This window comes from Streptomyces sp. cf386 (assembly GCF_900103585.1).
Taxonomy (GTDB): domain Bacteria; phylum Actinomycetota; class Actinomycetes; order Streptomycetales; family Streptomycetaceae; genus Streptomyces.
In genome coordinates this window covers 1-56406 of the sequence record NZ_FNHV01000028.1, presented here as the reverse complement: position 1 = coordinate 56406, position 56406 = coordinate 1, and the positions used below count along the sequence as shown (strand labels likewise).

The window sequence follows — 56406 nt, the reverse complement described above, 5'->3', positions numbered from 1 at the left end:
CGGTTCGTGCTCTTCGCCTCCGGCTTCATCGAGGCCGGGTACCGCCGCTTCATCGAGCGCCGGCTGCGCGAGGAGTTCGGCTTCGAGGGGACGCCGATCCATATCTCGGTGCGGGTGCGCGAGAAGCGCGGAAGCAAGAAGAAGTAGCGCACGCAAGCGGAAGGGCGGCCCGATGAGGGCCGCCCTTCCGCTTGCTCAGCTTCCGCTTGCTCAGCCTCTGCGCGCCGGAGGCAGCGCGGCCGGGACGTGGTGCATCCCCGAGCCCTGTGGGCCGATGTGTCCGACGCGCTGCCACTGCGGCTGCTGACCGCTGCCGTGGCGGGCGCTGTGGGCGCCCGCGCTGTAGGCGCTGTACGAGCTGCTGAACGACCCCGGGCGGTGCCCTCCGTACGAGCCCGTGCTCCGCGGAATGTTCCCGAACGCGATGAACCCCAGATCCTCCTCCCCGCTGCGGTCACCCGGCAGCGAGCGGAAGGACTTGACGTACTCGGCGTAGAGCGCGTCGTAGATCGGCGTGGCCGATGGGCCGCCCTGAAGGCGGGGAACGTCGTATGCATGCACGTATGTCCAAACGACACCGCAGTCGAAGAGATGCGGCCGCCGTGCAGGGTCGCCTGCTCATCGGGGACGCGGGCGACGTCCCCGAGGCGGCGGGGAACCGCTGTCAGGTCCCCGCGAGCGGCAGTGCGGCCGCGACCAGCTTCCCGTTCGCGGCGGCCTTGTCCAGGGCCTCCCGCAGCAGATCCTCCCTGGGCTGGCGCCCGATGGACCCCACGGGTGCGGCGAACATCAGTACCTGCTGATGCTTGTTCGCGGCGGCCCGCCACCCGTCCGTCACCAGCAGCGGGTGATGCGCCTGCCACCACGCGACCGGCTGCCCGCCATTCGTGCCCGGCTGCAGAACCGCGTGCAGCTGACCCATGGCCAGCAGTACCGACCAGCCGTGCAGCACCGGCGGTACATCCGCCAGTTCCGTCGCCGGCATGAACCCCTGCTCGATGAGCAACGGAAGGAAGTCGTCCCCGGCGCCGATCGCCCCGGGGCGCGCGATGGGTGCGGTCGGCTCGACGACCAGCGCGGGGTGCAACTCCCCGGCGATCAGCACCAGTCCGCTGGTGACACCGAGCACGGCCTGCTCCGGCACGATCGTGTCCGGCTCCAGGTCGACCCGGTCGCCGGTGATGGACTTCACGGCACCCTTCAGCTGCTCCTCGGTGACCTGAACGACCTGTGAGGGCAGGCAGGTGGCGTGGGCGAAGGCGAGGACGGCGGTCTCCTCCCCGATGAACAGGACGGTGCTGGTGCGCTCCTGTTCGGAGTCGCCCGGGGTGCGGCAGGACGTGCAGTCGTAACTGCCGGGTGCGTTCTCTCCGGCGAGCAGCCGGTCGGCTTCCTCGTCGCCGATCTCGGCACGTACCTCGTCGCTGACGTCGAGCATGCGCGGCACGGGTGGCTCCCTCGGGATGTGGTGCATGGCGGGGCCGGGTGGCTCCCGGCCCGTGAACCGGGCGGATCCCGGGCTCATGCAGGAGACAACGGGCGATCTGTGGCGGGAGTCACGCATCACACCGAACGGAATCGAACCATCCACCGCACACGGTCACCTCGGGTACGGAATCGCGCACTCACCGTCAAGTCCTAGGAATACCAAGGAAGTTGGTTGGGTGAAGTGGGTCACAGATCGTCAGGGCGGTTGGTCGACAAATCCTGAAATCAGCGAATGAAGTGGGTGGCCGAAAATCGCCGATACCGGAGGTAACGGCGAACTGGCCTGGAATGACAAGGAGTTGGTTGATACCGGCCGGTCAGCCTCCCTACATTCCTCGGCCGTGTGCAACGAGCACCGCTCGGGTACGTCCGCCGACCGCACCAGCCAGCACTCAGCACCAACCCTCGGCGGACGGGCGGGCGCGACTCACACGCCCGATGGCGTGCGCAGTGGCGTGCCGCCTTGGGGGACCCCGAGTCCTTCGAGAGGGACCTACATGTCCGAATGTGCCGATAACACTCACGACAACGCTCGGAAGGCGTCCAAGGCTTCGAACGGGAGCCGGACTCGTACGACGGCGGTCCTCGCCGGGGCGGCACTGCTCGCCCCGCTCGGGCTGCTGGCCGCCACCGGCAACGCCGCTGCGGCGGACGGCGGAGTGTGGGACCGCATCGCCCAGTGCGAAAGCGGGGGCAACTGGCACATCAGCACCGGCAACGGCTACTACGGCGGACTGCAGTTCGCCGCCTCCACCTGGCGCGCATACGGCGGTACGGCCTACGCGCCGACGGCGGACCAGGCCACCAAGGCCCAGCAGATCGCAGTGGCCACCAAGGTCCAGCGTGCCCAGGGGTGGGGCGCGTGGCCGACCTGTTCGGCCCGGGCCGGAGCGTACGGGAGCGCACCCGCGGCTCCCGCCGCCGGCTCGTCGGCCTCCTCCTCCAGCAAGTCGGCACCATCGAACAGCGGGGCAGCCAGGTCGAACACCGAGGCGGCCCCGTCGAATCCGGCGCAGACGCCGGAGCGTTCGTCGGGACACACCACCCGCGACTCGTCCCGCGGTGACTACACCGTCCGCGAGGGCGACACGCTGAGCGGCATCGCCGCCCGGCACGGGACCACGTGGCAGCGGATCTTCGCCGCCAACAAGGCCGTCATCGGCGGTGATCCCGACCTGATCGTGCCCGGGCAGCGCCTCGAACTCTGAGTGTCGCTCCCTGCCGGGGCACGGAGCCCCGCCCGGTCCGCCGACCGGGTGGGGCCCCAGGGTCCCTCGGACGCGCCGCGACGGCTGACCGGAACAAGCTGCCTAGCGTGCTCATATGAAATGCACACCGCTCTCGATCGTCATCGCCGCCGCACTGCTCACCGCCGCTGCCCCTGCAACGTCGCAGGCAGCACCGGCCACGCACACAACAGGCGCAAGCCATACGGCGTCCCGACCGGCCCCTGGACCGCCTCCCAAACCCGCCTCGTTCGGCTGTGCCAAGGACCACTGGCCCTGGGGCTGCGTCGCCAAGTGCGAGAGCGGCGGCAATTGGCACATCAACACCGGCAACGGCCACTACGGCGGACTGCAGTTCTCCCAGCGGACCTGGGTGGGCTTCGGCGGCGCGAAGTACGCCCCGCGCGCGGATCTCGCCACCCGCAAGGAGCAGATCAAGGTCGCCAAGAAGGTGGTGGCCGTACAGGGGTGGGGCGCCTGGCCGCACTGCTCCCGGCGGTACGGGCTCACGGGCCGTCTGCAGACGTGGAAACCCACGCAGACGTCGAAGCCCAAGCAGACGTCGCAGCCCACACCGACGTCGAAACCCAAGCAGACGTCGAAGCCCACACCGACGTCGCAGCCCACACAAACGTTGAAGCCCACTGTGGCGGATCGGCTGACCTCGGCCGCGTCGCTGCTCATCCGGAAGGGCGCGACCCGGTTCGGTGCGCTGCACGGCGCTCCCATTCGCCTGACTCGCCACTGAACACGACCGCACCGCGTCGCAGTTCGTAGACGAGTGCCGTCCGCCCGCGCAGGACGGGCGGCAGTCGTTGCTCGGCGACGACCACGCACGCGTCGAGTGCGCTCAGCAGTTCGTACGTCCGGGCGCCGACCGTGGGTGACATGCCCTGCGCGGGTTCGTCGACGAGCAGCACGCGCGCGCGTGCCAGCAGGGCGCGTGACAGCGCGAGCATGCGCTGCTCGCCACCCGAGAGGGTGCCGGCCCGGCGCGCGAGGAGAGGCGCCAGCGGGGGATAGGCGTCAAGGGCCATGTCGTACGAGGAGGCCGCGAGTTCGAGGTTCTCGCGGACGGTGAGGGAGCCGAACACGGCCTGGCGCTCGGGGACCAGGCACAGTCCGCGGCGGGCCCGCTCGTGGGCGGGCACACGGGTGATGTCGGTGCCGTCCCACACCACCGTGCCGCCGGACAGGGGCACGACGCCGGCCAGGGCGCGCAGGGCGGTCGTACGGCCTGATCCGTTCCGGCCCAGCAGAACGGTGAGGCCGGGGCCGGGGGCGGCGAGGGTGATGCCGTGGAGGGCTTCCAACGGGCCGTAGCGCACGCGCGCGTGGCGCAGGGCGATGGTGGTCATGCGGGGGTCTCCTGGGGGCCTGCGGCGTCGAGTACGCGGTCGGGTGGGCCGGAGGCGACGATGCGGCCCGCCGTCATGACGTGCACGGTGTCGGCGAGGTCGGCGACCAGGTCGAGGTCGTGCTCGACGACGAGCAGGGCGGTTCCGTCGGCGGCGAGGGCCCTCAGCATCCGGGTCAGCGCGGTGACCTCGGCGGTGTCCAGGCCGGCGGCGGGCTCGTCGAGGAGCAGTACGTGCGGGCTGCCGGCGAGGGCGCGGGCCAACTCGACGCGGCGGAGCGTGCCGGTGGGGAGGCCGGCGGCGGGCAGGGAGCGTACAGGGCCGTCCAGGCCGAGGAGTCTGAGGGTTCGTTCCACGGCTGAGGGGTCTCGGACGCGTCCTTGCTCTGCGCCTACTTGGACGTTCTCCGCGACGGTCAGTGAGGGGAAGACGGCCAGTTGCTGGAAGGTGCGGGTGATGCCGAGGCGGGTGCGGGCGTGGGTGGGCAGGTGGGTGATGTCGCGGGTGCCGAGGAGGACTTGGCCCTGGGTGGGGCGGTGGGTGCCGGCGAGGCAGTGGAACAGGGTGCTTTTGCCTGCGCCGTTGGGGCCGATGATGGCGGTGACCTGGCCGGGTGGGACGGTGAGGGTGACGTCGTCCAGGGCGGCGAAGCCGTTGTAGCGGGCCTGGAGGTGGTGGGTGGTGAGGGTGGTGTTTGGGCGTGCGGGTCTGTGGGTGGGCACGCGGCCTTCGGCCGCGTTGGGGTTCCCGCCACCCGCACCGCCCGTACCGCTTTCGTTGTCGGGTGCGGGTGGCCCTTGCGGGGGCTGAGCGCCGTCGGCGGCCTCGGCGGTTCGGGAGCCTGCGGCCAGGGACGTGCCGCCTCGCTCCGCCTGCCGCAGCCGCCTGCGCACCTCCACCCCCAACCCCGTAAGCCTCACGCCCCGCCGCAACCGCAGCCTCCCCGCCGCCGCCCGAGCCGCCTCGTACGGTCCCCCGGGGAACCGCCCCACCAGCACCGCCAGCACGCCGATCAGCGCCGCCGCAACCCCGCCCCGGGCGCCCGCGTCGAGGCCTACCAGGAGTGCGGCCGCGGCCAGGGCGCCGAGGGTGCTGTCGGCGCCCAGGACCACCACCGCGGCGAACCAGAGGAGGCCGCGGACGGGGTCGTAGGCGGACGGGTCGAAGGCGCGCAGGCCCATGCCGAGCAGGCCGCCGCCGAGGGCCGCCAGGGCCGCGCCGGAGACGAAGGCCAGGAGTTTCAGGGAGGGCACCTGGACCCCTGCCGCCGACGCGCCCGACTCGTGGTCCCGCATCGCCGCCAGGGCCCGGCCCGTGCGGCCCCGGCGCAGCAGCCAGGTGGTGAGCAGGGCGGCCGCCAGCACGGACAGCTCCAGGACGTAGTACGCGCGGTCGCCCGCGAAGCCCGCCGGGCGGCCCAGGGACAGGCCCGAGATCGCGTACGGCTGGGCGAAGACGAAGCGGCTCACGCCGACGCCCACCGCGAAGGTCACCAGCGCCAGGGCCAGGCCCCGGCGGGTGATGGCCGGCCAGCCGGTGAGGAGGCCCAAGGGGGCCACCAGGACGACCGCGACGGCGAGTGCCGTCAGCTCCGGCAGGCGTGGCAGGCCGGGGAAGCGGCCCGCCGCCAGCAGGGCCGTGAACAGGGCGCCCAGGCCCGCGTACGCCGCCTGGCCGAGGGAGATCTGGCCGCCGCGGCCCGTGACCACGACCAGGGACAACAGGACTACGGCCAGTGCCGGCACCTGCACCGACGTATGCAGGTCCGAGCCCGCGAAGCCCAGCGGGAGCAGGAAGAGCACCGCCGCCACGATCCAGGCGCCCGGCGGGGTCGGCACGCGCGCTGTGGCGGTGCGGGGGAGAGCGTCGCGCGTGCCCACGCGCGGGAGGGCCAGGGCCGCGATCAGCAGGGCGACGACGAAGAGGTTCGTGCTGACGGCTTGCAGCAGGGGTGCGCCCCAGCCCGTCGGGTGCAGGCGCGTCAGCTGGCTCTGCGCCACCCCGATGGCCAGCGCCGTCACCACGGCGATCGGCAGGCTGCGCATCCTCGCGGCCACGGCGACCGCGACCACCTCCATGACCAGCAGCGGCAGGCCGTACGGGTCCAGACGGACGTACGGCGCCAGCAGGACGCCCGTCAGGCCCGCCGTGAACGAGCCGAACGCCCAGCCCGCCGCCGCCACCCGGTCCGCGTCGACGCCCCCGAGGACGGCCAGTCGGCGGTCGTCCACCACGGCACGCAGTTCCCGGCCGAAGCGGGTCCAGCGGATGACCGCGCCGACGCCTGCCGCCAGCAGCAGTGCCACCGCCAGTTGGCCCCACGGATCCGCCGACACCAGCTCCGGCGCGTCGTCCCGCGCCCCCTGGCCCCACAGCAGCGCCGCACCGCCCACCAGCAGCACGAACACGCCGATGGACGCCACCAGGGTCTGCGCCGGGTCGCTGCCCAGGACCGACAGAGGGCGGAAGACGAACCGTTCCAGCAGCATTCCGATGCCGGGCGCCAGCACCAGCAGCGTCACCGTCGCGCCCGCCCACAGCGGCCAGCCCCACTCCACCACGCACTGCCGCAGCGCGTAAGCACACACCATGGCGATCGCGCCGTGCGCGAAGTTCAGCACGCCGGTCGCCCGGTACGTCACGACCAGGCCGATCCCGGTGAGCGCGGCGGCGCTGCCCACCGACAGGCCGGCCAGGGTGAGGTCGTACGTCAGGGAGGACATCAGTCATCCGCTTCGGCGGGCTCACAGATCGGGCACGGGCCCAGTTCGCCGCTCCTCACCAGCTTCGTGTCGACGGGGACGGCCTCGGCCTTGCCGGCGACCAGGGGGCAGTCCGCCCGGTGCCAGAGGGTGCCGCCGGGCACCATCAGCAGGTCCGCGCTGACCGCGAGCGGCGCAGTGGCCGACTGCCCGGGCTCCTCGGCGTCGGCGGGCTCGGCGGCCACCAGAAGGCCGTACAACTCCTCCACGCGCGCTGCGGCCTGCGCGCCCCGGCCGTGGGCCAGCAGCACCGATCCGGCGATGATCAGCGCGGCGCCGGGCACCGTGCAGGACGCGAGATACGGCAGCTGCCGCTCGGCGAACCGTTCGCCGGAGATGCCGTACCAGCCGATGACGCACAGCACCGCACCGGCCGCGAGGGCGGCCCAGCCGGCCCAGATCACGGGGTGCACGGTCCGCAGTCGGGCTGTCCGCATCGCTGGCTCCCACACGTCGGGTTTGCGTGCACGCACATCCGTTTTCCGCGTATGTGCCTGGCCCTATTCCATGTCTGCCAATGGACTTGCACTATGCCTCCTGCAAGCTGACCCTGAAAGCACCGGGCACATGTGGCCCGGATCGACACCCGGTGGTGAGCCAGATGGTTCTCGGGAGCGACGTCAGGCGGGGGAAGGCATCCAGGGGGCGCGGCCCATCGATGGCCGCACGGGGGACCGCGTTCGCCGCGGCCCTGCTCCTGCTCCTCGCCCCGGCCCTCGCGGCCTGCAGTGACGACGAGGGGGGCGGCGGCAACGAGTCGCCGCCGACACCGACGGTCGAGCAGACAGAACGGACGGAGCCGGCCGAGCAGTCGCCGGCCGCCACGGCACCCGCCGACGTGGGGGCTGCCGAGACGGAGATCAAGCAGAACTGGCAGAAGTTCTTCGACCCGGCGACGTCCATGGAGGACAAGCAGACCGTCCTGGAGAACGGCGACCGGATGGCGCCGGTCCTGCAGGCGTTCAGCGGTGACGAGCGCGGCGGGCAGGTCCAGGCGAAGGTCTCCAAGGTCGATTTCACCTCGCCGACCGAGGCGAACGTGACGTACGACCTGACTCTGAAGGGCGCGACCGCCCTGCCGGACGCCTCCGGAACCGCCGTCGAACAGGACGGCACCTGGAAGGTGTCCGCCAAGACGCTGTGCGCGCTGGTCCAGTTGAGCGGCAATGGGTCGCCGATCCCGGGGTGCTGAGGCGGCGATCGCCGTGGTGGTGCTGGCTCTGAGTACGGCGTGCGGCAGCCGGCTGCCCGAGAGCGACTTCGAGCACCGTGACCGAAGCGCGCCCTCGGCGCCCGCGGGCGACCGCACCCCGATCCGCGTCGGCATCATCACCAGCGTCACCAGCCCGGTCGGCGGCGACGCCTTCACCGGCCCGCGGGACGGCGCCAAGGCCTACTTCGACCGCCTCAACGCGCGCGGGGGCATCGACGGCCGCCGCGTCGAGGTGCGGGAGTGCGACGACGGCGGCAGCGGCGTCGGCAACAACGAGTGCGTCCACGAGCTGGTCGACGAGGAGAAGGTCGTCGCCCTGGTCGCCACCACCGCCCTGGACTACGCGGGCGCCGCACGCGTCTCACGCGCGCGCGTGCCCGACATCGGCGGCCAGCCCATCGGGGCCGCCTACGACACCTACCCGCACCTCTACGGCATCTACGGCAGCCTCGCGCCCCGCGACGGCACCACCGGCTGGGACGGCAAGCAGTACGGCGGCACCGAGGTCTACCGCTACTTCAAGCGCGAGCACGGCGCCCGTACGGCCGCCGTCGTCTCGTACAACCAGCCCGCGTCCGCCTCCTACGCCCGGCTCGTCGAGCGGGGGCTGAAGGCCGAGGGCTACGAGGTGGTCTCCGAACAGGTCGACTTCGCGCTGCCCAACTTCCGTGCGGTGGCGGCCGACCTGAAGGAACAGGGCGCCGACCTCGTCTTCGACGCCATCGACAGCCACGGCAACGCCCGGCTGTGCGAGGCTATGGACGACGTCGGCGCCGAGGTCACCGCCAAGGTCACGAACGTACAGAACTGGACGTCCACCGTCGCCGACGGCTACAAGGGCGCTCCGCGCTGCCGCAACGCCCTGTGGGCGACCGGGTCGTCCCGCAACTTCGAGGACACGGGCCGGTCAGCCGTACGGGAGTTCCGGGACGCCACGAAGGGGCTGAAGACGCACTCCCAGTGGCAGCTGGAGGGTTGGGCGGCGGCCATGTGGTTCACCGACGCGGCGAAGGCGTGCACCGACCAGGGCGTCACGCGCGCGTGCGTCGACGACTTCATGAACCGCAGCCAGGGATACACCGCCGACGGCCTGCTGATCCCGGTCAGGTTCGAGCGACAGCCCGAGCCGCCGAAGAGCCGCCGGGCCTGTCTGGCGGTGGCCCGCTGGGAGGACGGCCGGGGCTGGGTCTCCCAGGGGGACATGAACGACACGTGCTTCGCGGTGCCGCAGCTGTCGTACCAGCCATGACGGGCAACCATAAGGGCGCAACCATAAGGCCGCATCACCGGTCCAACCGACAGAGCACAGAGCCGAGGGAGGAGTTGGGAGGAACCGCAGCGTATGACGACGCCTGTGTCGCAGGCAGCACCCCTGCGCGCCGACTGCATCGCGGATTCGGCGGGCGGGCTGACCTTTGATGTCACCGCGGCCGTGGCCACCGAGGCGGCGGCCCACCTCGTCCTGCGCCACCGCGAGGGCCACGAGGAGGTCACCCTGCCCCTGACCCCGGCCACGACGGGCCGCCTGCGCGCCGCGCTCCCCAGCAGCGTGGCCCTGCCGGAGGGGCACTGGGACGCGTACGCCAGCGTGACGGAGGAGGAGTCGGACCATCGTCTGGCGCCGGGTGCCATGGACGTGCACCCCTCCGCCTCCCGGGTCCCGTACGAAACCCGGCAAGGCAACCTGAGCGTCGAATCCCGGGTACCGGCATCGCTGTTAGGGGCGCTCCCGGGCGGCTAGGGACTGTCCGAGGCGACTGGCAAAATCGGATCATGCTGGACACCTCGGCAAGACTCCTGCGGCTGCTCTCCCTCCTCCAGGCCCACCGGGAATGGTCCGGCGCCGACCTGGCCGAACGTCTCGGCGTCACCCCCCGCACCATCCGCCGCGACGTCGACCGGCTCCGCGAGCTGGGCTACCCGGTCAACGCCAGCCCCGGCACGGGCGGCGGCTACCAGCTCGGCGCCGGTGCCGAGCTGCCACCCCTGCTGCTGGACGACGACGAGGCGGTCGCCGTCGCCGTAGGCCTGCGCACCGCCGCGGGCCAGGGCATCGAGGGCATCGGCGAGACCTCCGTACGCGCCCTCGCCAAGCTGGAGCAGGTCCTGCCGAACCGCCTGCGCCGCCGCGTGGGCGCCCTCAACGCCTTCACCGTGCCGATGCTGCGCGGCCCCCAGCCGTCCGCCGTCGACCCGGCCGTCCTGACCGAACTGGCCCACCTCTGCCGGGACGCCGAGCGCCTGCGGTTCGAGTACCGCGACCACGAGGGCTCCTCCACCCGCCGCAGTGTCGAACCGCACCGCCTGGTGTGCAGTGAGCGCCGCTGGTACCTGGTCGCCTGGGACCTCGACCGCGACGACTGGCGTACGTTCCGCGTCGACCGCATCACCCCCAAGCCCCCGCACGGCCCGCGCTTCACCCCGCGCACCCCGCCCGCCGAGGACCTCGCCGCGTACGTCTCCCAGGGCGTCTCCACGCGCGCGTACGCCTCGCACGCCCTCATCCGGCTCCTGGTGCCCCTGGAGGTGGCCGCCGTGAGCATCTCGCCCACCACCGGGCAGCTGGAGGCGGACGGTCCCGACAGCTGCCTCCTGCGCACCGGCGCCGGGAGCCTCGACGTGATGGTGATCCACGTGATGCTGCTGGGATTCGAGTTCGAGGTGGTGGAGCCGGCCGAGCTCGTCGAGGCGATCAGGACCGCTCAGGGTCGGCTTGCTCGCTCTCTGGCTCGGGCTGCGGAGCCTCCAACGCGTGCGCCGGGTGGTGCAGATCGAACGCCGGAGACTCCGAGCGGATCTTCGGCAGCGTCGTGAAGTTGTGCCGCGGGGGCGGGCAGGAGGTCGCCCACTCCAGGGAGCGGCCGTAGCCCCAGGGGTCGTCGACCTCGACCTTCTTGCCGTACTTCGCGGTCTTCCAGACGTTGTAGAGGAACGGCAGCGTCGACAGGCCGAGCAGGAACGCGCCGATCGACGAGACCGTGTTCAGCGCCGTGAAGCCGTCGGCGGCGAGATAGTCGGCGTACCGGCGCGGCATGCCCTCCGCGCCCAGCCAGTGCTGCACCAGGAACGTGGTGTGGAAGCCGACGAACAGCGTCCAGAAGTGGATCTTGCCGAGCCGTTCGTCGAGCATCTTCCCGGTGAACTTGGGCCACCAGAAGTGGAACCCGGCGAAGATCGCGAAGACGACCGTGCCGAAGACGACGTAGTGGAAGTGGGCGACGACGAAGTACGAGTCGGAGACGTGGAAGTCCATCGGCGGCGACGCCAGGATCACCCCCGTCAGACCGCCGAAGAGGAACGTCACCAGGAAGCCCGTCGCCCACAGCATCGGGGTCTCGAAGGACAGGGAGCCCTTGATCATGGTCCCGGTCCAGTTGAAGAACTTCACCCCCGTCGGGACGGCGATCAGGAAGCTCATGAACGAGAAGAACGGCAGCAGCACCGCGCCCGTGACGAACATGTGGTGCGCCCACACCACGATCGACAGACCGGTGATCGCCATCGTCGCCCCGACGAGCGTCAGGTAGCCGAACATCGGCTTGCGCGCGAAGACCGGGATGATCTCGCTGATGATGCCGAAGAACGGCAGCGCGATGATGTACACCTCGGGATGGCCGAAGAACCAGAACAGGTGCTGCCACAGCAGCGCCCCGCCGTTGCCCGCCTCGAACACCACCGAACCGAACCGGCGGTCCGCCTCCAGCACCAGCAGCGCGGCCGCCAGCACGGGGAACGCCATCAGGATCAGGATCGACGTGAACAGGGTGTTCCACACGAAGATCGGCATCCGGAACATCGTCATGCCGGGGGCACGCATCCCGATGATCGTGGTGATGAAGTTGACCGCGCCGAGGATCGTGCCGAAGCCGGCCAGCGCCAGGCCCATGATCCACAGGTCGGGGCCGACCCCGGGGGAGCGCTCCAGGCTGTTGAGCGGCGCGTAGGCGAACCAGCCGAAGGAGGCCGGCCCGCTCGGCACGATCAGCGAGCCCATCACGATCAGGCCGCCGAACAGGAACAGCCAGTACGAGAACATGTTCAGCCGCGGGAAGGCCACGTCCGGGGCACCGATCTGCAGCGGCATCAGCTCGTTGGCGAAGCCCGCGAAGGTCGGGGTCGCGAACAGCAGCAGCATGATCGTGCCGTGCAGGGTGAACAGCTGGTTGAACTGCTCGTTGGTCAGCAGTTGCATCCCCGGCCGGGCGAGTTCGGCCCGCATCAGCAGTGCCATGACACCGCCGGCCAGGAAGAACCCGAACGACGTGATCAGGTAGAGATGCCCGATCTTCTTGTGGTCGGTGGTGGTGAGCCAGTCGACGATCACCCGGCCGCCGGGCTCCCTGCCTCGCATGGACCGTGCCGTCCCCTGTACGGTCTGCGTCCCCATCGCTCGCTCGCCCCTTCGCTCGTCGCGCCCCGGGCCCGCTGAAACCCGCGCGGCACGCGCCGACGCGAGCTCACGCCATGATGCTCGCGTCGACAGCGCTCCGACAGGGGGCGTACGGGGGTCCTGTGCCGGAACCATGTGCTTTCTGTGCGGAACCGGCTCCCGCGGTCCACGCGAAATAGCGGGGAAAACGAGTTCGGGGGCAGTTCTCCCGGAACTTTTCCGCCGGGCTATTGGCGGGGCTGTCGCGACACGCGGAAATTAGGATCGAATGCCTGCGGAAGGCCTATGGAACCGCTCGTTGGTGTGACGAAGTGAGGCTGAAACGCGTGTCGTGATCCTGTGACAAAAGCGTGACCCGAGAGGGACGTGTGACACGGATGGCTGCTACAAAGGTTCACTGTCCGCTCTGGCCCGATGCCTCGGACAGGCCCTAGCGTGGCGGCATGGCACCCATTCCGAAACCCCCTGCCGAACCCCAGGACGACCCGGACACCTATGTCGGACTCGGCGCCGACCGGGCCGAGCGGCTCGCCCGTGACCGAGGGTGGTCGACGGTGCGTTCGCTGCCGCCGGGGGCGATCATCACCATGGAGTACCGCTCCGGTCGGCTGAACTTCGAGGTCAAGGACGGCCAGGTGGCGCGGGCCTGGAAGGGCTGACGAAGGACTGACGCAGGGCTGGTCGACAGCGACGGCCCCGGCTCCTGGAGAGGGGCCGGGGCCGTCGCTGTGCGGGGCGGTTGTGCGTACCGAACCCTCGCTGTCCTGCGCTGTTCTGTGTTCAGCCGCCCGTCAGCGGTCGGGCCGCCGGGGCCGCGCCGCGGGCCATACGGTCCTGGTGGGGCGGGCGACGGATGCTGACCGGAGTGACCGGTGTGCGCTCCGGGCGGGCCGTGTGCGGGCTCGGCGCCAGCTGGAACGGGTCGCGCGGCGAACGGGCCGCGGTGGCCGCCTCGCGTGCCGCGGCCTCGTCCTCCGCGGCGGCCGGGCACGGCTTGAGCAGCACCGGCACCTCGACCGGAGCGGGCGGCAGGTGCGCCGGAACGGCCCGACCTGCGCGCCAGCGGTCGCGGAGGTCGAAGATCCAGGTCTCCGCGCGCGTGATCAGCGGCTCGAACCACGGCAGCGCCAGCAGGATCAGCAGACCCGCGGCCCAGCCGAGCAGCACATCGCTCAGCCAGTGCGTACCGAGGTAGACCGTGGCGAGGCCGACGCCCAGCGAGGTCACCGCCGACAGGGCCGACAGCCAGCGGCGCGCTCTCGGGGTGGAGGCCAGATAGGCCAGGATTCCCCAGGTCACCACGGCGTTGGCGGTGTGGCCGCTGGGAAATATATCGCCGCCCAGCCACATCTCGTTCGAGCCGATGGAGGTCGCGTAGTGCGGGCCGAGGCGGCCCATGCCGAGCTTGGCGGCCCCGACGGTGATGTTCAGCAGGAGCAGGGAGACGCCGAGCGCGAGCAGCGGTCGCAGCGTGTGCTGGCGCCATGAACGCCAGCCCAGCCAGGCCGCGACCATTACCGCGGTCGGGCCGCGCTGGCCGAGCACCACGTAGTAGTCGACGAACGCGTGGATCTCGGCCCACTGCTGGTACGGCCGGAAGAACATGACCTGCCAGTCGAGCCGGACCAGCCACGAAGTGATGACGACGGCCCATACGATCGCCACATAGAAGGCCAGCGTGGAGGCGAACAGCACCATCCGGTGCCGGCTCATCCTCGGCACGTCGATGTGTGCCGGACGTTCCGGTTCCCGGTCCAGCCTGGTGAACACCCGGTCCAGACGGGTGAGGGTTCGTTCGGTACGCACCCAATCGACGTTACAGCGAGTGAGCTCTGTTCCCGCGCGATTCCGCCGGTTTGTGATGACGATGTGATGTGGGATTCCTCTCAGCGAGGGGTTTATTTCCTCGGAATCCACAATCCTCGGGCGCTGTACCCTTCATTTCCTTTGATCATTCTGATGCGTTTGTTTTTCGCCGATTATGAATTAGTTCACCGAATGCTGGGCCGGAATTATCCGAGTGCTCACCGACGGTCAGATGCCGGTCGGGTGCTGGTCGGGTGCCGATCAGGGCGGACCGGAGCCGTTCAGCCAGAACGCCCCGTACACCGCCGAGGCCACCGCGACCCCGGCCAGCACCCCCGCCGACCTGGGCGTACGCAGTCGGGACAGGGACAGGGCGAGGGGTAGCAGCAGGGGGAAGGCGGGCAGCAGCAGACGCGGTTTCGAGCCGAAGTAGCTGGAGGCGCACAGGGCGAGCGCGGTGACGATGCCCCCGTACACCAGGAGTGGGAGCGGCTGGCCCTGCCGTACACAGACGACGTACAGCCACGCCACCAGCCCGACCCCGACGATCAGCCCGATCCCCGCCAGGGCCGAGGGAAACGACGTGAACTTGTCGGCGACGAACCGGGCGAAGGCGTAGCCGCCGTCGAAGCCGTTGCGCCAGCCCGCCTGGACGTCGAGGTATCCGAGGGGGCCCTTGCCGGTGCGGTGGCCGACCCAGAGGACATAGCCGGCGGTGCCGAGGGGGGCGAGAAGCATGCCGAGGGCGCGCGTTGCGCGCCGGGGGCCGTGCGGCGTCGGCGTGCTCCGGTCCCGCACGAAAGAGGCGATGCCCGCGGCCCACACCGCCGCGACGACGGCGATCCCCACCGGGCGGGTCAGGCCCGCCAGCAGGGCAAGGGTGCCCGCGGTCACCCAGCGGCCGGTCAGCACGGCGTACAGCGACCAGGCGGCGAGCGCGGTGAAGAGCGATTCGCTGTACGCCATCGACTGCACGATCCCGACGGGCAGCACCGCCCACAGCAGTACGGCACGCACTCCGGCCCGACGGCCGTACACGTGATCGGCGACCGCGAAGATCCCCCAGGCCGCGGCGAACGAGGCGAGCAGGCTCACGACGAAACCCGCGTCGGCGTGCGACAGCGGGGTCAGGGTCGCTCCGAGCCGCTCCAGCCAGGGCAGGAGGGGGAAGAAGGCCAGGTTCGAGTGCACGTCGCCGTTCGGCATGTGCACCTCATAGCCGTAGCCCTGCTCCGCGACCCTCGTGTACCAGAGCGCGTCCCAGCGGGCCGTCAGCAGCGTGTACGCGCTCTTGTCGCGTGCCGCGCTCCACAGAGTCAGGGCGAGCAGGCCCAGGGCGCGTACGGCCGCGTAGCCGAGGAGGGCCGGGGCCGCGCGGCGCAGGGCCGACGAGGCGGTCGGTGCCATGCGCGTGTCAAGATCGGTCACGGGCTCGATTATCGACGGTGGCCCGAACCGGCCCGCCCTGCGGGACGTGGTGACCAGGAGGGGAGTGGCGTACGCCACACGCGTTCTGTGCGAGGTCTGAGAGGTCCGCCACTCGGCACTGGCTGGAACTCGCGTAACCTGACGAGTCACTCGCCCTTCGTTGCGCGGGCCGGAGACCACCGCTCCTCTCCGGCCGAGTCACAGGGAGTCCCCACCCCGTGAGCCCGCCGAGGGAGAGGAAACACTGGGAGGTACGTACATGTCCGGGACGACCGCGGCTGCCGCTGCGCTGCGCCGTCGGGCGGCCGGGGCCGGTGCCAACCGCTGGGTCGTCCTCGTCGTCCTCTGCGTCAGCCTGCTGCTCGTCGCGGTCGACGCGACCGTGCTGCATGTGGCGGTCCCCGCCGTCACCGAGGACCTCAGGCCCGGCGCGATAGAACTGCTCTGGATCGTCGACATCTATCCGCTGGTCTGCGCCTCGCTGCTGATCCTCTTCGGCACGCTCGGCGACCGGGTGGGCCGCAGACGCGTCCTGCTGCTCGGATACGGCCTCTTCGGCATCGCCTCCGGCCTCGCGGCCCTCGCGCACGACCCACAGGTGCTGATCCTGGCCCGCGCCCTGCTCGGCGTCGGCGGCGCGATGATCATGCCCGCGACGCTGTCGATCCTGCGCCAGGTCTTCCCGGACCGCCGGGAGCGTGCCCTCGCGATCGGCATCTGGAGCGCCGTGGCCGCCGTGGGCGCTGCGGTCGGACCGCTGCTCGGCGGCTTCCTCCTGGAGCACTTCTGGTGGGGTTCGGTCTTCCTCGTCAACATTCCGTTGATGCTGGTCAGCCTTCCGGTGGGACGACTTCTGCTGCCCGAGTCCAAGGGCGACGGCAAGGGCCCCTGGGACGTGGTCGGCGCGTTGCTCGCGGCGGCCGGGCTGTTCGGCGCGGTGCTGGGCGTGAAGCGGCTCGGCGGCGGGGAGTCGGTGGACAGCGTGTTCACCGTGGCACCGCTGGTGATCGGCGCGGTGCTGCTGTTTCTCTTCGTACGACGGCAGCGGCGCCGGGCGCATCCGTTGGTCGACCTGCGGATGTTCGCGCGACCGGCGTTCAGTACGTCCGTCGGGTGCATCGTGCTGGCGATGCTCGCGCTGGTCGGGCTCGAACTGATCGCGGCGCAGTATCTACAGCTGGTGCTGGGTCTTTCGCCGCTGGAGACGGGGCTGCGGCTGCTGCCGCTGACCTTCGCCGCGATGGCGGCGGGGCTGGCGGGGGCGCGCATGCTACGACGGTTCGGGCCGCGGCGCATGGTGTGCGCCGGGTTCGGTCTGACCGCGGCCGCGGTCGTGCTGCTGACGGCGATGGGCGGATCGGACAACCCCGGGCTGCTGCTGTTCGGGTTCGTGCTGCTCGGCTTCGGGCTGGAGACGACGCTCTTCGGGGCGTACGAGTCGATGCTGAGCGAGGCTCCGCAGGAGCAGGCCGGTGGCGCGGCGGCGATCGGTGAGACGTCGTACCAACTGGGGGCCGGGATCGGGATCGCGTTGCTGGGCAGCGTGATGAACGCGGCGTATGCCCCCGGGCTGGCGCATGTGGGGGGTGTGCCCGCTTCTGCCTCTACGGCTGCCTCGCACTCGTTGGGGGAGGCGTACGAGGTTGCCGCGCAGCTGGGCGGGTCCGCGGGGGCTGCCCTGCGGCATGCGGCTCGGGATTCCTTTGTGCACGGGCTGCATGTGACGTTGCTGGTGAGTGCCGGGTTGTTGCTGTTGGGCGCGGTGATGGCGTTGCGGTTGCCGCGGGCCATGCAGTGCGAGGTACCTGCGGTGGAGGCGGAGATTCCGGGGCCTCGGGAAGTTGTGGACTCCCGCGTCTCCGCTTGACCAAAGCCTTCTCCGCCCACGCACCACCCGTTTCCAGTTTCTTGATGGGTGGACGTCTCCGGTGGGGGTGCTCACCGTCGGCGGCTTGCGGTGCGTAGTGCGTACTGGACGTGCGGGACACTGCGTCGTAGCGTCTGGCATCAGTCGTAATTAGCGGTGCTAGTTTTCCGTGCTGCCGGAGGGTCTCCCATGTCCGCGTCCTCGAAGTTGCCCCCGTTCGACCCCGCCGACCCCCTCGGCATCGACGACCTCCTGGAGCCCGAGGACCTCGCCATTCGGGACACCGTGCGGGACTGGGCCGCGGATCGGGTCGTGCCGTTTGTCGCCGAGTGGTACGAGACGGGGGAGCTGCCGGGGATTCGGGAGCTTGCCCGCGAGCTGGGGGAGATCGGTGCCCTCGGGATGTCTCTGGAGGGGTACGGGTGTGCCGGGGCGTCCGCCGTGCAGTACGGGCTGGCCTGTCTGGAGCTGGAGGCCGCCGACTCCGGGATCCGGTCGCTCGTCTCCGTGCAGGGGTCCCTCGCCATGTACGCCGTTCACCGGTTCGGGAGCGAGGAGCAGAAGCAGGCCTGGCTGCCCCGGATGGCCTCCGGCGAGGTCATCGGGTGCTTCGGGTTGACCGAGCCGGATCACGGGTCCGACCCGGCCGCCATGCGGACGTACGCGAAGCGGGACGGCTCGGACTGGGTGCTGGGCGGGCGGAAGATGTGGATCACCAACGGGTCCGTGGCCGGGGTCGCCGTCGTCTGGGCGCAGACCGACGAAGGGATCCGCGGGTTCGTCGTGCCGACCGACAGCGCCGGGTTCTCCGCCCCGGAGATCAAGCACAAGCTGTCGCTGCGCGCCTCCGTCACCAGTGAGCTCGTCCTCGACGACGTACGACTGCCCGCCGATGCCGTGCTGCCCGAGGTCGTCGGGCTCAAGGGGCCGCTCAGCTGTCTCTCGCACGCCCGGTACGGGATCGTGTGGGGGGCCATGGGCGCGGCGCGTTCCTGTTTCGAGGCCGCTCTCGACTACGCGAAGTCGCGGGAGCAGTTCGGCCGGCCGATCGGGGGCTTCCAGCTCACCCAGGCCAAGCTCGCCGACATGGCGCTCGAACTGCACAAGGGGATTCTGCTCGCCCACCATCTGGGGCGGCGCATGGACGCCGGCCGCCTGCGTCCCGAGCAGGTCAGCTTCGGCAAACTCAACAACGTCCGCGAGGCCATCGACATCTGCCGAACGGCGCGGACGATTCTCGGTGCCAACGGGATCTCGCTCGAATACCCCGTGATGCGGCACGCGACCAACCTCGAATCGGTGCTCACCTACGAGGGCACCGTCGAGATGCACCAGCTCGTGCTGGGCAAGGCGCTCACCGGACTCGACGCCTTCCGCTGACCCCACCAGGGGGCAGGGCCGGTGAGCGGCCCTGCCTCAGCTCTGGTTGTAGAAGCCGTCCGAGCGGTGTGCCGACGACTCCCCGCTGATGATCTCCGTGTCGGCCGGGGTCAGCAGGAACACCCGGTTGGACACACGGTCGATCGAGCCGCGCAGACCGAAGATGAGCCCCGCCGCGAAGTCGACGACGCGCTTGGCGTCGGAGGGCTCCATGGCCGTGAGGTTCATGATGACCGGGACCCCGTCCCGGAACAGCTCGCCGATGGCGCGGGCGTCCCGGAAGCTGTCCGGGGTGACCGTGCCGATACGACGGCCCTTCTCCTCGGCGACGTCCGTGGCCACCTTGACCCGCGGGTCGGTGACCCAGGCATCCCCGGGCTCGGTCCCTTCGGAGTAGTCGTCGTCGTAGTAACGCTCGTCATCGTTGTCGTCAACGAGGCCCAGCCAGGCACTCGCCTTGCGCACCGATCCCATGGACGCCTCCTCTCACAGCGGTCTCTATTGCCTTCCGCATCCCTATGGTCATCCATGATGCGGACGTCGTGCCAAGTGGATAGACGCCGCGCGGGGGGTTTGTGACGGTACTGGTGCACAGCGAATCCGTCGAGAGCCCGTGTCCCCCAAGGGGCATGCCACGTACGGCTGCTGACTGGGAGTGAAATATGATTCTTCGCGGCGTATGGGTGAGCCGGGGAGCGTACGGGTGAACGAGACCGCCGTCGCGATCGGTCCCCCGGTCGATACGATGCGGCAGCTCAGCGTCTTGGGAACGCCGTAAGAACCTCGGGGGAATGTCGTGTTCGGAATCGTCCGGCCCTGCCGTCATCGGCTCGGAGAGAAGCTCACCGGCCAATGGATGGCGCATTTGTGCGGGCTTTGCCTCTCGTTGCGTGGGGACCACGGTCAGCTCGCGCGGATCGTGACGAACTATGACGGGCTCCTCATCTCCGTTCTGACGGAGGCTCAGGCGGAGCAGGACAGCGGATTGCGGCGTACGGCGGGACCGTGCCCGTTGCGCGGCATGCGCACCGCGTCCGTCGCGCAGGGCGAGGGTGCGCGGCTCGCCGCCGCCGTCTCGCTGGTGCTCGCCTCCGCCAAGGTGCGTGACCATGTGGCCGACGGGGACGGCCTGCTGGCCCGCAGGCCGGTGGCGCTCGCCGCACGCCGGGTGGCCGCGGGCTGGGGTGCGGCGGGTGCCCGTACCGGCTCGGCCGTCGGGTTCGACACCTCCGTACTCGTCGACGCCGTGGACCGGCAGCTCGGCATCGAGGCGCTCGCCGGGCCCGGGACGCCTCTCCTCGCCGTGACCGAGCCGACCGAGACGGCGACCGCAGCAGCCTTCGCGCACACCGCGATCCTGGCCGGACGGCCGGGGAACGCCGAGCCGCTCGCCGAGGCCGGGCGCCTCTTCGGACGGCTGGCGCACCTCCTGGACGCCGTGGAGGACCGGGCGGCCGACGCCGAGTCGGGCGCGTGGAACCCGCTCACCGGGACCGGGACCTCACTCGCCGAGGCGCGCCGGCTCGCCGACGACGCCGTGCACGGGGTGCGGCTGGCGCTGCGGGAAGTCGAGTTCACCGATGCCAAGCTCGCGCATCTGCTGCTCGTGCACGAGCTGCGGCGGTCGGTGGACCGGGCGTTCGGCACGGTGCCCATGTGTGCGTCGCATCAGCCGGGGGTGGGGCCTTATGGGCAGCCGCCACAGCATGGGCATGCGCAGGGGCAGGGGCAGGGGCAGGGGCATGGGCAGGTGCCGTATGGGGCGGCGCAGAATCCGTATGCCGGTGGCGGGAATCCGTACGCCGGAGGTGGGGGTGCGCCCGGCGGTGGCGGTGGCGGTGGTGACTTCGGCGGGTTCGGCGGTGGGCCGGCCCCTCAGCCGCCGAAGGGGCGGCGTGGGTTCTGGGCCGGCTGTGGGATGTTCTGGCTGCTGTGCTGCACCTGCAAGTTGTGCTGCGCGAAGGAGTACGAGGGCCCGTGGTCCCGCAAGAAGCGCGAGGGCTGCTGTCGTGACTGCGACTGCAGCGGCTGCGACTGCTGCTGCCCCTGCGACGGCTGCTAGGCCCTGTCAGGCCCCCGGAGAGGCGACTTCCGGACATCCCTGGGGCATGGGGGGCCGATGGGAACGGAGTTGTCCTCACGGCCGACGAGGGGGACGGGCTGACCGTGGACGGGCGGCCCTGTGGTGGTGAGGTCAGGCTGCGGGCCGATCCGGAGTCGGCTAGCCGCGCTCGGGTGGCGTACGGGGAGCGTCGGCTGGTTGTGTTGGTGCGCGAGGGGGCGTGGGGAGTACGCGACTTCGCCCCGCCGTCGACGTGCGCCGGGCGTTCCGGGGCATCGAGGCCACGCCGTACGGACCGCGCTGGTGGGTGCCCGGGCGCTGCACGCCGTACGGCGACTGCCAGCAGCGGTTACAGCAGTTGCCGCTTCCGGTTTCTGTGGCCCGCCGCGCCCGATGCCGAGGGGCGTACGACGGTCGACTTCGACCGCGCCCTGCCGCCGCCGTGCGCCTTCGCCGACGCCTTCGCCGAGGCGCCGCGGCGGGCTGACCGGGGCGAGTACGGCCAATTCTCGTAGATCGTTCAAAGGTTGACGGCCGAAAGGCGCCCTTGCATCTACCGGTCGTTCGGCCGAATATTCCCCTCAGCGCTTGTCAGGGGCACGCCGTGTTCGGAATCCGGACCTGTGGCCCGCTGACTGCGCCTCACGGGCCCCACCCCACGCGGGCCCCCGACTTCCCTTGGAGGGAACGAAAAGTGAGGATCAAGCGCACCACCCCCCGCAGCGGCATTACGAGACGGACCCGGCTGATCGCCGTTTCCTCCGGCCTCGTGGCCGCAGCCGCGATCGCGATCCCCAACGCGACCGCCGCCGACTCTTCCACCACGTTCAGCGCCGCCGAGCTCAAGAGCGCCAGCAACTCGGTGCTGAAGGCCGACATCCCGGGCACCGCCTGGGCTGTCGACAGCAAGACCAACCGCGTCACGCTGACCGCCGACTCCACGGTCTCCCAGGCGGAGATCGCGAAGATCAAGGAGCAGGCCGGCGCCAACGCCGACGCGCTCACGATCAAGCGCACCGCGGGCAAGTTCAGCAAGTTCATCCAGGGCGGCGACGCCATCTATGCGAGTAGCTGGCGCTGCTCGCTCGGCTTCAACGTCCAGGACAGCAGCGGCAACCAGTACTTCCTGACGGCCGGTCACTGCACCGACGGCGCGGGCACCTGGTACTCCAACTCCGGCCGCACCACGGTCATCGGCTCGACCGCGGGCTCCAGCTTCCCGGGCAACGACTACGGCATCGTGCGCTACTCCGGTTCCGTCAGCCGGCCCGGCACCGCGAACGGCGTGGACATCACCCGCGCGGCCACGCCCAGCGTGGGCACGACCGTCATCCGCGACGGCTCCACCACCGGTACGCACAGCGGCCGGGTCACCGCCCTCAACGCGACCGTCAACTACGGCGGCGGCGATGTCGTCGGCGGTCTGATCCAGACCACCGTCTGCGCCGAGCCCGGCGACTCCGGCGGCTCGCTCTACGGCAGCAACGGCACCGCGTACGGTCTGACCTCCGGCGGCAGCGGCAACTGCACCTCCGGTGGCACGACCTTCTTCCAGCCGGTCACCGAGGCCCTCAGCGCCTACGGCGTGAGCGTCTACTAGGCCCTTCCGGTACCAGGCCCTTCCGGCCGGCAGCCAGCGGCATCCTGAGCCCCCGCACGCACCGCGTGCGGGGGCTCCCCTTTGTCCGGAGTGCGGGGTTACCGTCGAGGCAGGCACCAAGAAACCCTGATGCGCGCCCACTTCGGACCCCGGGGGTCGTGATGGTCGAGGAGCTGGTGGCGGCGGGAGCGACGCTCGCGACCGCCGGTGTGGTGTATGTGGCGGCGGCCGCGCGGGTCGTCAAGCAGTACGAACGGGGCGTGGTCTTCCGCCTCGGGAAGCTCCGGTCCGAGGTGCGCGGGCCCGGGTTCACCATGATCGTTCCGGGTGTCGACAAACTGCGCAAAGTGAACATGCAGATCGTGACGATGCCCGTGCCGGCGCAGGAGGGCATCACCCGGGACAACGTCACCGTGCGGGTCGACGCCGTCGTCTACTTCAAGGTGACCGGGCCGGCCGAGGCGGTCGTGCGGGTGGAGGACTACCGGTTCGCGGTCTCGCAGATGGCGCAGACGTCGTTGCGGTCCATCATCGGCAAGAGCGAGCTGGATGATCTGTTGTCCAACCGCGAAATGCTCAACCAGGGGCTGGAGTTGATGATCGACAGCCCGGCCGTGGAGTGGGGCGTGACCATCGACCGGGTGGAGATCAAGGATGTGTCGCTGCCCGAGACCATGAAGCGGTCGATGGCCCGGCAGGCCGAGGCGGACCGGGAGCGGCGGGCGCGGGTGATCAACGCCGATGCGGAGCTTCAGGCCTCCAAGAAGCTGGCGGAGGCGGCGCATCAGATGGCCGATGCGCCGGCGGCACTGCAGTTGCGGTTGCTGCAGACGGTGATGGCGGTGGCGGCCGAGAAGAACTCCACGTTGGTGCTTCCGATTCCGGTGGAGTTGTTGCGGTTTCTGGAGAAAGGGGCGCAGGGGCCGACGGGGGAGGCCGGTGTCGACGCCGGTGCCCAGCGGGCGCCGTCCGTCGAGTCCCGGGCCGTGCAGGAGGAACTTCCGCCGCTTGAGCCGCGCTTGAATTCGGATTCGGAAGGGTCGATTTCAAGACAGGAGTAGACCTCACGCGCTGCGTATGGTTCGCTCGCTTGCAGTGTTTGCTGTGCGAAGAGGCCCCGTGTGACTGTGCACGGTCAAGGTGGCGGGGGCGTGCAACCGTGTTCTACGCGCGTCCGGAAGTCGACCTTGTGCGCTCCCAGGGGCCTCGGAATAGTGAGCGTTGTTCAACCGGCCGGGGCGCGGCATTTGTTGTGCGCCGCCTCCGTGGCCGTACGCCTTCCGGTCCGGCGAGGTCCCCACAACCTCTCGGACCGACCCCCCACAGGAGGACGTAAGTTGAAGCACCGACGCATACCCAAGCGGCGTGCAGCCGTGGCAGGTGCGGGCATCGCCGCACTGGTGGCCGCGGGAGTGACCTTGCAGACTGCGAACGCGAGTGAAACGCCCGAGGCGCCCTCGCTCAAGACCCTTTCGGTCGGCGCGGCCGGAAAGCTCGCCTCGACGCTCGCCAAGGACCTCGGCGCCGATGCCGCGGGTACCTACTACGACGCGCAGGCCAAGAGCCTTGTGGTGAACGTCCTCGACGAGGCCGCCGCCGACGCCGTCGAGGCGGCCGGCGCCAAGGCCCGGGTCGTCGAGAACTCGCTCGCCGAGCTGAAGAGCGCGCGTACGACGCTCAAGGCGGACGCGACCATTCCCGGTACCTCGTGGGCGACCGACCCCACGACCAACAAGGTCGTCGTCACCGCGGACCGTACGGTCTCCAAGGGCGAGCTGGCCAAGCTGACCGAGGTCGTCGACGGTCTCGGCGCCAAGGCCGAACTCAAGCGGACGAAGGGGGAGTTCAAGCCCTTCGTCGCGGGTGGTGACGCGATCACCGGTGACGGTGGGCGTTGCTCGCTCGGCTTCAACGTCGTCAAGGGCGGGGAGCCGTTCTTCCTGACCGCCGGGCACTGCACCGAGGGCATCACGACCTGGTCGGACTCCAGCGGCACCGAGATCGGCACCAACGAGGTGTCCAGCTTCCCGGACAACGACTACGGGCTGGTCAAGTACACCGCGGAGGTGGACCACCCGAGCGAGGTCAACCTCTACAACGGGTCCTCGCAGGCCATCAGCGGGGCCGCCGAGGCCACCGTCGGCATGGAGGTCACCCGGAGCGGGTCCACCACCCAGGTGCACGACGGTACGGTCACCGGGCTGGACGCCACCGTGAACTACGGCAACGGTGACATCGTCAACGGGCTGATCCAGACCGACGTCTGCGCCGAGCCCGGCGACAGTGGCGGCTCGCTGTTCTCCGGCGACAAGGCGATCGGCCTCACCTCGGGTGGCAGCGGTGACTGCACCTCCGGTGGGGAGACGTTCTTCCAGCCGGTGACCGAGGCGCTGTCGGCCACGGGTACCGAGATCGGCTGACGGTTCGTCGCTTTTATGGAGTCCCGCCCCTTGTGTGAGGGGCGGGACTTTCGTGTGTGCGGGGTCGGTCGTCGTGCGGGTTTGGTGGGGGTGCGCGTCTGTGCCTGCGGCGCATGTGCGGGTTCGGCGGGGGTTCGCGTAGCGCCCGGCGGTGCGTTGTGGGTCGGGGCCGCGCCGGGGGGTGTCCGTCCTCGGTCGGGCGGTTGAGGTGGGGGAGAAGGTGGTGTTTCTTGACGCCCGCCGCTGCGGGCGGACACCCCCCGGCACGTCCGCTTGCCGCCGTACGCGGGTGCGGGTGCGTACCTCCGCGCCTTTACGGCGTCTTGGTCGGCTGCGGCGCCTTGTTCGCCTGCGGTGTCTTGGTCGTGCGGCCGCCTGTTCTCAGCGACGTCGCCAGGAGGGTGACTGCGATTCCTGCGACCGCCCATGCCGAGAGCACCAGCAGTGATGCGGTCATGTCGTTGCTGTTGAAGTAGGCGATCGAGCGTGTCGCCCATGTTCCCGCGCCCGGCGGTAGTGCGGGGCCGATGTCTCTCCAGAACGGTGGGAGCAGTGGGGGTGGGAGGGCGCCGCCCGCGCTCGGGTTGCCCAGGATGACGATGATCAGGATGACCAGGCCGATGCCGGCCATGCCGAAGATGGCCTGGAAGGCGAGCGTCGCCGCGCCGACCGCGAAGATGATCAGGGCGCCGAGGCCCCAGAGTGCGGTGATGCTGCCCGGGAGGGCGTTGAGGATCGGGCCCACGATCAGGGCGCCGCCGAGGCCGCCGACGATCGCGACCAGGGCCATGGCGGCGAGCCGGATCACCGAGCGTCTGGGAGTGGGGCGGCCGGCGCCGGAGCTGATCGTCATGATCGACGCACACAGATAGCCGCCCACGCACCAGCCGACGGTCACGTAGAAGGACGAGAGTCCGTTGGCGTCCTGTCGGTCGGCCGGGGCCACGTCGATGGTGCGGAGGGTGCGTGCCTCGGACTTCTCCAGGGTGGTGACGAGGTTCTCCAGGGTGGCGGCCAGCACCCTGCCGCCCCCGGTGGCGACCAGGAGGGTGTCGGTGGTGCCTGTCGGGTCGATCAGCAGGGCGCCGTCGATGTCGCGGTTCAGGATCTGTTCGCGGGCCGTCGCCGTGTCGGGCAGTGCGCGTGGGGTCAGCGGGTCGCCGGGGAGGTTCTGCAGTCGGGTCACCGTCTGCTGGGCGGCGGCCTGGGGGGCCACGACCCCGAAGGGCACGTCCTTGGGTTTCGGGTCGTGGAGTGCGCCCACATAGGAGGCGATGAAGAGCAGGTGGAGGATCACCACGCCGGTCACGAGCAGGGTGGCTCGTGGAGTGACCGCGTCCTTCACTTCGGCGAGGAAGGGGCTGTGGGGAGTGTCGGCGCCGGTGGTCTGCGTCATGCCCCCACGGTCCGGGGGCTGTGCTGTTTGTGCAGGTGGGGGGCGGCCGAATGGATGCCGTACGGATGTTCTGTTCGGTGCGTTTCCCTCAACTGCCGCGGCTGGTCGGGGAACTGGCGGGGTGGGCTTGTTCTGGCCGCTGGTCGCCTCCCTGAGAATCGATGATGTGTTCGAATGTGGGTCGCTGACCGGGGTTGATGAGGTTAGAGTAATCGAACGAGCGTACGATGGATTTATCGGGCATGTGGCCGAAAAGGGGTGGAGTGATGGAGGTGCGGCATGGAGGGTTTCGCCCACGTGCACGTCGCGTCCGGTTACTCCGCCCGCTACGGCGCCTCCCATCCCGAGCAGCTCGCCCGGCGGGCGGCCGAGCGGGGTATGGCGGCGCTCGCGCTCACCGACCGGGACACGGTCACCGGGGCTGTGCGGTTCGCGCGGGCCTGTGCGAAGGAAGGGGTTCGGCCGGTCTTCGGTGTCGATCTGGCGGTGGAGGCCCTTGCGCCCCCGCCGCCCGGCCGGCGCCGCCGTACGCCGGTGCGCGGTGGTGCGCATGTCGTCGAGCCGCCGTTGCGGTTCGTGCTGCTCGCCGAGGACCGGGCGGGGTGGGCGCGGCTGTGCCGCATCACGTCGGCCGCTCATGTCGGTGCCTTGTCCGGTACGCCGCCGGTGGTGCCGTGGGAGGCGCTGCGCGCGTACGGCGGCCCTGGGCTGACGGTGCTGCTCGGGCCGCTCTCGGAGCCGGTGCGGGCGTTGTCGGTGGGGCGGGAGGATGTCGCGGTGAAGCTGCTGGCGCCCTGGAAGGAGATCTTCGGGAGGGGGGTCAGGCTGGAGGTTGTTGCGCAGAAACGTTTCGGCACAGGGGCGGGATCGCTTCGGCTGGCCGCCCGGACGCTGGCCCTGGCCGATCACACCCGCACCCCCGCCGTGCTCTCCAACGCCGTCCGCTACGCCGACCCCGGGCAACACAGACTTGCCGATGTCCTGGACGCCGCGCGGCTGCTGCGACCGATCGACCGGCGCCGCCTGGACAGTGGGCAGCGCTGGCTCAAGGGCGAGCGGGGGATGGCGGTCGTCGCGCGGATGGTTGCCGAGTGTGCGGGAGGGGATGTCCGGCGGGCGCGGCGCCTGATGGCGGACACGGCTGCTACGGCGACCGCGTGCACCGTCGACCCCCGAGCGGACCTCGGCCTCGGCACACCGCACCTCCCGGAACCGTCGCTCTTCGGCGCCGAGCCGGGAGCGGGTGGTGCGGCCCGACTGCTGCGCCTGAGGTGCGAAGAAGGCCTGGTCCGACGCGGCCTCGACCGCGACCGAGCGGCACTCGACCGGCTGGACGAGGAACTCGGCGTCATCTCGCACTGGAACTACGACGCGTACTTCCTCGCCATCGGCCAGGTCGTGGCCGACATCCGGGCCAAGGGCATCCGGGTCGCGGCCCGCGGCTCCGGCGCCGGGTCGATGGTCTGTCACGCGCTGGACATCGCCACCGCCAACCCGCTCGACCACCGTCTGCTGTTCGAACGGTTCCTGAGCAGGCGCCGGGAGTCGTTGCCCGACATCGACATCGACGTGGAGTCGGCCCGTCGGCTGGAGTGCTACGACACGATCTTCGAACGGTTCGGGAAGGAGCGGGTGGCGGTCACCGCGATGCCCGAGACCTATCGGGCGCGCCGGGCCCTGCGCGACACCGGTCTTGCGCTGGGGATCGCGCCGGCGGAGGTCGACCGGATCGCCAAGAGCTTCCCGCACCTGAGGGCCGCCGACATCACCGGCGCGCTCGCCGAGCTGCCCGAGCTGCGGCAGTTGGCGGGCGAGGCGGGCCGGTACGGGCCCTTGTGGGAGCTCGCCGAGGGCCTCGACTCCCTGGTCCACGGCATGGCCATGCACCCCTGCGGCGTGGTCATCAGCGACGCCACCCTCCTGGACCGGCTGCCGGTGCAGCCCACCCCGCAGGGCGACTACCCCATGGCCATGGCCGCGAAGGAGGAGATCGAGGCGTTGGGCAACATCAAGCTCGATGTGCTGGGGGTGCGGATGCAGTCCGCGATGGCCCATGCCGTCGCCGAGATCGAACGGACCACCGGCAACCGCATCGACCTGGACGACCGGCGACAGGTGCCGCTGGACGACGTCTTCGCGTTCAAGCTCATCCAGGAGAGCCAGACCCTGGGCCTGTTCCAGCTGGAGTCGCCCGGTCAGCAGGACCTGCTGTCCCGGCTGCAGCCGCGCGACGTGCAGGACGTCATCGCCGACATCAGTCTCTTCCGGCCCGGTCCGGTCGCCGGCGGTATGCCCGAGCGCTATATCGCCGCGCGCCATGGCGGCACGCCGTCGTACGCGCACCCGGATCTGGAGCCGGTGCTCGCCGACACCTACGGCGTGACCATCTGGCACGAGCAGATCATCGAGACGCTGCATGTGATGACCGGCTGCGACCGGGCCTTCGCGGAGATCACCCGGCGGGCCCTCGGCGACAAGGAGCAACTGCCCAGGATCAGGGACTGGTTCCACGAGCGGGCACGCGCGCGTGGCTACAGCGCGGTCGTGCGGGAGGAGGTCTGGAAGACGGTCGAGGCCTTCGGGGCGTACGGCTTCTGCCGCGCGCATGCGGTCGCCTTCGCCGTACCTGCTCTGCAGAGTGCCTGGCTCAAGGCGCACCATCCGGCGTTCCTGTTGGCGGGTCTGCTCGAACACGATCCCGGGATGTGGCCCAAGCGTGTGCTCGTCGCCGACGCCCGGCGGGGTGGTGTGCAGGTCCTGCCGGTCGACATCAACCGCTCCCGGGTGCGGCACACCGTGGAGAAGGCCGACGGGGAGCAGTGGGGCGTACGGCTCGCGTTGTCCGCGGTGCACGGCATCAGTGAGGGTGAGTGTGCGCGGATCGAGGAGGGGCAGCCGTACGGATCGCTGTCGGACTTCTGGCAGCGGGCCCGTCCCAGCAGGCCGGTCGCCGAGCGGCTGGCGGAGATCGGTGCCCTGAACTGCTTGCACGACGGCCGGCTCACCCGGCGTGATCTGCTGCTCCAGATCGCGGAGTTGCACCGGCAGTCCCGGAACCGGTCCGCGCACGAGGGCCAACTGCCCATCGTTGCGGGTGCGGTTGGCGGGGCGGAGCCGAGCGGGCTGCCGGAGATGACCGGGCGGGAGGCGCTGAGCGCCGAGTTGAGCACCCTTGGCATCGATGTCTCCAAGCATCTGATGGAGCACCATCACCGGCTGCTGCGGGAGATCGGTGCGACCGACGCAGCGCACTTGGCCGGGATGCGGGCCGGTCAGCAGGTGCTCGTGGCCGGGGTGCGGGCCTCGACCCAGACGCCGCCGATCGCGAGCGGCAAGCGGATCATCTTCGTCACGCTGGAGGACGGGTCCGGGCTGGTCGACCTGGCCTTCTTCGAGGACTCCCATCCGGCCTGCGCGCACACGGTGTTCCACAGCGGGCTGCTGCTGGTGCGCGGCACGGTCCAGGTGCGTGGTACCCGCCGTACCGTCGTCGGCTCCATGGCCTGGGATCTGGACGAGATCGCCGCCGCCCGCCGGGACAACGGTCCCGAGGCCGCGCTCGCCCTCCTCGGCGAGAGGCGTCCGCATCCGACCCCCGCCCAGTCGCAGCGCACCCTGGTCGACGGCACCGCGGGCGCACGGCTGCATCCGTATGCCGATCTCCAGCCTGCCGGCACCCGTTCCGCCGACCTGAAGAAGTTCGGTCACCGAAGTCCAGGGAGCGCGGGATGAGCACACGTCAGCGGCACATCGCCCACCTCCACCTGCACGCCTCGCTGACCGAGGATCAGTACGGCGACATAATCGAATTGATGTCTGGGGTGACGCCTCATGTCCAGGCCGTCCCGCCGGGCGCCGTCCAGCTCGACCTGACCTCGGCGCTCAGATACTTCGACCTGTCCCCCTACGACATGGTCCAGCTGGCGAAGATGAGGCTGAAGGCTCTCTACGGCATCGACAGCAGCGCCGGTCTCGCCGGCAACCGAATGCTGGCGGCCATGGCGGCCGACGCGTCCGCACCGGGTGACGCCACCTGGGTTCCTGCCGGGCAAGTGGCCGACTGGCTGTATCCGCGACCGGTCACCGCGCTGCCCGGAATCGGCCGTGCCACGGCGGAGACGCTCAGCAGATACGGCCTGCACACCATCGGGCAAGTCATCGACCTGCCCGCGGCAACCCTGCAACGACTTCTCGGCGCAGGCCCTGCCCGTCTGCTGGCCGAACGCGCCCGTGGCCATGACCCCCGCCCAGTCGTTCCGTCGGAGCCGACGGCGCATCTGATCGCCGACCTCGTGCTGGAACGGGACTGCCTCGATCCGGTGCAGCATCACCGAGCCGTCCTGGGACTCGCCGACCAGATCGGCCAACGCCTCCGCGGCGAAAGCCAGATCGCCGGCCGGCTCACTCTCACCGTGCGCTACGCCGACCGCAGTTCCACCACGCGTACGCGCACATTGCCGGAACCCACCAACCACTCACCCGCCTTCGTAACCGCCGCACTGGGTCTGCTGACCGGCCTCGGGCTGCAGCGAGCGAGAGTCCGTGCCTTCGCGCTCCGCGCTGACGACCTGCTGCCGGCCGGTGACGCCTACCGTCAGCTTTCTCTGGATCCCAGTGACGCTCGTGCCCGCGCAGCCGAAGCCGCCGCCGACCGTGCCCGTCGACGCTTCGGGGCAGAGGCTGTGCGTCCAGCCGCTCTGGCTGACCGCTAACACCGCGAAACCGCGACTGACCGTGCAGTTCAAGCCCGGCGACACCGCGCATGTGGTGGAGCAACTCGACTAGATGCAGGCGCAGTTCTTCGGCCAGCCGCCCAGGCGACCGCCCGGCGGCGCGCGAACCTATGGGCCGTGCCTCCGCGGCGTCGAAGTGGGCAGACCGCATCAGATGCCTGTGCAACGAGGCCTGCCGTGCCCTTCTCAGCGGTGGCGGGGGCGAGGCAGCAGGGCGAACGCGCTCTCTGCGATCGAGGTCAGGCGGTCGGGGCTGTGGCCGTACGCGCCTACGACATCGGTCCCGCGGATGATGGTCAGCAGGAGGTAGGCGAGGTCGTCGGGGTCCGCGTCGGGGTCGATGTCGCCGTTGCGCTGGGCCGCTCGCACACACTCGGCCACCGCCGTCCGGACTACGGCGAAGCAGTCGTTCGCCAGGCGTTGCACCTCGGGGTCGGAGGCGCCGATCTCCAGGGCCATTTTGGCGGCGAAGCAGGCCGCCGCCGTCCGGTCGGGGGCGGGGGGTACGTCGGCGGCGAGTGGCACCCCGTGGACGGCGCGGAGCAGGTAGGCGTGCAGTCGTTCCAGGGCGCCCTCGTCCGGTCCGGCGAGCATCTTCCGCGGACCCTGCGCCAGCCGGGCGAAGTAGCCGGTCATGGCCTGCAGCAGCACGCCGTGTTTGCCGTCGAACGCGGCGTAGAGGCTGCCGCGGCCCAGGCCGGTGGCGGTGCTGATGTCGTCGACGCTCGTGCCGTTGTAGCCCGAGGTGCGGAACTGCCGCTCGGCGGCGTGCAGGACGTGGTCGGGGTCGAAGCTTCGTGGTCTGGCCATACACCGAAGGTAAAGCCGTCCCAGCCTTCTTGACAAGTCAGTACAGAACCATCTAGGTTCCTGACTATTCAGTACACAACCATCCTGAGCTCACCGGACAGGCTTGGTCCGGGCTTGCAGGACCGGTGCGACCGTGTCGACCTGAGCACAGGCGACCCCACACAGGGCACGACGAAGTCATGTCCACAACCGAAGGAACCACCATGCAGACAGCTTCCCCAGTGGCCCTCGTGACGGGTGCCTCCTCCGGGATTGGGCGGGCGGCTGCGCTCGCCCTCGTGGGCGCCGGCTTCGCGGTGGTCGGCACGAGCCGCAACGCGGCGAACGCCAAGCCGATCGCCGGCGTGACGTTCCTCGATCTCGACGTGGCCAGCGACGAATCGGTCCGCTCCCTGGTCGGGGAGGTGATCGATCGGTTCGGCCGGATCGACGTCCTGGTCAACAACGCAGGCGTGGGCGCGGTCGGCGCCGGCGAGGAGAGCTCGATCGACCAGGCCAAGGAGGTCTTCGACATCAACGTCTTCGGCCTGATGCGGATGACCAACGCAGTGCTGCCCCACATGCGCGCCCAGCGCAGTGGCCGCGTGGTCAACGTCGCGTCGGTACTCGGCCTGATCCCAGCCCCCTTCATGGCCGTCTACGCCGCCACCAAGCACGCGGTCGAGGGCTACTCCGAGTCCGTCGACCACGAGCTTCGTGAGCACGGCGTGCGGATGCTGCTGGTCGAGCCGGCCTACACAAACACGAGTTTCGAGGCGAGCAGCATGGCACCCGACTCGCCCCTGCCGGTCTACGCCGCACAGCGGCAGGTCTCCCGGGACGTGCTGGCCACGGCCGTGCGCAACGCCGACCACCCGGACGTTGTCGCGAAGGTGATCGTCGCGGCCGCCACCGATTCCAAGCCCAAGCTTCGGTACACCGCCGGCCCGATGGCCAGACGTGTCAGCCTCCTGCGCCGGATCGTGCCCTCGCGCGCCTTCGACCAACAAATCCGCAAGCTCAACCGACTGGCCGGCTGACCCCGCTACACCCGGCGCCCAAAAAAGACGCACATGTCCAAAACCAGAGACACTGAAGCCGGCATCAGCCTCTCTCGTCCGACCGCTCCTGGAAATGGCTGACACCCATGGAATTCGAACACGTCACCTTCGACCTGCCACACGGCACCTTTCACGCGCTGCAGGGTGGTGACCCCGATGGTCAACCGACGCTCGTCCTGCACGGCTTCCCGGACCATCCGCCGACCGCGAAGCCCTTCCTCGCCGAGCTCGGCCGCCGCGGACGTCACGTCCTCGCACCCTGGCTTCGCGGTTACGCGCCGTCCCCGACCGCGGGACCGTTCGACTTCGCATCCCTCACCGGCGACGTGCTCGCGCTGATCGACCGCTGGTCTCCCGGGCGAGCCGTGGAGTTGGTCGGCCACGACTGGGGCGCCCTGATCACATACGATGCCGTCGTCACCGCGCCGGAGCGGATCGAACGCGCGGTCACGCTCGCAGTCCCCCACCCCATCACGTTCCTGAGTCGGCCGCGCCTCGCTCAGCTACGCCGGATCTGGTACATGGGGCTCTTTCAACTGCCGGGAAGCGGCTGGGTGGCCACCGCCCGCGATCTCGCCTTCATCGACCGCCTCTGGCGTCAGTGGTCGCCCAGCCTCTCACTCGATCCAGCTCTCCAGGCGGAGCTGCACGAGCACCTGCGGGCGAGCATGCCCGCGCCTCTGAAGTACTACCGGGCGATGCTGCGACCCAGCATGATTGGGGCGACGCGCCGCCTGTCTCAGCCGATCGCGGTGCCCCTGCTGCAGCTTTACGGTGCCGACGACGGCTGCTTCCTCCCCCCGAAGGTCGACGACCGACATCGGTTCGCCGCCCCGCACGCGCTGGAGGTCGTCCCCGACGTCGGTCACTTCCTGCACATCGAGGCCCCCGAGGCGATCGCGGAACGGATCGCGGCATGGGTCAAGTAGCGGATCACATCACTCGGAGTGGGGGACGTATGGCACAGGCCCCGGACGCTGCGCGGACCGTCATCATGACCGTGGACGACGATCCCGGGGTGTCCCGGGCCGTCGCCCGTGACCTGCGACGGCGCTACGGCAAGTCGTACCGGATCGTGCGCGCGGAGTCCGGCGAGTCCGCGCTGGAGGCGCTGCGGGAGCTGAAGCTGCGCGGTGATCTGGTCGCGGTGATCCTGGCCGACTACCGGATGCCCCAGATGAACGGCATCGAGTTCCTCGAACAGGCCATGGACGTGTATCCGGGCGCCCGGCGCGTGCTGCTGACCGCGTACGCGGACTCGAACGCGGCGATCGACGCGATCAACGTCGTCGACCTCGACCACTACCTCCTCAAGCCGTGGGACCCGCCGGAGGAGAAGCTCTACCCGGTGCTCGACGATCTGCTGGAGGCCTGGCGGTGCAGTGACTTCCGGCCGGTGCCGAGCACCAAGGTCGTCGGTCACCGGTGGTCGGCCCGCTCGTCGGACGTACGGGAGTTCCTGGCCCGCAACCAGGTGCCGTACCGCTGGTACTCCACGGACGAGCCCGAGGGGCAGCGGCTGCTCGCGGCGGCCGGGCAGGACGGGCAGCGGCTGCCGGTGGTGATCACGGCGGACGGTTCGGCGCTCGTCGAGCCGGAGGTGCCCGAACTGGCCGCGCACGTGGGACTGGCGACGACACCCACGGCCGACTTCTACGACCTGGTCGTCATCGGCGGCGGGCCGGCCGGGCTGGGCGCGGCCGTGTACGGGGCCTCGGAGGGCCTGCGTACGGTGCTCGTGGAGCGGTCGGCGACCGGCGGGCAGGCCGGGCAGAGTTCGCGGATCGAGAACTATCTGGGCTTCCCGGACGGGGTGTCCGGCGGCCAGCTCACCGACCGGGCGCGACGCCAGGCCACGAAGTTCGGCGCCGAGATCCTCTCCGCACGGGAGGTGACCGGTCTGGACAGCAGCGGGGCGGCGCGGCTCGTACGGTTCGCGGACGGGTCGGCGATCGCGGCGCACAGCGTGATCCTGGCGACCGGTGTGTCGTACCGGCGGCTGGAGGCGCCGGGTGCCGACGAGTTGTCGGGCCGCGGGGTGTTCTACGGGTCCGCGCTCACCGAGGCCGCCGCCTGCCAGGGCCACGACGTGTACATCGTCGGCGGCGCCAACTCGGCCGGGCAGGCGGCGATGTACCTGTCCAGGGGCGCCAAGTCGGTCACCCTGCTGGTGCGCGGAGCGGACCTCACCGCGTCGATGTCGCACTACCTGATCCAGCAGATCGCCGAGTCGCCGAACATCTCGGTGCGGGCCCACACGGTCGTCGAGGCCGCGCACGGCGACGGCCACCTGGAACAGCTGACGTTGCGCGACACGACGAGCGGGGAGACCGAACTGGTCGACGCGCAGTGGCTGTTCGTGTTCATCGGCGCGGCCCCGCTGACCGACTGGCTGGAGGGTACGGTGTTGCGGGACGAGCGCGGGTTCATCCTCGCCGGGCCCGATCTGACCGCCGGCGGGCGGCCACCGGCGGACTGGGAGCTGGACCGGCCGCCATACCACCTGGAGACCAACATCCCCGGCGTGTTCGTCGCCGGGGACGCGCGCGCGGAGTCCGCGAAGCGGGTCGCGTCCGCCGTCGGAGAGGGAGCCATGGCCGTGATGCTCGTCCACCGGTATCTGGAGCAGTCGTGAGCGGGCGGCTGATGCCGTGCAGCGCGGCGGAGATCAGCTCGCTGTTCCTCTTCGAGAAGCTGAACTCCGAGCAGCTCGGCAGGCTGTGCAGCGAGGGACGGATCGAACTGTTCGACCCCGGGCCGGTGTTCACCGAAGGTGACCCGGCGACCTACTTCTACGTGATGATCGAAGGCACGGTCGTCATGTCGCGCCGGGTGGGCGACGACGACATCGAGGTGAGCCGCACGTCCCAGCCAGGGGTGTACGCGGGGGCCGTGATGGCGTACCTCGGGGACGGAAAACCGCAGCGGTACATGAACTCGTTGCGGGTGTCGGAGCCGACGCGGTTCTTCGTCCTGCCCGCCGAATCGTTCGCGAACTTGATCCACGAGTGGTTTCCGATGGCGGTCCATCTCCTGGAGGGGCTCACCCTCGGTTCGCAGACCTTTCAGCGGGCCGTCGGGCAGCGCGAACGGCTGCTCGCGCTGGGCTCGTTGTCCGCGGGTCTCACCCATGAGCTCAACAACCCGGCCGCGGCGGCCGTACGGGCCACCTCGGCGCTCAGGGACCGGGTCGCGCACATGCGCAACAAGCTCAGCGCCATCGCCTCGGGCCCTTACCACGGCGACGCCCTGAAGGCCCTGGTCGATCTCCAGGAGCGTACGGCCGAGCGGGTCTCCAAGGCGCCGGCACTGAGCCCGCTCGAAGCGTCCGACCGGGAGGACGAACTCGCCGACTGGCTCGACGACCACGGTGTCCAGAACGGCTGGCAGATCGCGCCGATCTTCGTGCAGGGCGGTCTCGACGTCGACTGGCTGGAGCAGATCGCGGCGGCCGTCGATGAGCAGGAGATCCTGCAGAGTGCCATCGGGTGGCTCACCTACACGGTCGAGACCGAGCTGTTGATGTCCGAGATCGAGGACTCCACCACCCGTATCTCGCACCTCGTCGACGCCGCCAAGCAGTACTCGCAGTTGGATCGCGCGCCCTACCAGGTCGCCGATGTCCACGAACTCCTCGACAGCACGCTGCTGATGCTGTCGGGCAAGATCGGTCCCCAGGTCAAGGTCGTGAAGGAGTACGACCGTTCGGTGCCGAGGATTCCGGCCTACCCGGCCGAACTGAACCAGGTGTGGACCAACCTGATCGACAACGCCGTCTCCGCCATCAAGGGCGCGGGCGGCGAAGGGACGTTGACCGTACGCACCGCTCTGGTGCACGACCGGCTGCTGGTGGAGTTCCGCGACACGGGCCCGGGAGTGCCGGCCGAGATCCGCGGCCGGATCTTCGACCCGTTCTTCACCACCAAACCGGTGGGCGAGGGCACCGGGCTGGGGCTCGACATCTCCTGGCGGATCGTCGTCAACAAGCACCACGGTGACCTGAAAGTCGAGTCCGTACCCGGCGACACCCGCTTCCAGGTGCTGCTCCCCCTCACCGCCACCGAGCCCGATACCGTCCCGGACCCGGCCCAGGAGCCCTCATGACCAAGGGCACCGCCATCGACCCCAGCGTCCCGCCCTGCGGGGCCGGGACGAGGCGCTGACCCGTCTCGCCGGTGTGCTGGGCTGGCCCCATATCCGCGAAACCCGTGCCGTGCTCATCGCCGGGGTGTGCAAGACGTGGGTACTGTCGGAGGCCGAGCTCGGCTACACCGGCAGGGGCTGGCTGCGCGCACCGAGCCGGACCGGCGCATCGACAACAGCACCCAGCGCAGCCCCGTCCGGAGCCTCCCTACCAGCGTCACCTGACGCCCGAGGCCGGCCAGCTCAGGCTGAGGATGGAAAAGGCTCACTCCCCATCGCCCCGCACTGCAACATCAGGCCCTACCCTGAGCGGGTCCTGGCCCGGGACGAGGCCGACCGCTGCCCGGCCGGGTGCGCACCGGGACAGCGACCAGGCAGTCACGTGACGCGGGCTGGAAGGGTCACATGAGCCTGACCGGTCCGGCGTCGATCGGCAGGCGGACCAGGAGATAGGGCTTGCGGCGCAGATCCTCGCCTCGTGGAAGAGCGACATCCGGTTGAGCTGGTTGGCCGTGGCGTACAGGTGCCGGTCCGAGGCGACGGACAGGGTGTCGACCCAGATGAGGTCGGTGCCCTGGGCGAGGGTGCGGTAGGTGCCGTCCGGATTCCTGCGCCAGATGGAGTTGTGTTCCAGGTCGCCGCCGTAGAGCCGTCCCTTGTCGTCGCTCTCCAGACCGTCGGCCATCGGCTTGAATCCGAGGTCCTCGACCGTCGCCGCCGCCTCGGCGTCCGTGGCGTCCGGGTCGGCGAGGGCGTCGGTGGACACGCTGTGCAGCCGGCGGCTGGACAGGGGGGAGTAGGAGAGGCGCTGGCCGTCGGCGCTGAGAGCGATGCCGTCGGAGCCGGTCTCGTAGTAGGTGGGTTCGCCGTCCGCGGGGCGGATCATGAGGGGTTCGCCCTCGATGATGGGAAGGAACTGCTCGTCGGGGAGCACTGAGGGATGCCCGGTCAGCCGCCGCCAGGAGCGGCCTGTGGCGAGGTCGACCACGATCACGCCGTTCGAGCCGCCCGAGTCGGTGATGAACGCCATGCCCTCGGCGCCGCGCCGCAGGTCGAAGCACACGTCGTTGGGGTAGCTGTTCGACGGCACCACCTCGGGCGGGAAGAGGAGCTTCCGTACGATCCGGTCGGTGCGCAGGTCGACCGCCACGAGCTTCGGGCCGCCGTAGGAGGACCCGGCGAACAGCGGGTTTCCGGTGTCGAGGATCCATAGCCGGTCGGCCGGGTCGACGACGACGCTCTGCACCGACTGGAAGTGCCCGGCCAGGTCGGAGGCGTCCTAGCGGTTCACCTCGGCGTTGGGGTACGCCACCGGCTTCCCTTGCCGCAGTTCGGCGACGGTGAACGGGACGTCGTGGCCCCAGCGGCGGAAGTTGACGAAGATACGGCCGTGGCGTGAGACGGTGACACTCGTCGGCATCGAGCCCCAGAAGCGGGCGACGACCGTGCGCTGACCGGCGGTTGAACCGGCGGCGGCGTAGGCGGGCCCGGCGAGTTGGGTGGCGGCCAGCGACGCGGTGGTCGCGCCGAGGAATGTACGTCCTTTCATGCGAGCGTCTCCTGCTGGGTCAAGTCGCTGGAAGGCACGGCGCCTTCTCGGCGGTGGCGGTGGCGAGGCAGCAGGGCGAACGCGCTCTCTGCGATCGAGGTCGGGCGGTCGGGGCTGTGGCCGTATGCGCCTACGACATCGATGCCTCGGATGATGGTCAGCAGAAGGTACGCGAGGTCGTCGGGATCGGCGTCGGGGTCGATGTCGCCGTTGCGCTGCGCCGCTCGCGCGCATTCGGCCACCGCTGTCGCGACCGCGGCGAAGCAGTCGTTGGCCAGGCGTTGCACTTCGGGGTCGGAGGCGCCGATCTCCAGGGTCATCTTGGCGGCGAAGCAGGCTGCGGCCGTCCGGTCGGGGGCGGGGGGTACGTCGGCGGCGAGTGGCACCCCGTGGACGGCGCGGAGCAGGTAGGCGTGCAGTCGTTCCAGGACGCGGCGCCTTCGTCCGGTCCGGCGAGGGCCTTGGGCGCAAACTGCCCCAGCCGGGCGAAGTAGCTGGCCATGGCCTGCAGCAGCACGCCGTGTTTGCCGTCGAACGCGGCGTAGAGGCTGCCGCGGCCCAGGCCGGTGGCGGCGCTGATGTCGTCGACGCTCGTGCCGTTGTAGCCCGAGGTGCGGAACTGCCGCTCGGCGGCATGCAGGACGTGGTCGGGGTCGAAGCTTCGTGGTCTGGCCATACACCGAAGGGAAAGCCGTCCCACCCTTCTTGACAAGTCAGTACAGAACCATCTAGGTTCCTGACTATTCAGTACACAACCATCCTGAGCTCACCGGACAGGCTTGGTCCGGGCTTGCAGGACCGGTGCGCCGCGAAGGCGACTTGGACGTTGAATTCATGACGTTCAGGGCGTCGCACGCAGCTCGGTGCAAGAACGAGCCAGCCGATGAAGGCTGCTTCAGAACCAAATACTTCGGAGGACCTCATGACCGCGGTCAGTACGGACAACACTGCACCGGAAGGCACGATGTCCCGTGATTGCTGCTGACGAGACGTTCGACGGCACGTGGCCGTATCCCGCCCGTTTCAATGAGGCTGCCGGCTTCCGTCAGCATTATGTCGACGAGGGCCCCGAGCGGCCCGGTCAGACGATCGTCATGCTGCATGGCGAGCCCACGTGGGGCTACGAGTGGCGCCACCTGATCGGGCCGCTGTCGCGTCACCATCGGGTGGTCGTTCCCGACCACATGGGCTTCGGCAAGAGCGAGACACCGCAGGACCGCACGTACGACGCGAGCGAACACATCCTGAATCTCGAATCGTTGCTCGTCGACACGCTCGACCTCACGGACATCACCCTGGTGGTCCGTGACTGGGGCGGCCCCATCGGCGCCGGGTTCGCATTGCGTAATCCCGGCCGGATCTCCCGGATCTTCGCGGTGAACACCGTGCTGCCTCTCGCCGAGGGCATCGGCGATCTGATGATGGCCAACGGCGCCGAGAGCCGGTGGTTCCGGTGGGCCCAGTCGGCGCTCGCGGACGGTTCGTTCGAGCAGATCCTCGGACGGGCGGGTCACACCATCGCTCAGCTGATGATCGACCTGCAACATGTCGCCCGACCGGAGATCGCCACGCCGACCTGGATCCGCGCGTACTCCAGCCCCTTTTCGACCCCGGCTGAGTGCCGCGGTGTCATCGCGTTCCCCCGGCAGGTCCTGGAGGGCCCGCAGGGCCCGCCGCCCGGCCCGCCGCCCATGGAAGCCGTCGCCGCGCTGCGCGCCGTGCCGGCAATGCTGGCGGTCGGGATGCGGGACACCGCACTGCTGCCCCAGTACGTGATCCCATCGTTCCATCTGGCCTACCCCGACGCACCCATGGTCGAGATCCCGGGCGCCGGCCACTTCCCGACCGAGGACGCTCCCGAGACGCTGCTGGCACTGCTGGAGCTTTTCCTGCAGACGTCCGCGCGCACCTGAAAGGCCGAACGGCCGGCTCCGCGGGTGTGTGGGTGGCCGGCAACGCCACCGATCTGGTCGCCCAGGTCGGGGCCTCCGCAGCGGCCGGCGCCGGCATCAACAGGATGCCGGCCACCGCGGACACCGACGCGGCCCTCCAGGGGATCGCCGAGGTAAGCCCACAAGGGGCCACCGAATGATCTTGAAGCCCTGAGATCTCGGCCCGTCACCGCTCGCCTCACCTTCGCCAGCGAGGAAACCGACCTGCTTTCCCGTCTGGAAATCGATCAGTTTCCAGACGGGATCGGTCATGCCCAGCAAGCAGCAGGAGCGTCCCGCCGAGGTCAACGCCACACTCCTCGACGTCCTCGCCCGCCTCGACGACTCCACATCCTCGGCTTCCTGAACAGCCGACCAACCCAATCAGATGAAGGACACGACAATGACGGAACGCAATCCCATGGACAAGAACACGGCATCGCGACAGCGGGCCCTGGTCGTCGGCCTCGGGATCAGCGGGACCGCCTCCGCGCTGCGACTGCATCGTGCGGGCTGGGACGTGGTGGTGCTGGAGAAGGCTCCCGAGCGGCGCCGCGGCGGATACTTCATCGCCCTGTTCGGGACCGGGCTCGCCGCCGCCGAGCGGCTGGGCTTCGCCGATGCGGTGTCGAATCGCGTCGCTCCGGAAAGCGTGAGCTACGACGTCGACCGCACGGGCCGACGCCGCCGCGGTGTGAGCTACGCCGATGTGTTCCCCGGGTCTCGACTGACGGTGCGGGGCGACATCGAAGACGCGGCCTTCACCGCCCTGCCCGACGAGGTCGAGATCCGGTACTCGACCGTGCCGATCGCGCTGGACCAGTACCCCGACGGGGTGGACGTCGAGATCCGCGACCTGACGACGGAGACGACGACCGTCGAACGGTTCGACCTGGTGGTCGGGGCAGACGGACTGCGCTCGACGGTGCGCCGGCTTGTGTTCGAGCCCGAGCGGAGCCCGATCCGTCGGCTGAACTACATGATCGCCGTGTACAGCCTGCCCGAGCCGATACCCGGCTACCGCCTACAGGACGGGCTGACCATGGCCGAGGCGGGCCGATCGGTGTGGGTGTTCCCGTTCGCCGACCGTCCGCCGTCGGTGCTGTTCTCCTACCGCACCGACGACGTGGACGCCGAGTTCACCCGGCCGGCCATCGACTCGCTGCGCGCCGCCTACGGCGCCGAGCCCACCGGCTCCACGCTCGGTTGGCTGCTCGACCAGTTCGAGAAGGCCCCGGACCACCTGTTCGACTCCGCCGAGCAGGTGCACCTCGACCACTGGCACCGCGGCCGAGTCGTGCTCGTCGGCGACGCCGCGTGGTGCCTGACCCTTTACTCCGGCATGGGGGCATCCACCGGCCTGGCCGGGGCGGACCTGCTCGGCACCATGCTGGAACGCCACCCGCACGACGTGCCACGAGCGCTGCAGGACTGGGAGGACCACCTGCGCCCGTTCATCGACCACCACCTCGGCAGCGGTGTGAGCATGCGCGGTTTCCTCACCCCAGGCAACCGTGCCGAGTTGCTGCTTCGGTCCGTGATGATCCGCCTCGGCCGGCTGCCGATCGCCGGCCGACTGCTCGCCAAGACGAGGACCAAGAGTGCGCGGATGAAAAGCCTGGATATCGCCGCCGCTGCAGCGTGAGTGGAGTTCCTCGAATACGAGCGGGAGAGCGGGGTCGTCTGGGCCCGCAACTTCGTCGAACGAATGCTCGGACGCAGGTCGCGGGGATGGCCGGGAGGGTCATGTACCGGAGAATAGGCTGTTGTCCGGTACATCGGGGTTCACCCGAAGTGTCACCGTCTGCTGGCGGCGAGGCGTTCGGCGACTGACCGTGCAGTTCAAGCCCGGCGGCACCGTGCATGCGGTGGAGCAACTCGACTGGATGCGGGCACAGTTCTTCGCCAACCGCCCAGACGACCGCCCGGCGGCGCGTAAACCTACGGGCCGTGCCTCGGCGGCGTCGAAGTGGGCCGACCGCATCAGGTGCCGGTGCAACGAGGCCGGCCGTGCCCTTGTCAGTGGTGGCGGGGGCGAGGCGGCAGGGCGAACGCGCTCTCCGCGGTCGAGGTCGGGCGGTCGGGGCTGTGGCCGTATGCGCCTACGGCATCGATGCCTCGGATGATGGTCAGCAGAAGGTACGCGAGGTCGTCGGGATCGGCGTCGGGGTCGATGTCGCCGTTGCGCTGCGCTGATCGCACGCACTCGGCCACCGCTGTCGCGACCGCGGAGAAGCAGTCGTTGGCCAGGCGTTCCACCTCGGGGCCGGAGGTGCCGACCTCCAGGGCCATCTTGGCGGCGAAACCATCGAGCGGTTCGCGCTGCTGCTCGGCGGCATGCTCACCGAATGGGCGTCGTGGCGGTGGGTGATGTACGTGAACGTCGCCTTCGCGGCCCCCGCCCTGATCGGTGCCTTGCTGCTGGCCAAGCCCGCGATCACCAAGAAGCCCAAACTCAACATTCCGGGCATCGTCGTGGCGAGCGAGGGCCGACCTGTCGCACTTGACAACTCAGTACAGAACCACCTAGGTTTCTGACTGTTCAGTACACAACCGTCCTGAGCTCACCGGACAGGGTGCGTGCACGCCTGGCGCGATGGAGAGCAACCCATGCCTTGCACTCCTCCGCGCCGCCCGGCATTGCGATGCCTTCCAGGCCGGCAAGGCCCGGTCTGATCCTCGCGGTCCTGGCGACGGCGAGTTTCATCGCCGGACTGGATCTGTACATCACGAACGTCGGGCTGTCCTCGGCGCGGGGCACTTCCTGCACCTCGAACAGCCCAAGACGGTCGCCGACCACATCCTCGGCTTCCTGAACAGCTGCCCCCCTCCAACCACCCAGAACTCGAAGGGCTGACCGAACCATGACTGATGAGGAAACGCAGGAGGCCATGGCAGTGGCGACTCCTCCGTACGCGAGCGACGCACTGGCCGAGGGGACCGTCGACGCGGTGGTGATCGGCGGGGGCGCCGCGGGGCTGAACGGTGCACTGATCCTCGCCCGCTCCCGCCGCTCGGTCGTCGTGATCGACAGCGGCTCCCCGCGCAACGCGCCCGCGGAGGCCGTGCACGGTTTCATCGTCTTGGACGGCACCCCGCCGTCCGAGATCCTTCGACGGGGCCGGGAGCAGGTGCGCCAGTACGGCGGACGCGTCGTGTTCGGCGAGGTGGTCTCGGCCGAGTCCGCCGCCCCGTCGGCGGACGGGGACCTGCGGTTCACCGTCACCCTGGCCGACGGCCGCAGCATCACCGCTCGCCGCATCCTGGTGGCCACCGGCCTCACGGATGTGCTGCCACAGGTGCCCGGGCTCGCCGAGCACTGGGGGCACAGTGTGGTGCACTGCCCGTACTGCCACGGCTGGGAGGTGCGCGATGAGCCCCTCGGTATCCTCGCCACCGGCCCGGCCTCCATCGGCCACGCGTATCTGTTCCGTCAGCTGACCGAGGACCTGACCTACTTCACCCACGGCACCGACCTGGACGAGGACAGCCGCGCCCGCTTCGCCGCCCGCGGCATCCGCGTCATCGACACCCCGGTCACCGAGGTCGTCAACGACGAGGACGGTGCCCTCGCCGGGGTGCGCCTGGCCGACGGCCAGGTCGTGGCCCGCCGCGTCGTCGCGGTCGCCGCGCCGATGCAGGCCCGCACCCAGGGTCTGGAAGGTCTGGGCCTGCCGGTGCAGGACCTGCCGAAGGGCCGCGGTTTCGCTTCCGGCATGGCCGGCACCACCGAGGTGCCGGGTGTGTGGGTGGCCGGCAACGCCACCGATCTGGTCGCCCAGGTCGGAGCCTCCGCAGCGGCCGGCGCACTGGCCGGCGCCGACATCAACAGCGCGCTGGCCACCGCGGACACCGACGCGGCCCTCCACAGGATCGCCGAGGCAAGCCCAAAAGCGGCCACACGATGATCTCGAAGCCCTGAGATCTCAGCCCGTCACCCGCTCGCCTCACCTTCATCGGTGAGAAACCAATCAGTTTCCAGACGGCTCTCTGCCATGCCCAGCAAGTAGGCGGCAGGAGCGTCGCGCCGAGGTCAACGCCCCCCTCCTCGACCTCCTCGCCCGCCTCGACGACTTCACATCCTCGGCTTCCTGAACGGCCGACCCACCCCAACCAGATGAAGGACACAACAATGACGGAACGCAATCCCATTCTGATCACCGGCGCCGGCGGTCAAGTCGGTGGCGTGAGCAGGGTGATGGTCGACATGCTGCTCGAACAGGGCCACCCGGTGCGCGCGTTCGTGCGACGGGACGACGAACGCGCGCAGTCGCTGCGCGAGGCCGGGGCCGAGGTCTTCGTCGGCGACCTGCTCAAACTCGCGGACGTGGCCGCCGCGCTGAAGGGTGTCAAGCGCATCTACTTCAGCATGACCCCGCAGCCGTACTACGCCGATGCCCTCACCGTGATGGCCGCGGCGGCGCGAGCCCAGGGCGACATCGAGGCCTTCGTGCACCTGTCCAACTACGAGCAGTCGTACATGACGCTTGAGAAGATGACCGCACCGGATGAGGAGCGGCATTCCTGGCTCGGCGGAGTGGTCACGGACTGGTCACCGCAGCAGCGGGCGCACTGGGTCTGCGAGCGGGTGCTGGACTGGTCCGGCCTGCCGACCATCAACGTGCGTCCGACCCTGTTCGCCGAGAACCCCCACCTGACCTGGATGCAACAGGGCCCGCTGAGCAACGGTGAACTGCGCCTGCCCTTCGGCAAGCAGCGGCTCGCGCCCATCGCCGTTCACGACGTGGCAGAGGTGTGCGTGAAGGTGCTGGTCGACCCCGCACCGCACATCTCGAAGTCCTACGCGCTCACCGGCCCGGAGCTGAAGGACATGTACGGGTTCGCTGAGGACTACGCAGCCGTGCTGGGACGCGAGGTCACCTACATCCCCGAGGAAGTGGAGGCCTGGAACGAGGCCTTCCTTGACGAGACCGTCCTGCAGGAGTCCCTGGGCGATCCGGGTGCGGCCCGGCACGTGGCGGCGCACCTGAGGATCCAGACCAGGCTGATCGCCAGCGGGCGGTACGACGCCTTCTCCGACCAACTGGAAACCCTGCTCGGGCACCCGCCGCGGACCGTGCGGTGGGCGCTGGAGAACAATACGCGCCTGCGCGAACTGGCGGGTGCTCCGAGCCACTGAGCGCTCCGGAGCAGAACCTGACGCCACGCGATGGGCAATTCAGAGCTTCCGCTCGTCCGCCCCGTCCCTCTGAGGAGCTACTGATGCCCTTCCTTGCACATACCCCCGTGGAGAAAATGACCGGGCCGTACAGACGGCGCTGGTGGGCGCTGCTCGTGCTGTGCCTGAGCCTGCTGATCACGGTGATGGCGAACACGTCGCTGATCGTCGCCGCCCCCGACATGACCACCGACCTGGGCCTGAGCAGCAGTGATCTGCAGTGGGTCGTCGACTCCTACACCGTTCCCTACGCGGCGCTGATGCTGGTGCTGGGCGCGATCGGCGACAAGTACAGCCGGCGCGGCGCGCTGGTGCTGGGTCTGCTGATCTTCGCCGGCGGTTCGGTGATGGGGAGCATGGTCGACGAGACCTCGCTGGTCGTCGTGGCCCGCGCGATCATGGGTGTGGGTGCCGCGGTCGTGATGCCGGCCACGCTGTCCCTGGTGGTCGCGACCTTCCCCCGGAGTGAGCGGGCCAAGGCCATCACCGCCTGGGCCGCGACCTCCGGGGTGGCGGTAGCCGTCGGCCCGCTGGTCTCCGGCTGGCTGCTTGAGGACCACGCCTGGGGCTCGACTTTCCTGATCAACGTGCCGATAGCCGTTGCCGCCGTGTTCGGCGCGCTCGTCCTGGTACCGCCGTCCAAGGCGGAGGGCATGGGCCGGATCGACTACGTCGGTGGTCTGCTGTCGATCGTCACGGTCGGCTCCCTGATCTACGCCGCCATCGAGGGCCCGCACTCCGGCTGGGGCGTCGGCCCCGTCACCGCCGCCGTGGTCGCCGGTGTCGGTCTGGTCGCCTTCGTCGCCTGGGAGCTGCGGCACCCGCACCCGATGCTGGACGTCCGAAAGTTCGCGCTGCGGCCCTTCAGCGGCTCGATGCTCGCGGTGATGTTCTTCTTCTTCGGCATGTTCGCCGTGATCTACTACTCGACGCAGTTCCTGCAGTTTGTCCTCGGCTACGGCGCCCTGGACACGGGTGTACGGCTGCTGCCGCTGGGCGGTGCGGTGTTCCTCGGGTCCGCGGTGACCGGGGTGCTCGCCCCGAAGCTGGGGGTGAGGGTGATGGCCGTGACCGGCCTGGCCGTCGGCACGGCGGGCATGTTCCTGCTCACCCAGATCGACAAGGGGTCGACGTACGGGGACTTCCTGACGCCGCTGATGATGCTGGGCCTCGCGCTCGGACTGGCCATCTCCCCGGCGACCGACACGATCATGGGCTCCTTCCCCGAGTCCGAGCTGGGCGTCGGCGGCGGGGTCAACGACACCGCGCTCGAGCTGGGTGGGGCGCTGGGCATCGCGGTGCTGGGCTCGCTGCTGGGCACGGCCTACCGCGACGAGCTGACCGACCTGGTGGGCAACCGGCTCCCGGCGCAGGCGATGGAGACCGCCAAGGACTCGGTCGGCGCCGGCCTGGCCGTCGCGGAGCGGGTCGCGCAGGATCCCGCCGCCGGGCCCCAGCAGGCCCAGGCCGCCGTGGACGCCGTCCACCAGGCCTTCGCCCACGGAGTCGCCCAGACCAGCCTCATCGGCGGGATCATCATGGCCGCCGGAACACTGATCGTCCTCGCCATCCTGCCGGGCCGGCGCGGCTTCGCGAAGCAGAGCGCCGAGCCGGGGGCCGGGACGACGGCGAACGAGGCGGCCACTGTGCGGGAGCACACCGGGGCCACCCGCTAGATCGCCGACGGGGCGTCCACTGGATCGCTGGGGACGCGTCCGCGGGATCGACGGGCGACGCGTCCGCCGGGGCGCCGGGCACCGCCTCCGCCGGATCGCCCGCCAGGCGCGTCGGGCAGGAGCCCGGCGGCGCCAGATGCGCAGGGCGCGCGTGGTCCACGGTCGGGCAGCGCCGCACTGCGCCGCGGCCGCCATCTCGCGCTGCTCGACTCACCAACCCCCGGGGTAGCCTGCTCGGGAGCACGGGCCGTGACGATGCGCCTGGTTCGGCTCCACACGCTGCGGGGAGAGGGAAGCCGGGCAACGGCGAACAACGGGCAGACCGACATGGCCGTCCTGGTGGCGATGCTCAGCGAGCGCGCCGCCGTGAACGTCCGGCTGGCACTGGTCGCGAACGGACAGCAGTGGCAACTGCACCATGGGCAGGTCACCTTGAACGACGACACCCCGGTGACGGAGCGGGCCTGGCGCTACAGCACGGCGAGCTTCCTGGAGCTGCGCCTGCCTGGCCGACGGTCGCCGCGCTGCTGCGGGGTGACGAACAGGTCATCCACGGTCTCCACGTCGTCGCCCCCGGCCCGTCGCCGTCCAGCGCCCCCACCTCTTGGCTGCGCGGCCAGCAAGAGTGGGGCCGGGTGACCACGTCGTGGCCGCGCACCGAGTGGACCCTCAACCGGGACGCCAACACGCCCCAGTCCGGCCACGACCTGCTGGTCGGGGACGGCCCCTCATTTCTGAACTTCGACCAAGCCCTCAGCGCCTTCCTCCACCAGCGCCCCCACGACAGCAACGCGCTCCCACGTACGGGCGCGCCCGCGATGCCTCGGTCGTCTGGGAGCAGCCCGGCCCGGAGCTGGAGCTTCTCCTTGCGAACGGGGAGGGAAAGCACCTGGAGTGCGAACAGGAGGTCCCGGAGGGCGACTCCCGGAAGAAGATGCTCAAGACCATCGCCGCCTTCGCATCGCAGGACGGCGGCACCGTCCTGATCGGCGTCCGCGACAACCTGCAGATCGTGGGCCTGCCCGAGAAGCTGGGAGCGCGGGATGAGCACACGTCAGCGGCACATCGCCCACCTCCATCTGCACGCGGCACTGAGCGAGGCCCAGTTCGGCGATGTGATCGAACTGATGTCCGGTGTCACGCCTCACGTCCAGGCCGTCCCGCCGGGCGCCGTCCAGCTCGACCTGACCTCGGCGCTCAGGTACTTCGACCTCTCTCCCTACGACATGGTCCAGACGACGATGATGAGACTGAAGCTCCTCTACGGCATCGACTGCAGCGCCGGGCTCGCGAACAACCGGATGCTGGCGGCGATGGCGGCCGACGCGTCCGCACCCGGAGACACCACCTGGGTCCGCGCTGGGCAGGCCGCCGACTGGCTGTACCCCCGCCCGGTCACCGCGCTGCCCGGCATCGGCCGCGCCACGGCGGAAACCCTCAACAGATATGGACTGCACACCATCGGCCAGGTCGTCGACATACCCGCGGCGACCCTGCAGCGACTCCTCGGAGCCGACTCGGCCCGGCCGCTGGCCGAGCGCGCCCGAGGCAATGATCCCCGCCCGGTCATCCCCTGGGAACCGGCAGCGCACCTGACCGCCGACCTCGTGTTGGAGCGGGACTGTCTCGCCCCCGCACTGCATCACCGGGCAGTCCTGGGGCTTGCCGACCAGATCGGCGGGCGCCTCCGCGGCGAGAGCCAGGCCGCCAGCAGGCTCACCCTCACGGTGCGGTACGCCGACCGCAGCTCCACCGCGCGCACGCGCACACTGCCGGAATCCACCAGCCACTCACCCGCCCTTGCCGCGGCTGCCCTCGGTCTGCTGACTTCCCTGGGGCTGCAGCGAGCGCGAGTCCGTGCCTTCGTGATCCGTGCCGACGGACTGCTGCCGGCCGACAGCGCCTACCGCCAGCTCTCCCTGGATCCCGGCGATGCCCGGGCCCGCGCGGCCGAGGTCGCCGCGGACCGCGCCCGCCGACGCTTCGGGCCGCAGGCCGTACGGCCGGCTGCTCTGGCGGACTGACCGCTTGTGCGAAGAACTACGACTACTTCCGTCCTGCGCCGTTCAACGGTTCCTGTTCCGTCCCCGGCTGATCAACTGGTTGCCGCCCTGGCCGGGGTGACGGTTGGCACTCCAACGGCCGCCGTGCTGCCCGGACTTCGGCAGATGCGGCTTCAGTCGGGACGTGTGACGCCCACGCGAACGCGTCCTCCCGCTCGGCATCTCGTGACGAGGTCAAAGATCAAGCCAAGAAGCCGACGGCCCACCGATAGCGGCCTCTGGCCTGATGAGGTGCTCACCGCACACCATCAGACCAGGGGCCGCCGAGGTCTGAGCACTCAGACCTTGCTGGTCATCGCAAGGAACGGCGGGCTGTATGACGCGCTGGCCGCGGGCCGGATGGACACGGCGTAGCGCTCCTGAGACGGATGTCAGGTGAGGGTCCTTTCTGGTTGGCCTGGGCATTGCAGGTCCACAGGATCGTGATGGTGCCGCCTGAGTCGACCACCACTCAGCCGGCGGCTCTGGCGGACTGACACATGCGCCGGGAACGCCGTCCGCCGGCGCCGCGCGCGAGGACGCGGTCCACTGACGTCGCGTGCGAGTCGGGTGAATCCAAATGCCCGCGGGATACGAACCGAACCCGTGGGCGGATCCGCGACCGCGGACCAAGAGCCTTCACAAATACGGAAGTTGCGGATATCGCGGATGTTGCGGAAGTCGTGGCACCAGAGCCCGGGAGTGCGGGATGACCATCCTCTGCGTACGTTTCCAGCTGCCGCCGACGGGCGAGGCGGCGGTCCTGCCGGGGCTGCTCGGGTTACTGGAGGACTTCACGCCGGTCGTGGAGGCGTTGCCGCCGGACGGGGCGCTGGCCGATCTGCGGTGCGCCGAGCGGCACTTCGGGCGGGACGCGGTCGAGCTGGCGTCGGCGATCCGGCTGCGCGCCCTCGCCCACCACGGGGTCGACTGCGCGATCGGCGCCGGGCCGGGGCCGATGCTGGCCCGCGTGGCGGCGCGGGACGCGCGGCCCGGGGTGACCTGTGCCGTGCCCGAGGAGCCGGAGGCCGTCGCGGAGTTCCTCGCCGAGAGGCCCGTCGCCACCCTGCCCGGCGTCGGTGCCGCGACCGCCCGCACCCTGGGCGAGTACGGCCTCGACACGCTCGGCCGGGTCGCCGCCGCGCCGCTGTCCACGCTTCAGCGCCTGGTCGGCGAGCTGGCCGGCCGCGAACTGCGCGAGAAGGCGAGCGGAATCGACCGGGGCCGGGTCGTCCCGAAGGTCGTATCGCGGTCGCTGGTCACGGAACGTCCCTTCACGCGCGACGAGTCCGACCCCGACCGGCTCCGCCGCGCCCTGCTGTCCGCCGCCGAGGAACTGGGCGCCCGGCTGTGCGCCCTGGACAAGGTCTGCCGCACCCTGACCCTCACCGTCCGCCACACCGACCGCGCCTCGACGACCCGCAGCCGTACCCTGACGGAACCGACGGCCCACTCGACGGCGCTGACCGGAGCGGCGTATGCCCTGTACGACGCCCTCGGCACTCAGAGTGCCCGTGTCCGCGCCCTCGCCCTGCGCGCCGAGGGCCTCGATCCCGCCGAACAGGCCCCTGACCGGCCCACTTTCGACCCGCTCGCCGCCCGGGGCTCAGTTGGCCCACGGCGGCGTGATGCGCGTGCCGTCGGCGAGCTCCGCCGTCAGGCCTATGGACGTGGTGACCCAGGTGACGGCGGTACGGTCGCCCGGGTTCTCGACGGTCAGGGTCGCGCCGGGGTTGATGATCAGAGTGTCGCCTGAGCGGATCCGCTCGGTGCGGTCGTCGAGTGTGATCAGCAGCTCGCCGTCGAGCAGGTGGAGGATCTCCTCGCGGTTGACGGTGTGCGCGGGAGCCTTGGTCCCGGCCGGTATCTCGCCGCGCCAGGCGCAGAGCTCCTTGCTGCCGGTGAGGGGGGTGGCGTACGAGACGAAGCGGGCGCCGTGGATCTCGTGGGTGACGGCTTCGGATGCGCGGACTACGGGCATGGGTGCCTCCTGTTGAGTGCCTGCTGATTAACTAACCGGTTCGGAATGGTCAAGCTGCTTGACCATTCCGATCCGATGGTCAAGCAGCTTGACCAATACGTCAAGGGTGTTTCAATGCCTGCGTGCAGAACTCCGAAGCCATGGCCCTGTCCGCCGCCCTGCTCGCCGTGGCCGGCGAGCTCACGCAACGCATTCATGCCGGCGTGGTCGCCCGGGGCTTCGAGGGGCTGCGGCCCGCGCACGGGTTCGCGTTCGCCCGGCTCGCCCCGGGCGGTGCGACGGTCACCGACCTCGCCGCCCATCTCGGCGTGACCAAGCAGGCGGCCAGCCAGCTCGTCGACGAGATCGTGCGCAAGGGATACGCCGAGCGACGGGCGCATCCCGGCGACGCGCGTGCCCGGCTGGTCGTGCTGACCGAGCGGGGGTGGGCCTGTACCCGTGCGGCCGACGAGGCGGCTGCGGATGTCGTGCGGGCGTGGGGCGAGGTGCTGGGTGAGGGGCAAGTGCGGGCGCTGCGCGAGCAATTGGTGCGCATTGTTCCCAAGGGGCCAATCAGGCCTACCTGGTGACGGTTCGTCAGTGATTACGACGCGTCTCCTGCCATCATCGGCCACCACTGGACTATCACTGGAAGTTTTTACTGACGCGTAACTTCACACGTCTCCTACTCGCCCGTAACTTGACGAGTGAACAGCATCCTCGTGATCCGGATCACAGGGCGTAAGGCCGTCGCACCTCCCTTGAGCCGCAAGGAGATCACACGATGCTGCCCTGGAAACGAGTGCTCAGACCCCTGGCCGCGCTGCTGCTGACCGCCGCGGTCGCCGTCGTCCCCGCCACCACCGCCCAGGCGGCGGAAACGACGGCGACGTCGAGCAGTGGCTGGAACGACTTCTCCTGCAAGCCGTCCGCCGCCCATCCCCGCCCCGTCGTCCTCGTGCACGGCACCTTCGCGAACTCCGTCGACAACTGGCTGGGACTCGCGCCCTACTTGAAGAACCGTGGCTACTGCGTCTTCTCCCTCGACTACGGCCAGCTGCCGGGCGTGCCGTTCTTCCACGCCCTCGGCCCCATCGACAAGTCGGCCGAGCAACTGTCCGCCTATGTCGACAAGGTGCTCGCCGCGACCGGCGCCGCCGAGGCCGACCTCGTCGGCCACTCGCAGGGCGGCATGATGCCCCGCTACTACGTCAAGTTCCTCGGCGGCGCCGCCAAGGTGAACGCCCTCGTCGGTATCGCCCCCAACAACCACGGCACCACCCTGGCGGGGCTCACCAACCTGCTGCCGTACTTCCCCGGCGCCGAGGACCTGCTCTCCGCCGCCACCCCCGCCCTCGCCCAGCAGGTCGTCGGCTCCGAGTTCATGACCAAGCTCAACGCCGGCGGCGACACCGTTCCCGGTGTCCGCTACACCGTCATCGCCACCAAGTACGACGAGGTGGTGACGCCGTACCGAAGCCAGTTCCTGAACGGGCCCGACGTGAAGAACGTCCTGATCCAGGACCTGTGCGCGGTCGACCTGTCCGAGCACGCGCTCATCGGCCTGACCGACCGGATCGCCTTCCACGAGGTGGTCAACGCGCTCGACCCGGCCCGCGCCACGCCCACCACCTGCGCCTCGGTGATCGGTTGAGAGCGGTAGGCACAGAACACACCACCGGGGTCTGACCGGCCTGAGCCGCCGGTCAGACCCCGGAGTCCTGGGTCAGCGGCCGTGGCGAGCGCCGCCGGCCGCGCGTCGGCGCACCGACGCGAACAGGACCGCCGAACCGAGCGCCAGGGTCGCCGCACCGCCCATCGCGAGATACGCCGTGCTGCTGTCCCCGCCGGTCTCGGCGAGGTTCTCGGTCGCGCCTGCCGCCTTCGGCTGGTTGGCCGGGGTGGCGGACTGCGCCTCCTCGGCCGCCGCGGCCGGCTCCGCCGACGTACTGGCGTCCTGGTCCCCGTGGCCGTGGTGCTCGACCGTCGACTGGTCGGCACCGTCCTCGATCTGCTCCTCGGAGGGCGCGGAGGCGCTCGGAGCCGGAGCGGCCCCGCCGCCGGTGTCGCCGCCGGTGTCGCCACCGTCGGAGTCATCGGTGCCGGAGTTGCCGTTCCCACCGCTGCCGCCGCCGAAGGCCACGTCCGAGCAGGAGTAGAACGCCTCCGGGCTGTCCGAGCGCTGCCAGACCGCGTACAGCAGCTGCTTGCCGGAGCGCTCGGGCAGGGTGCCGGAGAACGTGTAGAAGCCGCCCGAGGCCGCAGGGTCGGTGACCGTCGCCACGGGGTTCGTCAGGTCAAGGTCGTCCCAGGCCAGCGGCTTCGTCGGGTCGTAGCCCGCCTTGGTGATGTAGACCTTGAAGGTGCCCTTGTGCGGGGCGGTCACGCGGTACTTGAAGGTGTACGACCCACTGCTCACGCTGGTCGCAGGCCAGTCGGCGCGGGCCAGGTCGAGGCCCTTGAACTCCTCGCTGTTCGCGCTGCACAGCTTGCCGTCCGGGATCAACTCCTGGTGGCGGCCGGCCGCGTCGCCGATGCGGATGCCGTTCCAGTCGTACAGGGCCTGCGTGCCGCCCGCGGCGACCGCCGCCTTGCACGCGTCGGACTTCGGGCTCTCCGGGCCCTCCGCGTAGCACTGCGAGACCCGGCTGACCGGGTCGCCCATCGAGCCGTGCGCCGACGCGGGGGCGGTGGCGAGGGCGGTCAGGGCGAGCGGGGTCAGGCCGAGGGCGGCGATGGTGGCGGCCTTGCGGCGTGCGGGCATGGGGGATCTCCTCGGAACCGGAACTGATGAGTGCCGGATCCAAGAAACCGTGAAATCGCCTGTCGCAGGGGGTTCGCGGCGATCTTTAGGGTCGCCTTAAGGCAGGACTAACCGAGGGCTCAGGATGAGGGAGGGATGGCCTCCAACTCACCTGCGTCCGAGCAGTGCCACCTGTACGTGGCCGTCCGTGTTCGTCCGCCGTCGGACGCCTCGGTTGGCTCCCAGATTGGCTCCCAGCGGAGCCGACGTGCCTTACCTCGCCAACTCGTGCGCATGGCGCCATAGCGGTGCCACTACGGCGGCATCATGGTCGTCATGGATGCTGGGATAGCTGCGGTGTTGGGCGCGGGAGTGGGAACGATCGGCATGATCGTGACTGGCTGGACCGCAAGGTCAGCAACCAAGATGCAGATGCGTAATGAGTCATTACGTGAGCGCAGGGAGCCACGAAGAGCCTCTTACGAGGCGTTCTCATCGGCTGTTGCGGCGTTCCACGATCACTTACAACCCTGGGTGCACTTCGGGCGGCTCCTCGACTCGTCGAGGACTTCTGAGGATGAGGGCACGAATCCCCCCTCGCACCTGAAGCACAGTAAATTCAAGGATGGTTACGTGGACCACGCCATTGCGCTTGCTGACGAGGTCAGCCGCTTCGGCCGGCATGTCGTCCTGGACGGACCGGCTGAACTCGAACCGTTCGTGACTAAGGTGGCGGAGCTGTCGAGTGGCCTCGTTGCCCCGTTCCGAATCCTGCAGAGCTTCGCTCGCATCTCTGGGGAGATGGGGGACTCGACCGTTGCCTATGACACCTCAAAGTTCCCTGAGATGCTCAAGCATCTGGACCAAGGTGTTCGAGAGTTCCTCCAGCATGCGAGTACGGCGCTGGACCGCGACGTCGCCAGTTGATCGAGCGGTTAGCGGAATCTCCATGGCCCAGCCAAGCCTCGCTGGCTGGGGCATGGAGCACCAGTTTGGAAGATCGCGTACGCGGATGCGACCTGACCTGGCGAGACGGTGACCTGGGTGTTTCCACGGCAATCGCCGAGGTTCCCCGTTGGTCCCCGCTCGTTGCCCCTCGATCGGGCACGCAGAGGGCACACGTGGCCGTCTCCCGCCCTTCCAGGTTGCATGCCCCTCTTCCTGGTCCCGTGGGGCTAGTCAGTTCTCACACGGTCGGTTCGGGCCGCTGCGCTGCTACTGCCTTCACGGCGGAGCCGGATACGAGTACAGCAGCTAGCGCGATCATGCTCGCCAAAATGCTCTGGATCTCTACGGCGGGAACGTAAACCACCACGATGATCACGAGCACGGTAGCCCAGTCCTTTGGGCGGGTGATTGGCAGCGCCGAGCCGTTTGGGGCCACACTCATTGCAGTACCTCCCAGGTACTCACGGCCCACCCCAGCGATCTTGCCGCCAAGCCTGTTCGGTGGGGTGGGCTCCAACGGTGCAGCCATCTTGGGCCATTTGGGGGGTTCTCCGAGCATTGCACGCCTGCCGGAGCCTCATAGCCCCTCGGGCGGGTGACTGTGGGGGCGTTCTCCTGTCACGTATATGCACCCACAGTTACCTGCGCGGTCGGCGGAGTCTCGGTGCCCTAGGTAACCCAGGGGGCGCCGTCCCGGATATTGGCCGGCGCCCGCGCTGGATACAGCTTTGGGATGTGGTCGCATCCTGATCAGGTCGATCACAAGAAGACGGCAACGTCGATCAATCAGCGGTGCACCTGAGCCGATCGTCCGCTGAGGTTCAGCTCCTACCGCCGCTGTCCGCGCTTGTTGGTGTCAGCCGTTGGTGTCAACCGATCCACGCGGTCTTGACAGGACAGTCACGACGCCCTCGTAACAACAGCTAACACAATGAGCCGAGTTGTCGGTGGGTGATGAGGCAGCAGGCGAGTTTGAGGAACGCTTCGTGGATGTCGGCTCTGCGTTCCCAGCGGATGCGCAGACGACGGAAGCCGTGGAGCCAGGCGAAGGTTCGCTCAACCACCCACCGGTAAGTACCCAGCCCGGTGCCGTGTCGGGTGCCGCGTCTGGCGATAGCGGGCACGATGCCGCGATCGCGGACCTGATCGCGGTAGACGTCGTGGTCGTAGCCCCGGTCGGCGAAGAGCGAGTCGGGCTTGCGGCGGGGCCTGCCAACTCGGCCGCGGACGGGCGGGATCGCGTCGAGCAACGGGAT

At 69.9% G+C, this 56406-nt stretch carries 52 protein-coding genes and 3 pseudogenes (1 of these 55 only partly in view); 34 read left to right on the top strand and 21 right to left on the bottom strand.

Annotated features, from left to right (window positions below; translation table 11 throughout):
• On the top strand, window positions 1-147 hold the final stretch of the coding sequence (der, locus tag BLU79_RS42420) for a ribosome biogenesis GTPase Der (RefSeq protein WP_093911387.1). 1335 nt of this gene lie to the left of the window's left edge; 147 of the gene's 1482 nt are visible here — the last part of the coding sequence; the start codon falls outside the window, past its left edge; its stop codon occupies window positions 145-147.
• A 63-nt stretch (window positions 148-210) separates the two neighbouring features.
• On the opposite strand, the gene BLU79_RS42415 is transcribed toward der, so the two are convergent.
• Window positions 211-561, bottom strand: coding sequence for a hypothetical protein (locus tag BLU79_RS42415; RefSeq protein ID WP_093911386.1), 351 nt, complete (start codon window positions 559-561; stop codon window positions 211-213).
• 103 nt (window positions 562-664) lie between these two features.
• Window positions 665-1447 (bottom strand): hypothetical protein, encoded by a 783-nt coding sequence (locus BLU79_RS42410; protein ID WP_093911385.1) that lies wholly within the window; start codon window positions 1445-1447, stop codon window positions 665-667.
• Between the two features lie 538 nt (window positions 1448-1985).
• Between BLU79_RS42410 and BLU79_RS42405 the strand changes: the two genes are divergently transcribed.
• Window positions 1986-2696 (top strand): LysM peptidoglycan-binding domain-containing protein, encoded by a 711-nt coding sequence (locus BLU79_RS42405; protein ID WP_093911384.1) that lies wholly within the window; start codon window positions 1986-1988, stop codon window positions 2694-2696.
• Window positions 2697-2811: 115 nt separating this feature from the next.
• Window positions 2812-3462 carry a transglycosylase family protein gene (locus tag BLU79_RS42400; protein WP_093911383.1) on the top strand — a complete coding sequence of 217 codons (651 nt, stop codon included), beginning with the start codon at window positions 2812-2814 and terminating at the stop codon, window positions 3460-3462.
• Here BLU79_RS42400 and BLU79_RS42395 read toward each other — a convergent pair.
• The 3 genes from BLU79_RS42395 to BLU79_RS42385 are packed head-to-tail and all read right to left on the bottom strand — an operon-like array spanning window position 3395 to window position 7271.
• Complete coding sequence (locus BLU79_RS42395; protein WP_093911382.1) at window positions 3395-4072, bottom strand: ABC transporter ATP-binding protein; 678 nt, start codon at window positions 4070-4072, stop codon at window positions 3395-3397. The genes BLU79_RS42400 and BLU79_RS42395 overlap by 68 nt on opposite strands.
• Window positions 4069-6795: a branched-chain amino acid ABC transporter permease/ATP-binding protein gene (locus tag BLU79_RS42390; protein WP_093911381.1), complete on the bottom strand. Its 2727-nt coding sequence runs from the start codon at window positions 6793-6795 to the stop codon at window positions 4069-4071. Before BLU79_RS42390 ends, BLU79_RS42395 begins: the two co-directional genes overlap by 4 nt.
• Window positions 6795-7271 (bottom strand): hypothetical protein, encoded by a 477-nt coding sequence (locus BLU79_RS42385; protein WP_093911380.1) that lies wholly within the window; start codon window positions 7269-7271, stop codon window positions 6795-6797. The genes BLU79_RS42390 and BLU79_RS42385 overlap by 1 nt, the downstream gene beginning before the upstream one ends.
• Window positions 7272-7435: 164 nt before the next feature.
• Here BLU79_RS42385 and BLU79_RS42380 point away from each other — a divergent pair, with 164 nt between their 5' ends.
• From BLU79_RS42380 to BLU79_RS42365, 4 genes are all read left to right on the top strand, one after another.
• Window positions 7436-8026: an MTB12 C-terminal domain-containing protein gene (locus BLU79_RS42380; protein ID WP_177001399.1), complete on the top strand. Its 591-nt coding sequence runs from the start codon at window positions 7436-7438 to the stop codon at window positions 8024-8026.
• Window positions 8001-9296 (top strand): ABC transporter substrate-binding protein, encoded by a 1296-nt coding sequence (locus BLU79_RS42375; protein WP_093911378.1) that lies wholly within the window; start codon window positions 8001-8003, stop codon window positions 9294-9296. The genes BLU79_RS42380 and BLU79_RS42375 overlap by 26 nt, the downstream gene beginning before the upstream one ends.
• A gap of 93 nt (window positions 9297-9389) precedes the next feature.
• The gene (locus BLU79_RS42370; RefSeq protein WP_093911377.1) at window positions 9390-9788 is read left to right on the top strand and encodes a hypothetical protein; all 399 of its coding nucleotides are present in this window, start codon (window positions 9390-9392) and stop codon (window positions 9786-9788) included.
• Between the two features lie 32 nt (window positions 9789-9820).
• Complete coding sequence (locus tag BLU79_RS42365; RefSeq protein WP_093911376.1) at window positions 9821-10861, top strand: helix-turn-helix transcriptional regulator; 1041 nt, start codon at window positions 9821-9823, stop codon at window positions 10859-10861.
• Between the two features lie 40 nt (window positions 10862-10901).
• On the opposite strand, the pseudogene ctaD reads toward BLU79_RS42365, so the two are convergent.
• Window positions 10902-12398 (bottom strand): annotated as a pseudogene (gene ctaD / locus BLU79_RS42360) (cytochrome c oxidase subunit I); the annotation flags it as partial.
• Window positions 12399-12880: 482 nt separating this feature from the next.
• On the opposite strand from ctaD, the gene BLU79_RS42355 reads away from it, so the two are divergent.
• Window positions 12881-13096 (top strand): I78 family peptidase inhibitor, encoded by a 216-nt coding sequence (locus BLU79_RS42355; RefSeq protein WP_093911375.1) that lies wholly within the window; start codon window positions 12881-12883, stop codon window positions 13094-13096.
• A gap of 121 nt (window positions 13097-13217) precedes the next feature.
• Here the strand turns inward: BLU79_RS42355 and BLU79_RS42350 are convergent, their stop codons facing one another.
• On the bottom strand, window positions 13218-14243 hold the full coding sequence (locus BLU79_RS42350) for a phosphatase PAP2 family protein (RefSeq protein WP_093911374.1): 1026 nt from the start codon (window positions 14241-14243) through the stop codon (window positions 13218-13220).
• 261 nt (window positions 14244-14504) lie between these two features.
• Window positions 14505-15671, bottom strand: coding sequence for a mannosyltransferase family protein (locus BLU79_RS42345; RefSeq protein ID WP_093911373.1), 1167 nt, complete (start codon window positions 15669-15671; stop codon window positions 14505-14507).
• Window positions 15672-15930: 259 nt separating this feature from the next.
• Between BLU79_RS42345 and BLU79_RS42340 the strand changes: the two genes are divergently transcribed.
• On the top strand, window positions 15931-17538 hold the full coding sequence (locus BLU79_RS42340) for an MFS transporter (protein ID WP_093911372.1): 1608 nt from the start codon (window positions 15931-15933) through the stop codon (window positions 17536-17538).
• Window positions 17539-17727: 189 nt separating this feature from the next.
• On the top strand, window positions 17728-18918 hold the full coding sequence (locus BLU79_RS42335) for an acyl-CoA dehydrogenase family protein (protein ID WP_093911371.1): 1191 nt from the start codon (window positions 17728-17730) through the stop codon (window positions 18916-18918).
• 36 nt (window positions 18919-18954) lie between these two features.
• On the opposite strand, the gene BLU79_RS42330 is transcribed toward BLU79_RS42335, so the two are convergent.
• Complete coding sequence (locus BLU79_RS42330) at window positions 18955-19392, bottom strand: cell division protein SepF (protein ID WP_093911370.1); 438 nt, start codon at window positions 19390-19392, stop codon at window positions 18955-18957.
• 322 nt (window positions 19393-19714) lie between these two features.
• On the opposite strand from BLU79_RS42330, the gene BLU79_RS42325 reads away from it, so the two are divergent.
• The 5 genes and pseudogenes from BLU79_RS42325 (at window position 19715) to BLU79_RS42305 (ending at window position 25000) form a co-directional block, all read left to right on the top strand.
• Complete coding sequence (locus BLU79_RS42325) at window positions 19715-20980, top strand: DUF5685 family protein (protein ID WP_177001398.1); 1266 nt, start codon at window positions 19715-19717, stop codon at window positions 20978-20980.
• Window positions 20981-20994: 14 nt separating this feature from the next.
• Window positions 20995-21444, top strand: a pseudogene (locus BLU79_RS49535) (hypothetical protein); the annotation flags it as partial.
• A 230-nt stretch (window positions 21445-21674) separates the two neighbouring features.
• A complete protein-coding gene (locus BLU79_RS42315) occupies window positions 21675-22580 on the top strand; it encodes a S1 family peptidase (RefSeq protein WP_093911368.1) in 906 nt (301 codons plus the stop codon).
• A 161-nt stretch (window positions 22581-22741) separates the two neighbouring features.
• Complete coding sequence (locus tag BLU79_RS42310; RefSeq protein ID WP_093911367.1) at window positions 22742-23641, top strand: slipin family protein; 900 nt, start codon at window positions 22742-22744, stop codon at window positions 23639-23641.
• A 276-nt stretch (window positions 23642-23917) separates the two neighbouring features.
• Window positions 23918-25000 carry a S1 family peptidase gene (locus BLU79_RS42305; protein ID WP_093911366.1) on the top strand — a complete coding sequence of 361 codons (1083 nt, stop codon included), beginning with the start codon at window positions 23918-23920 and terminating at the stop codon, window positions 24998-25000.
• A 313-nt stretch (window positions 25001-25313) separates the two neighbouring features.
• Here BLU79_RS42305 and BLU79_RS42300 read toward each other — a convergent pair whose 3' ends face one another.
• Window positions 25314-26396, bottom strand: a complete 1083-nt coding sequence (locus tag BLU79_RS42300; protein ID WP_093911365.1) for a DUF3533 domain-containing protein — start codon at window positions 26394-26396, stop codon at window positions 25314-25316.
• 279 nt (window positions 26397-26675) lie between these two features.
• On the opposite strand from BLU79_RS42300, the gene BLU79_RS42295 reads away from it, so the two are divergent.
• Window positions 26676-30128 carry a DNA polymerase III subunit alpha gene (locus BLU79_RS42295; protein WP_093911364.1) on the top strand — a complete coding sequence of 1151 codons (3453 nt, stop codon included), beginning with the start codon at window positions 26676-26678 and terminating at the stop codon, window positions 30126-30128.
• Entirely contained in the window at window positions 30125-31108 is a 984-nt protein-coding gene (locus BLU79_RS42290; RefSeq protein WP_093911363.1) for a DNA polymerase Y family protein, read from the top strand. The genes BLU79_RS42295 and BLU79_RS42290 overlap by 4 nt, the downstream gene beginning before the upstream one ends.
• A 207-nt stretch (window positions 31109-31315) precedes the next feature.
• Here BLU79_RS42290 and BLU79_RS42285 read toward each other — a convergent pair whose 3' ends face one another.
• Window positions 31316-31939, bottom strand: a complete 624-nt coding sequence (locus BLU79_RS42285; RefSeq protein ID WP_177001397.1) for a TetR/AcrR family transcriptional regulator — start codon at window positions 31937-31939, stop codon at window positions 31316-31318.
• Window positions 31940-32142: 203 nt separating this feature from the next.
• Between BLU79_RS42285 and BLU79_RS42280 the strand changes: the two genes are divergently transcribed.
• The 4 genes from BLU79_RS42280 (at window position 32143) to BLU79_RS42265 (ending at window position 37083) form a co-directional block, all read left to right on the top strand.
• Window positions 32143-32958, top strand: a complete 816-nt coding sequence (locus BLU79_RS42280) for an oxidoreductase (RefSeq protein ID WP_037753619.1) — start codon at window positions 32143-32145, stop codon at window positions 32956-32958.
• A gap of 107 nt (window positions 32959-33065) precedes the next feature.
• Entirely contained in the window at window positions 33066-33908 is an 843-nt protein-coding gene (locus BLU79_RS42275; protein WP_093911362.1) for an alpha/beta fold hydrolase, read from the top strand.
• A 29-nt stretch (window positions 33909-33937) separates the two neighbouring features.
• Window positions 33938-35614, top strand: coding sequence for an FAD-dependent oxidoreductase (locus tag BLU79_RS42270; protein WP_093911361.1), 1677 nt, complete (start codon window positions 33938-33940; stop codon window positions 35612-35614).
• Window positions 35611-37083: an ATP-binding protein gene (locus tag BLU79_RS42265; RefSeq protein ID WP_093911360.1), complete on the top strand. Its 1473-nt coding sequence runs from the start codon at window positions 35611-35613 to the stop codon at window positions 37081-37083. Before BLU79_RS42270 ends, BLU79_RS42265 begins: the two co-directional genes overlap by 4 nt.
• Window positions 37084-37387: 304 nt before the next feature.
• On the opposite strand, the gene BLU79_RS42260 is transcribed toward BLU79_RS42265, so the two are convergent.
• Genes BLU79_RS42260 through BLU79_RS50170 form a run of 4 tightly spaced genes read right to left on the bottom strand, consistent with a single transcriptional unit; the run spans window position 37388 to window position 39347 of the window.
• On the bottom strand, window positions 37388-38368 hold the full coding sequence (locus tag BLU79_RS42260) for a major royal jelly family protein (RefSeq protein WP_256333681.1): 981 nt from the start codon (window positions 38366-38368) through the stop codon (window positions 37388-37390).
• Window positions 38369-38401: 33 nt separating this feature from the next.
• Window positions 38402-38671 (bottom strand): hypothetical protein, encoded by a 270-nt coding sequence (locus BLU79_RS49530; protein ID WP_256333680.1) that lies wholly within the window; start codon window positions 38669-38671, stop codon window positions 38402-38404.
• Window positions 38668-38991, bottom strand: coding sequence for a TetR family transcriptional regulator C-terminal domain-containing protein (locus BLU79_RS50175; RefSeq protein ID WP_371132051.1), 324 nt, complete (start codon window positions 38989-38991; stop codon window positions 38668-38670). The genes BLU79_RS49530 and BLU79_RS50175 overlap by 4 nt, the downstream gene beginning before the upstream one ends.
• On the bottom strand, window positions 38988-39347 hold the full coding sequence (locus BLU79_RS50170; protein ID WP_371132050.1) for a TetR/AcrR family transcriptional regulator: 360 nt from the start codon (window positions 39345-39347) through the stop codon (window positions 38988-38990). Before BLU79_RS50170 ends, BLU79_RS50175 begins: the two co-directional genes overlap by 4 nt.
• A 295-nt stretch (window positions 39348-39642) precedes the next feature.
• Here BLU79_RS50170 and BLU79_RS42250 point away from each other — a divergent pair, with 295 nt between their 5' ends.
• The 3 genes from BLU79_RS42250 to BLU79_RS42245 all read left to right on the top strand — a co-directional run bounded on the left by BLU79_RS42250 (window position 39643) and on the right by BLU79_RS42245 (window position 42247).
• Window positions 39643-40584 carry an alpha/beta fold hydrolase gene (locus tag BLU79_RS42250; protein ID WP_093911359.1) on the top strand — a complete coding sequence of 314 codons (942 nt, stop codon included), beginning with the start codon at window positions 39643-39645 and terminating at the stop codon, window positions 40582-40584.
• 32 nt (window positions 40585-40616) lie between these two features.
• Window positions 40617-40763: a hypothetical protein gene (locus BLU79_RS47665; RefSeq protein WP_305657784.1), complete on the top strand. Its 147-nt coding sequence runs from the start codon at window positions 40617-40619 to the stop codon at window positions 40761-40763.
• A gap of 242 nt (window positions 40764-41005) precedes the next feature.
• Window positions 41006-42247 (top strand): FAD-dependent monooxygenase, encoded by a 1242-nt coding sequence (locus tag BLU79_RS42245; RefSeq protein WP_256333679.1) that lies wholly within the window; start codon window positions 41006-41008, stop codon window positions 42245-42247.
• 374 nt (window positions 42248-42621) lie between these two features.
• Here the strand turns inward: BLU79_RS42245 and BLU79_RS42240 are convergent, their stop codons facing one another.
• Entirely contained in the window at window positions 42622-42894 is a 273-nt protein-coding gene (locus BLU79_RS42240) for a TetR family transcriptional regulator C-terminal domain-containing protein (RefSeq protein ID WP_371132048.1), read from the bottom strand.
• Window positions 42895-42939: 45 nt separating this feature from the next.
• Between BLU79_RS42240 and BLU79_RS42235 the strand changes: the two genes are divergently transcribed.
• Window positions 42940-43140, top strand: coding sequence for a hypothetical protein (locus BLU79_RS42235; RefSeq protein WP_093911358.1), 201 nt, complete (start codon window positions 42940-42942; stop codon window positions 43138-43140).
• Window positions 43141-43144: 4 nt separating this feature from the next.
• Here the strand turns inward: BLU79_RS42235 and BLU79_RS42230 are convergent, their stop codons facing one another.
• Complete coding sequence (locus tag BLU79_RS42230) at window positions 43145-43402, bottom strand: hypothetical protein (RefSeq protein ID WP_093911357.1); 258 nt, start codon at window positions 43400-43402, stop codon at window positions 43145-43147.
• A gap of 91 nt (window positions 43403-43493) precedes the next feature.
• Here BLU79_RS42230 and BLU79_RS42225 point away from each other — a divergent pair, with 91 nt between their 5' ends.
• The 6 genes and pseudogenes from BLU79_RS42225 to BLU79_RS42200 form a co-directional block, all read left to right on the top strand.
• Window positions 43494-44510, top strand: a complete 1017-nt coding sequence (locus BLU79_RS42225) for an NAD(P)/FAD-dependent oxidoreductase (RefSeq protein ID WP_093911356.1) — start codon at window positions 43494-43496, stop codon at window positions 44508-44510.
• Window positions 44511-44734: 224 nt separating this feature from the next.
• Window positions 44735-45742 carry an NAD(P)H-binding protein gene (locus BLU79_RS42220; protein ID WP_177001396.1) on the top strand — a complete coding sequence of 336 codons (1008 nt, stop codon included), beginning with the start codon at window positions 44735-44737 and terminating at the stop codon, window positions 45740-45742.
• An 83-nt stretch (window positions 45743-45825) separates the two neighbouring features.
• Window positions 45826-47457, top strand: coding sequence for an MFS transporter (locus BLU79_RS42215; RefSeq protein ID WP_093911355.1), 1632 nt, complete (start codon window positions 45826-45828; stop codon window positions 47455-47457).
• 249 nt (window positions 47458-47706) lie between these two features.
• On the top strand, window positions 47707-48096 hold the full coding sequence (locus BLU79_RS49525) for a hypothetical protein (protein WP_256333678.1): 390 nt from the start codon (window positions 47707-47709) through the stop codon (window positions 48094-48096).
• Between the two features lie 404 nt (window positions 48097-48500).
• The gene (locus tag BLU79_RS42205) at window positions 48501-49481 is read left to right on the top strand and encodes a DNA polymerase Y family protein (RefSeq protein WP_093911354.1); all 981 of its coding nucleotides are present in this window, start codon (window positions 48501-48503) and stop codon (window positions 49479-49481) included.
• A 727-nt stretch (window positions 49482-50208) separates the two neighbouring features.
• Window positions 50209-51090 (top strand): annotated as a pseudogene (locus BLU79_RS42200) (hypothetical protein); the annotation flags it as partial.
• Window positions 51091-51105: 15 nt separating this feature from the next.
• Here BLU79_RS42200 and BLU79_RS42195 read toward each other — a convergent pair.
• A complete protein-coding gene (locus tag BLU79_RS42195) occupies window positions 51106-51480 on the bottom strand; it encodes a cupin domain-containing protein (RefSeq protein WP_093911353.1) in 375 nt (124 codons plus the stop codon).
• Window positions 51481-51602: 122 nt separating this feature from the next.
• Between BLU79_RS42195 and BLU79_RS42190 the strand changes: the two genes are divergently transcribed.
• Both BLU79_RS42190 and BLU79_RS42185 read left to right on the top strand, forming a co-directional pair.
• On the top strand, window positions 51603-52049 hold the full coding sequence (locus BLU79_RS42190) for a MarR family winged helix-turn-helix transcriptional regulator (RefSeq protein WP_093911352.1): 447 nt from the start codon (window positions 51603-51605) through the stop codon (window positions 52047-52049).
• Window positions 52050-52243: 194 nt separating this feature from the next.
• Window positions 52244-53113, top strand: a complete 870-nt coding sequence (locus BLU79_RS42185; protein ID WP_093911351.1) for an esterase/lipase family protein — start codon at window positions 52244-52246, stop codon at window positions 53111-53113.
• A 72-nt stretch (window positions 53114-53185) separates the two neighbouring features.
• Here BLU79_RS42185 and BLU79_RS42180 read toward each other — a convergent pair whose 3' ends face one another.
• On the bottom strand, window positions 53186-54223 hold the full coding sequence (locus BLU79_RS42180; RefSeq protein ID WP_093911350.1) for a lytic polysaccharide monooxygenase auxiliary activity family 9 protein: 1038 nt from the start codon (window positions 54221-54223) through the stop codon (window positions 53186-53188).
• A 306-nt stretch (window positions 54224-54529) separates the two neighbouring features.
• Here BLU79_RS42180 and BLU79_RS47945 point away from each other — a divergent pair, with 306 nt between their 5' ends.
• On the top strand, window positions 54530-55129 hold the full coding sequence (locus BLU79_RS47945) for a hypothetical protein (protein WP_143052569.1): 600 nt from the start codon (window positions 54530-54532) through the stop codon (window positions 55127-55129).
• A gap of 259 nt (window positions 55130-55388) precedes the next feature.
• On the opposite strand, the gene BLU79_RS42170 is transcribed toward BLU79_RS47945, so the two are convergent.
• A complete protein-coding gene (locus BLU79_RS42170) occupies window positions 55389-55532 on the bottom strand; it encodes a hypothetical protein (RefSeq protein ID WP_256333676.1) in 144 nt (47 codons plus the stop codon).
• Between the two features lie 541 nt (window positions 55533-56073).
• Window positions 56074-56406 (bottom strand): transposase (locus BLU79_RS42165; protein WP_143052568.1); only part of this gene is annotated, 333 nt, incomplete at its 5' end.

Excerpts from the sequence above, each read along its gene's own strand:
- BLU79_RS42245 (WP_256333679.1), top strand. The coding sequence starts at position 41,006 with ATGACGGAACGCAATCCCATGGACAAGAACACGGCATCGCGACAGCGG.
- BLU79_RS50175 (WP_371132051.1), bottom strand. The coding sequence starts at position 38,991 with ATGACCCTGGAGATCGGCGCCTCCGACCCCGAAGTGCAACGCCTGGCC.
- BLU79_RS42380 (WP_177001399.1), top strand. The coding sequence starts at position 7,436 with ATGGTTCTCGGGAGCGACGTCAGGCGGGGGAAGGCATCCAGGGGGCGC.
- BLU79_RS42400 (WP_093911383.1), top strand. The coding sequence starts at position 2,812 with ATGAAATGCACACCGCTCTCGATCGTCATCGCCGCCGCACTGCTCACC.
- BLU79_RS42275 (WP_093911362.1), top strand. The coding sequence starts at position 33,066 with ATGGAATTCGAACACGTCACCTTCGACCTGCCACACGGCACCTTTCAC.
- BLU79_RS42220 (WP_177001396.1), top strand. The coding sequence starts at position 44,735 with ATGACGGAACGCAATCCCATTCTGATCACCGGCGCCGGCGGTCAAGTC.
- BLU79_RS42225 (WP_093911356.1), top strand. The coding sequence starts at position 43,494 with ATGGCAGTGGCGACTCCTCCGTACGCGAGCGACGCACTGGCCGAGGGG.
- BLU79_RS49530 (WP_256333680.1), bottom strand. The coding sequence starts at position 38,671 with ATGAAAGGACGTACATTCCTCGGCGCGACCACCGCGTCGCTGGCCGCC.
- BLU79_RS42235 (WP_093911358.1), top strand. The coding sequence starts at position 42,940 with ATGCTCACCGAATGGGCGTCGTGGCGGTGGGTGATGTACGTGAACGTC.
- BLU79_RS42280 (WP_037753619.1), top strand. The coding sequence starts at position 32,143 with ATGCAGACAGCTTCCCCAGTGGCCCTCGTGACGGGTGCCTCCTCCGGG.
- BLU79_RS42340 (WP_093911372.1), top strand. The coding sequence starts at position 15,931 with ATGTCCGGGACGACCGCGGCTGCCGCTGCGCTGCGCCGTCGGGCGGCC.
- BLU79_RS42240 (WP_371132048.1), bottom strand. The coding sequence starts at position 42,894 with ATGGCCCTGGAGGTCGGCACCTCCGGCCCCGAGGTGGAACGCCTGGCC.
- BLU79_RS47945 (WP_143052569.1), top strand. The coding sequence starts at position 54,530 with ATGGTCGTCATGGATGCTGGGATAGCTGCGGTGTTGGGCGCGGGAGTG.
- BLU79_RS42285 (WP_177001397.1), bottom strand. The coding sequence starts at position 31,939 with ATGGCCAGACCACGAAGCTTCGACCCCGACCACGTCCTGCACGCCGCC.
- BLU79_RS42300 (WP_093911365.1), bottom strand. The coding sequence starts at position 26,396 with ATGACGCAGACCACCGGCGCCGACACTCCCCACAGCCCCTTCCTCGCC.
- BLU79_RS42270 (WP_093911361.1), top strand. The coding sequence starts at position 33,938 with ATGGCACAGGCCCCGGACGCTGCGCGGACCGTCATCATGACCGTGGAC.
- BLU79_RS42290 (WP_093911363.1), top strand. The coding sequence starts at position 30,125 with ATGAGCACACGTCAGCGGCACATCGCCCACCTCCACCTGCACGCCTCG.
- BLU79_RS42390 (WP_093911381.1), bottom strand. The coding sequence starts at position 6,795 with ATGTCCTCCCTGACGTACGACCTCACCCTGGCCGGCCTGTCGGTGGGC.
- BLU79_RS42310 (WP_093911367.1), top strand. The coding sequence starts at position 22,742 with ATGGTCGAGGAGCTGGTGGCGGCGGGAGCGACGCTCGCGACCGCCGGT.
- BLU79_RS42375 (WP_093911378.1), top strand. The coding sequence starts at position 8,001 with ATGGGTCGCCGATCCCGGGGTGCTGAGGCGGCGATCGCCGTGGTGGTG.
- BLU79_RS42330 (WP_093911370.1), bottom strand. The coding sequence starts at position 19,392 with ATGGGATCGGTGCGCAAGGCGAGTGCCTGGCTGGGCCTCGTTGACGAC.
- BLU79_RS50170 (WP_371132050.1), bottom strand. The coding sequence starts at position 39,347 with ATGGCCAGACCACGAAGCTTCGACCCCGACCACGTCCTGCATGCCGCC.
- BLU79_RS42295 (WP_093911364.1), top strand. The coding sequence starts at position 26,676 with ATGGAGGGTTTCGCCCACGTGCACGTCGCGTCCGGTTACTCCGCCCGC.
- BLU79_RS42405 (WP_093911384.1), top strand. The coding sequence starts at position 1,986 with ATGTCCGAATGTGCCGATAACACTCACGACAACGCTCGGAAGGCGTCC.
- BLU79_RS42370 (WP_093911377.1), top strand. The coding sequence starts at position 9,390 with ATGACGACGCCTGTGTCGCAGGCAGCACCCCTGCGCGCCGACTGCATC.
- BLU79_RS42385 (WP_093911380.1), bottom strand. The coding sequence starts at position 7,271 with ATGCGGACAGCCCGACTGCGGACCGTGCACCCCGTGATCTGGGCCGGC.
- BLU79_RS42180 (WP_093911350.1), bottom strand. The coding sequence starts at position 54,223 with ATGCCCGCACGCCGCAAGGCCGCCACCATCGCCGCCCTCGGCCTGACC.
- BLU79_RS42185 (WP_093911351.1), top strand. The coding sequence starts at position 52,244 with ATGCTGCCCTGGAAACGAGTGCTCAGACCCCTGGCCGCGCTGCTGCTG.
- BLU79_RS42215 (WP_093911355.1), top strand. The coding sequence starts at position 45,826 with ATGCCCTTCCTTGCACATACCCCCGTGGAGAAAATGACCGGGCCGTAC.
- BLU79_RS42335 (WP_093911371.1), top strand. The coding sequence starts at position 17,728 with ATGTCCGCGTCCTCGAAGTTGCCCCCGTTCGACCCCGCCGACCCCCTC.
- BLU79_RS42395 (WP_093911382.1), bottom strand. The coding sequence starts at position 4,072 with ATGACCACCATCGCCCTGCGCCACGCGCGCGTGCGCTACGGCCCGTTG.
- BLU79_RS42365 (WP_093911376.1), top strand. The coding sequence starts at position 9,821 with ATGCTGGACACCTCGGCAAGACTCCTGCGGCTGCTCTCCCTCCTCCAG.
- BLU79_RS42205 (WP_093911354.1), top strand. The coding sequence starts at position 48,501 with ATGAGCACACGTCAGCGGCACATCGCCCACCTCCATCTGCACGCGGCA.
- BLU79_RS42195 (WP_093911353.1), bottom strand. The coding sequence starts at position 51,480 with ATGCCCGTAGTCCGCGCATCCGAAGCCGTCACCCACGAGATCCACGGC.
- BLU79_RS42355 (WP_093911375.1), top strand. The coding sequence starts at position 12,881 with ATGGCACCCATTCCGAAACCCCCTGCCGAACCCCAGGACGACCCGGAC.